This is a genomic window from Duganella fentianensis (assembly GCF_964031615.1).
In the GTDB taxonomy this organism is placed as follows: domain Bacteria; phylum Pseudomonadota; class Gammaproteobacteria; order Burkholderiales; family Burkholderiaceae_D; genus Rugamonas; species Rugamonas fentianensis_A.
Genome location: NZ_CAXIQN010000007.1, coordinates 1 through 57,671 on the forward strand (window position 1 = coordinate 1; position 57,671 = coordinate 57,671).

A 57,671-nucleotide genomic window follows, 5' to 3' on the forward strand; every position below is an offset into this window, starting at 1 on the left:
TCAGGTCGGCTGGCTTGGATTCGGCCTTCACTTCCGGCACGGACAGGTTCGCGCCTTTCATCACTTTCAGCAGCGCAGGCAATAGCTTGCCGGAAACGCTGACAGTGTCGGCCAGAATCGGCAATGCATCTTTTACCGGCATCACTTTACCCATGCTCATGGGGTTGCTGGAAACGCTCTTGACGATGTCGCCACCGGTCTTGCCCAGATTGCCGGCGCCCAGCGCTGCAATGGTGAAGTTGCTGACTCCCGCCATCAGCAGTTTCTGCTTGTCCTTGCTCAGGTTCTTGGTGTCTTCCTGCGCCGTTTTACTCTGGGCCAGCTCGGCTACCAGCGCGCCATCCGTCTTCAGCGCTTCGGCTGCCTTGGCCTGCTGCTCTTTCGGATCGGTGCTCTTGTTGAAGGCTGCCACTTCTTCCTGAATCTTGGCGGCCTTCTCGGCCGTCGCATACGCTGCCTCCACCGCTTTCAGCGAGTTGTACACCAGTTTATAGGTAGTGCCACTCTGCTCCATAAAGGATTTCACCTGGCCGTCGATGTCGCCCTTGGCTTCCGATTTGCCGCCGCCCAGTGCACTACCGAGGCCGCCGAACTGGGCCGAAGCTGGGGCAGAAACCGCCAGTACGCCAGTGATCGACAGGGCCATTACCAGAGTTTTGATCTTCATGCTGTGCTTTCCTTTGTGGTTATTTGGCGTTGAGCCGTTTCAGTAATTCGGATGCTACGTTGCTACTGCTTTGCAGCGCCTGATAGCCAGCCAGGTTCTCCACCTGGCTTTCATGGGCACCGGAAATCTGGATGTTTTCGCCCGCCATGGCGTCTTTCAGCACGCCGGCCTTGCCCTGTATGGTGGCGCGCAGGCCCAGCACCAGCTTGGCGCCGCAGCCTTCGGCATTGCACTGGCGCTCGCCCGCCTTGAGCACATAGCCCGCCTTGTAGCAGGCTGCAGGCGCTGCCGGTGGCGTCAGACGCAGTTGGTAGAAGCCGTCATGCAGCAGCGTGTTGGCGGCACTGAAGAAGGCGGTATCGCTGATCTGCAGGTTATAGTTGGCGGCATGGCCTACGGCGTGCTCGATCACGGCACCGAGAAAGTCGCCATTCAGGCTGCCGGTAGCGCCGCTGACCGGTCCGCAGCTGGCCAGATCGGGCACACCGGCACGCGACGCGGCCACCACGCGGAAGATGTCGCCATTGCTGACGGCCGGGTAATTGCGCGGATCGAGATTGCGGTAGGAGAACAGCGTACCGCTACCCTTGCTCTGCGGCGGCGCATCGGCCGCCTCTGCTGCGAGCTTCACCAGCACTGCGGCGCCACCCTGCTTCACGCCCAGCGGATGCAGCACGTCGAAGGTGATGTCCTGCCCTTCGTTCAGCTGCAAGCCCTGTACCATGAACTGGCCCGGCCGGGCCTCGCTGATGACATAGTCGCGCACGTCGAAGCGCACGTTCTTGAGGAAGCGCTGGCTCAGATCCACCACCGCGTTCTTGCTGGAGATCTCTTTGGCACTAGCCAGCGCCAGCCCGGCGCCGCTAGTGCGCTTGATCACATACTGGTCGCTGCCCAGCTCCGAAAAGATGGCATTGCCGGCTTTATCCACCAGCGTACCGGCTACCAGCGTGCCGAACTTTTCTTCGCTATTCACACCGCCCGCCCCCGTCTGCACAAACACGGGCGTGTTCCAGACGCCGAAGCGGACAAAGAAGTCGGGCGCGTCGCTGCGGCTGTCATACACCTGCTTGGAGGATGGATATTTATCCCACGGCGCGCAATTGGCCTGCTGGCGCACCGAAGCCATGGTGTCGGCAAAGTTGATATCCACCGGCGCCAGCGTGAAGGGTGCGCTGAAGCCGATATTTTTCGAGAACAGATCCGCCGCGATATAGCCGGCCTGACCTTCCGGCGTAGCCGAGTAGACCGGCATCACGCGCGGCTTGCTGCCATCGCTGCCCAGACTGGAAAACACGAACTGATAGCTGGCGTTCAGCTGGGGCGCGCCGCTCAGTGCCTTGAGCACGGTGTAATGCTGGTCGGTGCTGATCACCTTGAATACCAGCGCATCCTGCTCGGGACGGGCCGGATCGCTCGCTTCCAGATCTTCGCCCGTTACGAAGCCCACGCCGTAGCCCTGATCCGTCACCCAGTAATCCCCCACCTTGTGGGTCAGCTTCACGGGCTTCTGCTGCGGGCTGAAATGCTCGCGCACGTCGGTCACCAGCGCCCGGATCTGCTTTTCCGTATTCGCCACCACGGCCTGCGCCAGCAGAGCATCGGTGCTCTTCTGTCCCAGTTCGGCCTTGTTCACCACCAGCGTGGTGTACTGGGTGCTGCTGGCCACATAGGCCAGCTTGGAACGCTCGGCTTTGAGTGCCTGCACATTCAGCGTGACGGGCATCAGCAGCTCGACGTTGGCACCTTTCTCCACCACATACAGCGAAGCGCGCGTCACGCCCAGCACCATGGCATAGGCGGCATTCACCGGTACGGCAAAGCTACCCTGTCCACAGGCCACGCCCTCGCTCAGATAGGCATAGCTGCCCTTCTTCACATCGCGCACCTGCGAGGCGTGCACGATGGAAGCAGGATAGGCTGACGCCAGCGCTGTGCCGAACTCGCCCAGCAGCTTCTTCTGCACCTCGCGCGTGAACACGCTGTACATGCGGCTATCGATCAGCGGTCGCGCCGTACGTGCCTTGCCTTCCAGATTCAATCCTTCGATTTCACGGATAGGATAGACATAGTAATCAAGCGCGCTGGCCGAACTGGCCATGAAGGCCGTGCAGAGCAGCAGGCCGGCACTGCGCAAGCTAGGGCGCCCCATATCAGAAACCTTTCGGTGCCGAGCCGTCAATACTGACCGCGATCTGCCCACCTTTGACGATGATGCGGGCATTCTTGGCATCGGGATTTTCTTCCGCGATCTGAGCCACCAGCGCGCGCAGCTTGTTGATAAAGCCTTCCTTGGCCTTGACCGACCAGCTCAGATCCTTGCTAGGATCTTCCTGCATCTCCTTGCTGATCGACTTCAGCAGATCAGGGAAGGCCAGCATGATGGAGGCTTTGATTTTCTTGGCACTATGCAGGAATACATAGAACGATTCGCCCTGCACGGCTTTCAGCTGCAGCTCCTTGGTGGCGGCCAGACTGATGGCCTGCGCCGCATCTTCCGACAGTGCGGCAGCCAGGCGCTGACGGCATTCCTGATCGACCTTGCCTTGTGCTTCGCGCGTCAGCTTTTTCGACACCAGACCGGAATTGGTGCCCACGTTATACGAAGTCAGGCCCAGTGCACCGGAACAGGTCACATCGCCACTGGCCGTCTTGCCGGTGGTGTTCATCACGGCCGTACCGTACACGATGTAGTTAGCCATATACGGCTGACGTGCTGCCTTCTGGGTAATCGTATCGAACTTGCCCTGACGCTCCATATCGGAGATCAGCAGGCGCACACCTTTCTCGCTGCGGATATCTTTTTCCGGCACATATTCGAGGCCGAATTTCTTGGCCACTTCTTCCAGCCCCTTGCCGATCAGTGCCGCCGAGGTGTCGGAAGGTTTGGCATTATCGATACCGGCAAAGGTCTGCTTGAAGCTGAAGTCCGTCACATCCTTCTTGCTCGAGGCCGAAGCGGAGCTGGAGGAACTGGCATCGGCCCGTTCCGAGCTGGCTGCACCGGCAAAGCTCGATTGCTGCGAACCGGCATACGACGATTTGCGGCTGGCATCCAGACTGGCATCACGCGAACCGGCTACCCGGCTATCGCTGGCGGCTGCACCGGAATTGCCGTAACGGTCGGCCACGGCCACCCCGCGCTGCTCGCTGGCGCTGAACGAGCCTTTGTCGCGCGCCGAAATCGAAGCGCTATCGCTGGAGGCCACTGCGCTCTTGGAACTGGCTGCCACGGCAATGCTGTCCTTGGAGGAGGAAGCCGATGCGGCGGCCTTGCTGGACGAAGAGGCACTGCTCTTATCCTGATGGAATTTGATTTCCGTGCTCAGTGGCTGGCCCGCTTCCAGCATGGTGCCTACGCCGAAATATTCGTCGATGATGAACACGATCTTGGCCAGTGCCTTGCTGGAAATCAGCCCGTCGATCGAACGTGCCAGTTCATACACTTCGCTGGCTTCAGCCTTCAACACCGACTTGGCCGTCACCAGATCGCCATCCGTGCTGTAGCTGGTCTGCAGATTGTCGGACAGCTGCTTGACCAGATCATCCACCGCTTCCTGCACGGCCGGATTGTTCTTGCTGATATTCATGCGGTTTTTCAGCGCCGCCATCACGGCATCACGATCTGCAGCTTTCTTGGCCAGCTTGCGCGCCTTGAGCAGGCTACCGCTTTCCTGAATGCTGATTTCTTCCGAGCTACCTTTGGCTTCCACAGTTTCTGCGTATGCCGGCAAGCCCGCGCACAGGGCAGTGATCAGGCAAGGCAGGACGAGTTTCTTCATGAACATTTCTTTATTCTCCGGATAGAACAACTAGGTTTATTTGCCAAGCGTGACTGCCGCATCGCCGGCCTGTACGCTCATTCCTTGCGAGCTCTGTTGTATGCTGGCCGGCGGCAACGGCGCTGCGGCAGCGGGAAGGGTGGCGCTAGCTTCAGGAGCGGCCTTGGGCGCCGCCGTTGCGCCTGCCGCCACGGCCAGCTCCATATGCCGTGCGGCCTGCATGGCATTGCCGCTAGCCAGATAGGCGCCAACCAGCGCACGATGTACCAGCCCCTCGGGATCAGCATGCTTCTGCAAAAAAACGGTGCCGATTTCCACCGCAGCAGCGCTCTGCTCGCGTTCTGTGGCAAGTTCGATACGCTGGGCGATGACGGCCGCATCGGGCGGCGCCAGCACATCCGCCAGCGCCTGGCGCTGGCCCTCGCAGCCGGTCAGCGTGGTGGCGGCCGCCAGCACGAGCATGCAGGCTGCCAAGCGCAGGGCGGAACTATATAGACGGGACAAAATACTCTCAAAAATCAACAAAATTACGTTTTTTAATAAAAACGCTACAATGAAAGTGTATTTTAAAAACTTCCTTGTGGCAATAATTGTTTATTTTGGGAATTTTATTGAATGTGGCAAAAGGAAACATTTAGGCGGCCGCGAACCTATCAGGGTCAGCGCAATCCACCCGGCCGGACAAAAACCGCTACACTGGATTAACCCCGTGATCGTGCAGGAGTCGCCATGACCAGTCCCGTACCGAGCAGCCCTACTTCCGTGCACCACGGCCGCCTGCAGGCCCGTACCTCGCTGTATGACAACGGCGCCGGTGCTGCGCTGGCGCTACCTGCCGGCATACACAAGCTGGCTTTCCCCGCCCAGCGTCAGGCCGTGCTCTACATTCCGCCCGCCACCGGTCAGGCCTTGTCGCTGCTGGTGCTACTGCATGGCGCCCGTGGCCAGCATGGCGGCGCCGATGCGGCCGCCCTGCGCTATGCGGTACGCGAGCAGGCACTGCTGCTGATACCGGAGGCCCTAGGTACGAGCTGGGATATGTTTCGTGGCGGCTACGGCCCCGATATGGACTTCCTCGACCAGTCCTTGATGTGGGTCATGCGGCGCCATGAAATCGCCGCCAATGCCATTACGCTGGCCGGTTTTTCCGACGGCGCTTCGTATGCCCTCTCGGTGGGGCTGATGAATGGCGAACTATTCAGCGACATTCTGGCCTTCTCGCCCGGCTGCATGCTGCCCAATACGCGCAGCGCCAGCCCGCGCATCTTCATCGGCCATGGCACGGGCGATGCCGTGCTACCCGTCGAACGGGGCCAGTCACTGGCCCATCAGCTGGCCAACGAAGGCTATCAGGTGCATTACGCGGAATTCGATGGCGGCCATCTGGTGCCGCCAGCCGTGGCCGAAGCAGCATTTGCGCTGCTCGGGGTGGACGATGCTAGCGCGCCGCCAGCATAGGCTGCAGACGCTGCCACACCAGTTCCGGTGCCAGCTTGACCATGCAGTCCTGATGGCCGAGCGGGCATTCGCGCTGCTTGCATGGCGCGCATTCGAGGCGTAGCGAAATCGAAGCGGCCAGATCGGAGAACGGTGGCGCATGATCGGGATCGGTCGGGCCATACACGGCCACCACGGGACGGTTCAGCGCCGAAGCGATATGCAGCAGGCCGGAATCATTGGCCACGACCGCACTGCTGGCGGCGATCAGGGCAATTGCCTCGGCCAGCGAGGTGGCGCCAGCCAGATTGAATACCTGTGCCTGCGCAGCCACTAGTTCAGCCGCCACTTCGTTGCAGGCTTCCTTATCCTTCGGTGAACCGAGCAGAATGACTTGCGTCGCCGGCTGCTGCGCCAGCACGGCACGCGCCAGACCGGCAAAATGGCTGGCCGGCCAGCGCTTGGCACCGCCGAATTCTGCCCCCGGCGCCAGCGCCAGCACGGGCTGCGCCGCAGCGATGCCCAGCCGCGTGCACACGGCTTGCTGCTGTTCGCTGCTGACCTGCATGCGCGGCTTGGGCAGCGCAGCGCGCAGCGCTGGCGACTGCTGCGCGATCACCGGCGCGCCCAGCGCGGCATAGAACGCCACCATAGGCCGTGGCGGCGTTTCATCATGATGCATCAGATTGACCAGGCCATAGCGGCTCTCGCCCTTGTAGCCAACCCGCTGCGGGATGCCGGCCAGCCAAGGGATCAGCGCGTACTTGATGGTATTCGGTAGTACGTAAGCGTCGGCATAACCGCGCTGGCGCAGCAGGCGGGCATACTTCCAGCGCTCCTTCAATTGCAAGGCGCCATGCCGGAACGGCGTCTCCAGCACTTCGGCCACTTCCACCATCTGGCGCCAGACGGGTGATACGGCGGGCGGTGCCAGCACGTCGATGGGGCGCTCCGGATGGGCCGCCTTGAGTAATTGCAGCAGCGGCTGGGCCATCACGGCGTCGCCTATCCAGTTCGGCGAAATCACCAGGGTACGCAGTTGGCTCATGCCTTCTCTCCACTCGCGGGCGGCGTCTGCGTATTCAGACACAGACCTATCAACAGAAACAGCATCAGCGCGTAGAACATACAGCTACGCACTGACCAGAAAATCACTTCGGTCAGGCCGAAAGCAAAGTAACTCAATACCAGCAACAGCCCGGCCAGTGCCGGCGCGTACGCGCCATTGCGGCTGGCCTCGGGACAATTCAGCATGCGCACGAAAAACAGCATGGGCACCACCAGCGTGGCGCCCCACACCAGCAGCCCGAGCATGCCACCGAATACCAGCGACTGCAGAATATCGTTGTGATAATGGGGGAAGTCCAGCACATACGGATGCACGCGGCCCTGCGCCACCAGAGCCTGCAGTTCGCTACGTTCGCTGACGGGATTCAAACCCAGCACAGGGTGGGCCTGGATCAGCTGGACAGCGCTGCGCCATAGCTCGAAGCGGATGCCCACATTGGTATAGGTTTCGCCGCCATTCAGATATTGTTCGACATCGTTGATGCCCTGATCGACCCGCACCCGCGCGCCCGTCTGGGGAATGAAGAAGGCGCTCACCATCAGCGCCAGCGCCAGCAGCGCCAGTCCCTTGCGCAGGCGGCCGCGCAGTACATGGCTGTAGCGCAGCAGTACGATCAGTGCGAATACGATGGCGATCCAGCCGCCGCGCGTGCCGGAGGCGATGGAACCGAACAGGCCAGCCAGTGCGCCTAGTCCGGGCCAGACGGCTGCGCGCGCGGGGAAGTCCTGCATGCCGGCCAGACAGAGCAGGCCCATACACAGCACGATGTCGCCAAAAGTAATCGAGTTAATCAGCCCGCCCGGCCGGTCCACGCCCAGCCCCCAGCGCTGGTAGGCAATAAAGCAGGCGCCGGCGATGGAACCGGCGATCAGCCCCCACCACAGGGCGCGCCGCTGCGGCCGCAACGCCAGCACCGTCAGCATCACGCTGGCGGCGGCCAGCATACGGGTGGGCTTTTCCATATCGCGCAGCAGCACACCGGTGCTGAAGCACAGATTCAGCACGGCCAGCAGCAAGGCCAGCGCAAACGCGATCAGCACGGGACGCACGGCCGGCAGTTGGGGGCGCAAGGCCGCCAGCGCCGGACGGCGCCAGAAGATGGCCGCCAGCAGAAAGGCGAAACTGCACAGGCCCACGCCAAAACTGCTGATCAGCGCCAGAAATGGCAGCATGAAAATCAGGCTGTGGATAAAGACAGTGCTGGCGCGATTCGGAGGTGAGCTATTATTCATGCATTTTTATGTTTACGCGGTGCGACGGGACTGCCCTTCGTGCGCGCAGTTTCCAATATGCCATCGCCCACTATTTCCGTCGTCGTCACCACCTATAACCGTCCTGATGCCTTAACTTGCGTCATCGAGGCCTGCTTCGCCCAGGACGATCAGGACTTCGAAATCATTATCGCTGATGACGGCTCCGGCCACAACACGCAGCAGGCCATCGCTGCGCTGCAGGCGCGCGCGCCCATGCCGCTGCGCCATGTGTGGCAGGAAGATCAGGGCTTCCGTGCCGCCCGGGCGCGCAATCTGGGTACGCTGGACGCCCGTGGCGACTACATCGTGTTCCTCGACGGCGATTGCGTACCGCAGCGCGATTTTATCAGCCAGCACCGCAAACTGGCGCAGCGCGGCTATCTGGTATCGGGCAGCCGGATACTACTCAGCCCCGCCGCCACCGAACGCACGCTACAGCAGCGGCTCGATCTGCAAAGCCTGACGCTGGGCGAAAAACTCGGCTGGCGGGCGCGCGGCGATACCAACAAGGTGCTGCAACTGCTGTTCAGCTGGCCCGATCTGTGGCGCACCAGCAAACGCTTTACGTGGCGCCGCATCAAGAGCTGCAATCTGGGAGTCTGGCGCAGCGATCTGGAGATGGTCAACGGCTTCGACGAGAGCTTCCTCGGCTGGGGCCATGAAGATTCCGATCTGGTGGTCCGGCTGTTTAATGCGGGGGTGATGCGCAAGGATGGCGCCTTCAGCACGGAGGTATTCCATCTGTGGCACCGCGAAAACCAGCGCGATCAGGAGACCAGCAACCGCAAGGTAGTGCTGCAGCGCGCCGAGGACCACACCATCGTGGCCGTACACGGCCTGCGCGAACACGCCAGCGCTGCCGCCGCCGACTAGGCTAGGCTAGCAGTAGAGCGCTGCCTTGGCTGCGCTTTCAGCCATCCTGATCCAGCAAGCTGATACGCACCAGATCGGCCACGTTATCCACGCCCAGCTTGGCCATCAGGCGTGCTTTGTGCACTTCCACCGTGCGCACGCTGATGCCCAGTTCCGGGCCGATATCGCGATTATGCCGTCCCGTCACCACCAGTTTCATCACCTCGCGCTCGCGCGGAGTCAGTTCGCCCAGCAAATGCACGCTGCGGTCGCGCTGCTCCTGCGCCGTATGGTGGCTGCGCGCCAGTTCCAGCGCTTCATCGATAGCGGCAATCAGCTTGCCATCATCAAACGGCTTTTCCAGAAAATCCACGGCGTTGGCACGGAACGCCGCGCGCGCCATACTGACATCGCCATGGCCGCTCATGATAATCATGGGCAGCGGGCAGGCGCGCTTCAGCAGCTCCTGCTGCAGTGCCAGCCCGTCCATGCCGGACATGCGGATATCGATCAGCAGACAGCCACGCCAGTCCGCCTGCCAGGCCTGCAGAAAAGCTTCGCCACTGGCGAACATGGCCGTGCGATAGCCGCGTACACCGAGCAGCAAGCCCAGTGCATCGCGTACCGCCGGATCGTCATCGACGATAAAAATTGTCAGATCATGTTGCATTCTTCACCTGCCTATTGTCCTGCTCGTCCGCCCGAACCAGCGGCAGGGCCAGACGGAAAATCCCGTGCTGCGCCACTTCCGCCCACAGCGTACCGCCATGCGCTTCCATCATGGCACGGCTTAGCACCAGCCCCAGTCCCAGCCCGCTCGCCTTGGATGAAACGAAAGGCTCGAACAGGCGCAGCGCCTGCGCCGCCGAAATTCCCTTACCACTATCCTCCACCGATAACTGCATGCAGCCATGGCGGGTCCGTCCCGTGCGGCGCTGGCTGGCCACCCGACTGACTGACACCGTCACATGGCGCTGGCCAGCGGGCTGTTCCTGCGCCGCTTCCATGGCATTGGCCAGCAGATTGCGTAGCACCAGCTCCAGTTGCAGCCGGTCAGCCTGTACTGCCAGCGGCGGCGCTGGCAGGATAGTCAGCACCACTCCCTGCTCGCGCATAGGCCCGATAAACTGCTGGCTCACGGAAGCCACCACCTGATCCATTTCCAGCAACTCCAGCTTGATCGCGCCGGTACGGAAAAAATCGCGCAGGCGGCGCACCACATCGGCCGCCCTACCTGATTCGGCGATCATACGCTGGACCGCACCCTTCATCACCTCGCCCGCCTCGCCCCGTTCCAGAAGCAATTCGCATGCCTTGCCGTAGGCGGCCAGCGCCGTCAGCGGCTGGTTCAGTTCGTGCGCCAGTGCCGCCGCCATTTCACCAGCTGCCGCCAGCCGCAGCGTACGTTTCAGTTCGTCCGACGCTTTGCGCAATTCATCGACCGCGATGCCGATGGAAAAACCCACCAGCGCCAGCACCGCATCGAGCATCTGCAACTCGTGCACGGCAATATCGACCGCATGGTTCCATTTCACCAGCGCACCGATCGCCGCCTGTAGCGTGAACACCATCAGCGCCGTGCCATACAGCCCCTGCCGGAACGCTGCCCAGATCACCGGCAGGAACAGGAAATAGAAGTGCTTGAATTCCGAGGTGGCAATCGAGCCGAACACCAGAAACAGCACCCCTATCATCAGCCCCAGATAGGCCAGCGTCTCGGCCCGCCACACCGTCGCAAACAGGCGCTGCCGGCCGGATGAACTCGATAGCATCCAGAACAGCGGCATCGACACCAGTATTCCCACCACGTCGCCGATGCCGAAACGCAGCACCGCTTCGCCCCACTGCCCCAGCGGAATCAGTCCGCCGGCCGACAGAATGGCGATATAGCCTAGATCATTCAGCAACACGCCCACCAGCACGATCAGCACCCAGCGGAACAGCCGGTCGCGGCTATCGAACACGCCGCCGTCGCCGAACTGGCGCCGCAGCATCAGTCCTAGCAGGCCATAGCCCACGGTTAGCCACAGCGAACTGAGCGCCGTCATGCACCAGCCTGCCGGCAAGCCGCGCACCAGCAGTTCGCCGCTGATCAGCGCCACGCACCATGGCAGGGCGGCCAGCCAGCCATGGCGCAGCCAGAACACCAGCCCCAGCGCGGGGTCGGGGTTCCACGGCGTGATATTCAGGCCGTATAGCGGATCGACATAGGTTGCCCAGTCGAACAGCAGATACAGCGCGATAAACGCCGGAAATTCCAGATAGCGGGGCCTGACCTTATGCATACGGAGCTTTTGTATCGTTTTGTAGCATTATGCATTTTCTGAAAGCAATAATCACGGCCTTTCTAAGCTAAGTGTTTCCCTTATAAATCAAAGGTCTTGCATGGTAAGGCGGTGATTTTTGCCGACCGCCATTATTAAGGGAAAAGCGTAGGTCTTTACACCAATTTACATTGCGTTACACGCCCCGTATGATGCCGGCTTGAATAAAGTGCAATGAAAGTTTCCAAGTGCCCAACTCCATCTCCCTCCGTTCCGGCGTGCTCGGTTTCCGCGGCCTGAAGCGGCTGCGCGAGTCGGTGAAACTTTCCGCTCGGGGGCTATGGCACCGCGAGGCCACCGCCGCCTGGCTGGACTTCCTTAACTCCCACCCCATGTTTCTCGATCTGGTCAGAGCGCGCCCCCGCCTGCTCTACAAGATCTACCGTCCCTATCTGAGCAATACAGCCTGCTGCCTGGGCCGGGTCCAGCGGATGCAGCAGCATTATGGCTTCATTTTCCGTCAGGGGCTGGGAGCGCTGACGGTACGCGCAGCGCGCGCCCCCGTAATGCTGGGCCAGATACAGGGCAAGACGGGGCTGCCCTACCGCATCCAGTTACGTGCCATTGAACCGCTGGAACGGGAGGGCGAACTGGTCTTACAACTGCTGCAGGGCGAAACACTGGTGTATAGCTGCGCCTTCTCCTTCCTGCAGGGCACGCGCGGCATGCAGCTAGGCATAGGCTGCATGCAGGGACCGCAAGGTGAGCAGGGCCTGCAACTGATCAAGGACGCTACGCGCGAACTGCATGGTCTGCGGCCGAAAAACCTGATGGTCAAGCTGCTGGGCCAGATCGGCTACGACTACGGCTGTGTGGAACTGCGGCTGGTCAGCAATGCCAACCGGGTGGTGTGCAGCGCCACCCGTCAGGGCAAGGTGCACGCCGACTACGATGCGCTATGGCAGGAACTGGAAGCAGCGCGGCGCACGGATGGTGATTACCGCCTGCCCTGCAGCGCCATCGCGCCGCCCGATCTGGCCGCTATCGCCTCGAAAAAACGTTCGGAAGCACGCAAGCGCTACGAGACCCTGCTGGAACTGGCTAGCCACATCCGCCACGGTCTGCATGCGCCCCGCTTCGACACGGTCACGGGCACACTGGGGCAACTCATGCCGCCTGCCCAGCCTGGACGAAAAGTTTCCATCGAGAAACTTGCGCTAGCCTGACGCCATATTCCATTACAATCTAGGCCGCAACTTTCGCCTGGCGAAGTTGCACGCCTTTTCTGATTGTAAAAAGAATATGAATTTGCCCCTGATTATCAATCTGGCTCCCACCGGATTAGTTCCCTCCCGTAGTGATTCTGCCCTGCTGCCCCTGAGCATAGAAGAAATCAGCAACGATGTTGCCCGCTGTGCCGCGCTGGGTGCCAGCATGGTCCATCTGCACGCACGCGATGCCGCCGGCAATGCCAGCAACGATCCCCAGCTTGTGGGCGAACTGATCAGCGCGGTGCGCCAGCGCGTGCCTGAGATCGTCATCACGGCTACCACCAGCGGCCGCCGCGCCGCCGACATCGAGCAGCGTGCCAGCGCCCTGCGGCTACAAGGTGTCGCCAAACCCGACATGGCCAGCCTGACTCTGGCTTCAATGAATTTTGCCCGCGATGCCAGTGTCAATGCGCCCGCCAGCGTGATGCGGCTGGCCGAAATCATGCTGGAAAACGACATCAAGCCGGAACTCGAAGTGTTCGATCTGGGCATGGTGAACTTTGCCCACATCCTGATCGACAAAGGCCTGCTCAAGCCGCCCTACTACTTCAATCTACTGCTGGGCAATCCGGCCACGGCGCAGGCTACCCTGCTGCATCTGGGCATGCTGGTCAACGACTTGCCTGCCGGTTCGATATGGTCGGTGGCCGGGATAGGCCGCTACCAGACTCGCGCGACAGCACTCGGTGTCGCCATGGGCCATGGCGTACGTACCGGTCTGGAAGATAATCTGTGGTTCGATGATGAGCGCACTACCCTGGCCAGCAATGCGCAGCTGGTGCAGCGCGCCGTAGCACTGGCACAAGCACAGGGACGCACGCTGGCCAGCGCCGGCCAGGTGCGTACTATGCTGGGACTGCGGGTGCCGGCATGAGCGGGCTGGTCATCTTTGGCGCCAGCAATATCATTTCCGATATTTTCGACTGCGCACTGGCCCGGGGACTGGAGATCGCCCAGATCGTCACCCATCTGGACGAACCGGAAGATGCGCGCAGCATACCGCTGACCGAGCGGGTGGCAGCGCTAGCCAGTTACACCACCCCGCCCGCCATCGTCACGCTGGATCAGTTTGTCCCGCAAGCGGGCCAGCAATATCTGCTCGGCCCCACTACGCCGACACGGGCGACACTGGCAGCATTGCTTGAGCAGCGTTTCGGTCTGCAATTCTGTACCTTGATCCACCCCAGCGCCTATGTTTCCCCCATGGCGAAGCTGGGCGCCGGTGTGTTTGTCGGCGCTAACAGCGCCATCGGCCCGGGCGCGCAGCTGGCCGAACAGGTGTTCGTCAATCGCGGCGTCACCATCGGCCACGACACCCGTATCGACGCCTACTCGCGCGTCCAGCCGGGCGCCAACGTGGGCGGACTATGCAGTATTGCGCGCGGCGTTACCATCGGCATCGGCGCTACCGTGATCGAACGCGTCTGCATCGGCGAGGGGGCGTTTATTGGTGCCGGTGCCGTAGTCACGGCCGATGTCGCCCCCAGCGTACTGATGGTGGGCGTACCGGCCAAATTCAAGAAACATCTGGCGAACTGAGCCTGCACGCCGTCAGCGCTATCTGCAGCGCTGCAGATAGCGCTGACGCGCCAGCTCGCAGGCGGCCAGCAGGCTGGGACCGGAAGCTGCCAGATCAAGCGCCTGCGCAAAGTGCTGGCGCAAGCGGCTGCCTGCCGCTACGCGGGCAGCGGGATCGGTGATCCAGCATTCCAGCCGGGCGAAATAGGCTGCTTCATCAGGCGCAGCAGCGCTGCCCAGCTTATCGCCGCCATCCGAATGCGCCAGACTCGCCACCGGCAAGCCCAGTGACATGGCCTCGCTGACCGACAGTCCGCCGCCCATCATGGGCGGATTCAGATAGATGTCGCAACTGGCCATGATTTCCATCGCCTGCGCAGTATGCGGCAAGACATGTAACTGCTCGGGCGCCACGCCGCGCAAAGCGGGCGGTAACTCGCCGCGCCCGCCCAGCAAGAGCCAGTGCAGGCGGGGGTAGCGCTTAAGCAATGCAGCCACCTGCTCGGCCCAGTGGCCCTGCACCAGTTGCGGCAGGCGATTGCCGATACTAAGCATCAGCACCGCCTGCTCGGGTAGCCCCAGCGTATGGCGCGCCAGCGCTGCTGCGCAGTGTCGACGCCGCGCCCGGAACGGGTGATAGAACGCCATGCTGGCCGGCTGGCCCGCCTGCCAGTAATCGCTTACACTGGCGTGCAGCGCCGGCTGCGCCGTCAGCCACACATCGCTGGCCACCATTGGTGCCACCGAATTAGTGGCCAGTCCCAGTACAGGATAGCGCTGATACAGATACTCGATCAGGCCGGAATGCAGGCCTACCAGCATCACCAGATCCGGCTGCGCGGCATCGATCAGCTGCAGCATGTCCCGCCAGCGGCGCATCAGGCTGAAACGTGAATCCGATACACTCAGCGCTGCATAGGGCTGGAAGGCAGTGCGGCAGGCTTGCAGATCCGCTGTCAGCGCCGGCAGTTCCGCGCTCTGGCCCAGCAGATGCAGCGCATCCGGCAGCATGGCTTCCTGACAGCTGTAGACCGCTACTTCGATTCCGCTGCTTGCCAGAACTTCAGCCTGATCGAGCACCATGCGACTTGGCGGATGCTGCGGCGACAGCAGCGTGGGTGCCACCAGCGCAACCTTGCGCACTGCTGCGGGCCGCTCCACAGGCCCGGCCTGAGGTGTGGCCGGATAGGCGATCTGGCGCGCCAGCGCAGGCATGCCCATGCGCTGTAAATTATCGACAAAGGCGGGCCGGTCCACCGCCCCCAGCAAGGCACGCTGCCACGACAGGTCGAAGAATGCGGCCATGCGGTCCTGATCGCGCGGCTGCAGGTGCGCCAGTATGGTAGCTGCCTGGCCGGCATAGGCAAAGTCGCCCGTCACGATATCCAGCAAGGCGGCGCGATAAAAACCCGCCAGTCCGTCCCTTGGCATCTGCGCCTGAATGTATCCGATGACCTGTTCGATAGAGCGAGGCGCGCTGTGTGCGCACTCCTGCATCTGCGCCATCAGATTGATCCAGCAATGGCTGGACTGGGGATTTGCCAGAGTGCGATCAAGCGCATCGGACAGCAATAACGCAGCAGCATCCGCTGCAGGCAAGCTCACCGTAGCACCTTAGCAGGCAGCGCGGTGCGCGCGCCCTGCATCAGTATTCAATCGCCACCTCGCTGGCACCCAGCACCTGCTGCAAGGCCAGCTGCAGTTCGTCCGACGGTGCTACCCGCCAGCCTTCGCCCAGCTGCAGCACGCAGCTCACGCCTTGCGGCATCACCCGCAGCGATACGGGCAGGCCATCGGCCTGACGGTGCGGCGCCAGCAGCTCCGACATCTTGCGCACATCCACCGTGGCCGGCAGCGCCATGCCCAGCTGCTTGCCGTAGTTGACGCGCGCAGTGATGATGTCGAACACCCGTTCGGCCGAAATCCGCAAGCCGCCGTTGAAACGGTCTTCCGACACCTTGCCGACAACGGCAAGGAATTCGTCTTCGCGGAACATGTGCTTGTTCTCTTCGAACACTTCGCTGTACACGGTGACTTCCACCACCGAGGTCTTGTCATCCAGCGTGACGATCAGGATCTTGCCGCGCTGGGTCATCTGCGGGCGCACGCCCGTGATCACGCCGCACAGCATGCGCGGCTCGCGCGACGGTTCCAGCTCGGACAGCTTGGTGCGGCAGAAGCGCCGTGCTTCCGGCGCAAACGAATCGAACATGTGGCCGGACAGGTAGAAGCCCAGCGCGATCTTTTCTTCGGCCAGCTTCTGGCGATCCGTGAACGGTGCCGTCTTCACATATTCGGGCGGTGCTACCAGATCGCTATCGTCACCACCGAACAGGCTGACCTGATTGGCGGCGCGGGCTTCCTGTTCGGCGCATTCCATGGCGAAGCCGACCGATGCCAGCAGCACGGCGCGATCCACCTGCAGGCAGTCGAACGCGCCCGAGCGGATCAGCGATTCGATGGTGCGGCGATTGATCTGCTTCTTGTCCACGCGCTTGCAGAAATCGAACAGGCTGGTGAACGGGCCACCCGATTTGCGCGCCGCGATGATCGCTTCGATGGCGTTCTGGCCCGAGCCTTTGACGGCGCCCAGACCATAGCGGATGTGAGTCACTTTCTTGCCCGTGACGGAAGGCGCTTCGCCTTCCGGCGTGAAGCGGTAATCCGAGTGGTTGATATCGGGCGGCAAAATGGTCAGGCCGCAGATATCGATGGCGTCTTCCACCAGAATCTTGACCTTCTCCGTATCGTCCATGGCCAGCGACATATTGGCTGCCATGAAGGCGGCCGGATGGTGCGCTTTCAGATAGGCCGTGTGATACGACAGCAGCGCATAGGCGGCCGCGTGCGACTTGTTGAAGCCGTAGCCGGCGAACTTTTCCATCAAGTCGAAAATCTCGTCGGCCTTTTCTTCCGACAGGCCATCCTTGGCGGCACCTGCGCGGAAAATGGCGCGGTGCTCGGCCATCTCCTCGGCTTTTTTCTTACCCATGGCACGACGCAGCATGTCCGCACCGCCCAGCGAGTAGCCGCCGACGATCTGCGCCATCTGCATCACCTGCTCCTGATACACCATGATGCCGTAGGTTTCGGACAGAATCGATTCGGTACGGGGATCGGGATAGTCGAACTTCTCGCCGTGCTTACGTTTGCAGAAGTCGGGAATCAGATCCATCGGGCCCGGACGGTACAGCGCCACCAGCGCAATAATGTCCTCGAAACGGTCGGGCCGCGCATCTTTCAGCATGCCCTGCATACCGCGCGATTCAAGCTGGAACACGGCCACGGTCTTGGCCTTGGTCAGCAGTTCGTAGGATGGGCGGTCATTCAGCGGCAGCCTGGCCAGATCGAAGTCCGCCTCGGCCGGATCGAGATCTTTAATGTAGCGCACTGCGCGGTCGAGAATCGTCAGCGTGGTCAGACCCAAGAAGTCGAACTTCACCAGACCGACCGCTTCCACGTCGTCCTTATCGTATTGCGACACCACACCCGTATCGCCGGACTGGGTGTACAGCGGGCAGAAGTCGGTCAGCTTGCCCGGTGCGATCAGCACACCACCGGCGTGCATACCGATGTTACGCGTGATGCCTTCTACCTGCTGCGCCAGATCCAGCAACTGCGCCACTTCTTCCTCGTTCTGCTGGCGCTCCTTGAGCATCGGTTCTTCTTCGATCGCATCGGCAATCGAAACGGGCTTGCCCGGCTTGAACGGAATCAGCTTGGAGACGCCATCGCAGAAGTTATAGCCGAAGTCCATGACGCGGCCCACATCGCGGATCGCGCCTTTGGCCGCCATGGTACCGAAGGTGGCGATCTGCGACACCGCATCGCGGCCATACAGATCCTTCACGTGCTGGATCACCAGTTCGCGCTTTTCCTGACAGAAGTCGATATCGAAGTCGGGCATGGATACCCGTTCCGGATTGAGGAAACGTTCGAACAGCAGGTTGTATTTGAGCGGATCCAGATCGGTAATCTTGAGCGCGTACGCCACCAGCGAACCGGCACCCGAACCCCGGCCCGGCCCGATCGGCACACCGTTATTCTTACCCCACTGGATAAACTCGGCCACGATCAGGAAGTAGCCGGGGAACTTCATCTTGATGATGGTGTTGTTCTCGAACTCCAGTCGCGCTTCGTAGCGGGGACGTTCCTGCTCGCGCTTGACGGGATCGGGGAACAGATGCAGCAGACGCTCCTCCAGTCCCTTCTTGGTTTCGGCCACCAGAAACTCGTCGATGGTCATGCCCGGCGTGGGAAAATTCGGCAGCTGCGGTTTGCCCAGTGTCAGCGTCAGATTGCAGCGCTTGGCGATTTCCACCGAGTTCTGCAAAGCCGCCGGCAGGTCGGCGAACAGCTCGCGCATTTCTGCCTGCGACAGGAAACGCATCTGCTCATTGAACTTGCGCACCCGCTTGGCATTGGCCAGCAGCTCGCCTTCAGCGATACAGGTACGGGCTTCGTGCGCGATGAATTCTTCCTGCTTGAGGAACTGCACGGGATGGGTGGCGACCACCGGCAGGCCCAGTTTGGCAGCCAGCGCCACCGAATGGCGCACCTGCGATTCCTGATTGGGCTGGCCGGCACGCTGAATTTCGATATAGAAATGGCCGGGGAAGATCGCGCCCCATTTCTGCGCCAGCTGTTCGGCCAGTGGCAGATTACCGTTTTCAATCGCCATGCCGATGTCGCCAAAATGCGCGCCCGACAAGGCAATCAGGCCATTGGCGGGATTATCATCTGGCAGCAGCGGATAACTCTGCTGGGTCAGTTCCTGCAACCACTCTGTGCGGATCTCGGCGCGGCCACGGTGCTGGTTAGTCAGCCAGGCTTTCGACAGCAGTTCGCACAGCTGCAGATAGCCCATGCGGTTCTTGGCAAACAGCATCAGGCGGGACGGTTTGTCGCGGTTTTCGTCGTTGCTGATCCAGCAATCCACCCCGACCACGGGCTTGATGCCCTTGCCGCGCGCCGCCTTGTAGAACTTCACCATGCCGAACATATTGGCCAGATCCGTCACGGCCAGCGCCGCCTGCTTATCCTTGGCCGCCGTGCTCACCAGATCGTCAATACGCACCAGACCATCAACGATGGAATACTCCGAGTGCACCCGCAGGTGGACAAAATCCGGCCCCGTGGGCAAGGCAGCCGGAGCGGTTGCGGCGGGGGTGGCTGCTGGGTCTACTACCATGGTCATATGCTGCTCGTTGCGGGTTCAATATCCCCTATTTTACCGTGTCGACGCCCGCTACTGCGAATCGCATAAAGACACCCGCCCCCCTCATAGAAAGGTGGTGACGGGAAGATGGAAGCGCGCAGCAAGCACCTTAATCTGCCGAACATTCAAACTACGTTTGCCGCGCAAAATTTCAGAGATCACCCCTTGACTCCCCACCTCCGGCAGATCAGCCTGGGTTAGCTGATGTTGTTTCATCAGGAAGCGCAAAATGTCAGCAGGTTTCATTGTCGGAAAAATATGGACTCTACTTTCATATTCAGAAATTAATGTCCCTAGTGTGTTGACCAAATCTGCCAGCGGCGAGTTCTGATCTGCACCGCCGGCATCGAGCAGTCCATTTATTGCGGCAATAGCCTCTTTATATTCAAGCTCGGTAGAGACAGGTCGCAAAGGAACGTAAGCGATCAAATCTTGATAACGCTGCAGCAGTGCATCAATGTTTGATCGAGCGATCACGGCTTCCACTGGCTGTACTCCTTATGCGTAAAGATGTGCCGTACAAATATTCTTTGCTGGTTAAAGTGAACCGCGGCTGCAACGGCACTGCCGCAAGCGGGTGTATCGCCGAAAAATCTAGCAAAGCTTTGTTCGCGATAACGCGCATGGACAGATTATCTCACATTGAGATTTAGGGAGACTGCTCTTTTATATTCAACATCCGAGCACAGACTCCCACCTTGCGTATAATGTCGGCTCCGAAAAATTTTTGATCTGGATCATCATGCACGCTAATACTGCTTTACAAGCTGAAGCGCATGCTGCCGCAACTGCCGCCGCTGCCGCTCACGTCAACATCGCTGCCTACAAGTTCGTCACTTTTGACGACACGGAAGCTAAACGCCCTGAATATCAGGCGATCTGCCAGCGTCTGGGCCTGAAAGGCACGATTCTGCTGACCCCGGAAGGCATCAATATGTTCCTGTCCGGCCCGCGCGCCAACATCGACGAATTCCTCGCCTGGGTGCGCAGCGATGCCCGTTTTGCTGATCTGGAAGTCAAGGAAAGTTTCTCGAACGAGCAATCACACAAACGCATGCTGGTCAAGCTCAAGAAAGAAATCATCACCATGCGCATGCCGCTGATTAAGCCGGAAGAAGGCCGCGCACCGTTCGTTGAAGCGGCCACGCTCAAACGCTGGCTCGACAACGGCGTGGACGACAAAGGCCAGCCCGTGGTGATGGTCGATACCCGTAATGATTTTGAAGTGGATGTGGGCACCTTCAACAATACGGTGGATTACCGTATCAAGAAATTTACCGAATTCCCTGAAGTGATCGCCGCGCACAAGGAAGATTTCACCGGCAAGACCGTGGTGACTTTCTGCACGGGCGGCATTCGCTGCGAAAAAGCCGCCATCCACATGCAGAACATCGGCTATCAGGATGTGTACCAGCTGGAAGGTGGCATTCTGAAATATTTCGAAGAAGTGGGCGGCGACCACTACACGGGCGACTGCTTCGTGTTCGACTACCGTACCGCGCTCAATCCGAAGCTGGAACCGACTGAAACCACCCAGTGCTTCAACTGCCGCGCCGTGGTCACGCCGCGCCAGCAGATTGCGCCGGAATTTGTCGAGGGCAAGTCCTGCCCCCATTGCTACGGCAAATAGGCTTAGCCGGGCAGGATTCCTGATGGGTCGTCCGCGTTCGCAGCTTCATACGCAAGGAACGCGTCCGCCTAGCGGCAATCGATTTTGACATCAAACTGCCCCGCCTTTTCTCCCCGCCTATAGAAAAAAGTACACGCTTTGATCGCATCCGGCAAACGCCGGGAAAGCGTTAGCTGGTTGTGGGTTCCGTAACCGCATTCGAGCCATTTACCATCGGGAAAATCACGCTCCAGATTGTAAGTGTACGACCAAACATTTTTGCCTCGCCGGGAAGTGTATTCAGCCAGATCTCCACGCTGTTCAGGTGGCCCGTCAATAGGTGTGACAGAGTTCAGATAGAGCACCCTGCTTCCTTCGACCAGCCAATCTTGCAGCGCAGGAACGCCTGCCGGCGATAGCGTAATCGGTACCGACGATGGACAATTCAGACGGTAGACCTCTGCCGCGTGGCCTTGTGCCGTGAGTGCCACTGCAAGCATTAAGTTGGCACGCATATGGCTATTCGATAACAAAAAAAGCGTCAGCATTGTCACTCGGAAATTTAAAATTGCCCTTTTTATCTTTCCCCTGACATTTCAGGAAACGAGAGCTAATTTTCCCGCTCTTCTTGGTCTTCCACTGATCCATGACATAAATGCCTTCAGCTCCCTGCCGAAGAAACAGGGCGGCATGATTACCATGGGGATGATTAGCGTATCGCCCACGCACAAACGTGGCAATCGCAGTGCCTTTCTTCAACAACAAATTCCCAACTACCGCATCACCTTGGCGCCACAACGAAGTGACCGGTGCACCAGCGTAGCGTTGAACCAAGGCAACGCATTGATGCGTACCGACCATTTCGCGTTCTTCCAGTGTATCCACATTCCCATATTTGTATGGCATCGCGCACTCCTTAGGATTTGAGCCATGAATAGCCGTGTTCCAATTTAAGGTAAGACACAGGGGAACTATTTGCGTTGGAGCAAATCTGAAGACAGCAAGCACCTCGACGACGAAGCTGGCATAAGCGCCCGCTGATTGATTAAGGGCAAAGCTAGGTCCATGCACGCTTGCCCAGCCCCCTTCATGGTAGTAACATCACTACATCAATTTAATTTGTCGGGGTGTCGCCATGGCCATTACTACGATATCTAGCCGCGAATTCAATCAGCAAGCGAGCGAAGCAAAACGGGCCGCCAACAACGGCCCCGTATTCATTACTGATCGCGGACGTCCGGCGCATGTGCTGATGAGTTTCGAGGAGTATCAGCGACTTACCAAGCAAAGACGCAACATTGCCGATGCACTAGCAATGCCGGATAGTGCCGACATCGAATTTGATCCGCCACCTATGCGCATTGAGATCCAACCGGCAGATCTCGCATGATGTTTATCCTCGATACCAACGTGGTATCCGAGTTGCGCAAAATACGACTCGGCAAAGCAGATAAAAACGTGACCGCATGGGCAGCGAGCGTTGACGCTACAGACCTTTTTGTCTCAGTTGTTACTATCATGGAGCTGGAGCTTGGCGTTTTATCGGTTGAACGCAAAGATGCCACACAGGGAGTCATTTTGCGGAATTGGTTGACGCAGCAAGTCCTACCTGAATTTGCAGGGCGTACTCTACCAATCGATAGCGCCGTGGCATTACGCTGCGCCCGGTTGCATGTGCCCGACAAACGTAGCGAGCGCGACGCACTGATTGCTGCGACCGCCCTGGTGCATCGCATGACACTGGTCACTCGCAACGTCGCCGATTTTAAGGCTACGGGCGTAACTCTGATCAACCCATGGGAAAAAGCTTAACAATAGTCAGCTGACATCGGAGTCTTTCGAGGACATATCCAGTAAGCCGCGCTACGGCAAACCCGCACCCGCAGCGCGCGCCTCTAGCTGGCGCGCATACTGCTCGGCCATGTAGGCATCGCCACTGGCGCTCAGGTGGTGCGTGTCACGGTACATCAGCGTCTGCCCCAGCATGGCATAGCAGCGCTCCCTGTCACACAGAGGTGCGGCGCTATCGAACAGCTGTACAGCAGGGAATTCGCTCAACACCGCACGCAGTGCAGCAGCATGCTCGGCCACATTGCGCTCGAACTGGCTGCGCGGGATGGAGCAATCCGTACGCGTCTGTGAGCTAGCCACACCGGCGCGGCGCAGGCAGGCACGCGGGTCGAAGTCCAGCGCCGGCACATCATTGACGAATACCACCTGCTTGCCTTGCGCCAGAAACAGCCTTAGCGTATTGCGTAATGCATCATATGCCACCCGCCCCACGTCCGTACTGGGCACCAGCTTGTATGCGGTGGACAAGATCACGGTCTTGATGCCGGGCGTGTTGAGTGCCAGCTCCATCATGCGTATCGTTTCTTTTTGCAGGATATCGTCGCCGGGCGGAACCCCGACAAAAGGAAGACGGGTCTGCAGATACCACAGGTTTTCGCCTCGGCTACGGTAATAGCTGCGCAAGCCATCGACCAGATGGCCGGCATGGCTATCCCCCAGCAACAGCACGGTCGGCGCCTGTTGCGGCTGATCCAGCTGGCAGTACTGCAGAGCGCCAACAAAACCATAGCGCGCCATGCATACCTCGGCATTACGATAGTCCGGCGTGAAAATCAGGTCCTGCTGCTGGCGTGCGCTGTCGACCACGCTGGCACGGGTAGGCAGGCCATCGTAGCGGTACAGCAGAGCAGCCCCCAGTGCCAGCAACAACATGACCGAGCACAGCGCGATTACCTTGCGCCGGCCATGCCGCGGGCGACGCATAGGCCGCTCCACCATAAACCAGGTTAGCCAGGCCAGCACCACAGCGGCCAGCACGGCCAGTACGCGAATCTTTAGCGATGGCAGACCCGCTTCGACGATACGGGCAAAGGCAAGCAGGGGCCAGTGCCACAGGTAGAGCGGATAGCTGATCAAGCCCACCGCGACCATCAGCCGGTTGGACAGCAGTACACGGTTACACCACGCCTGTGGACCAGCGGCAATCACCAGCACTGCCCCCAGTGTAGGCAGCAGGGCCCACCAGCCGGGGAAATGACGTTCGGCACGCAGAACCAGCATGGCGCCTGCCAGCAGCACGAGTCCGAGTATCGACTGCAGCGCACGCAGACGAGAGGCCTGTAGTGCGCCGGGCAAGTCTGCGCCGACTGGATCATTGCGCTGCCGAAGCTGATACGCCAGCGCTGTCCCTAACAGTAATTCCCACAGCCGGCTGGCCGGCGAGTAAAACGTGGCACTGGCATGGTGGCTCACGCCGCCCACATTGAGGACAAACGAAACCAGTGCCAGACCTGCCACCAGCACCCATGGCCGACGTCTGGCCAGCAACAGCAAGGCAGGGAACACGATATAGAACTGCTCCTCGATCGCCAGCGACCAGAGGTGGAGCAGAGGTTTGGTCTCGGCCGCTGTGTCGAAATAGCCTACTTCATTCCACAGCACGTAATTCGAGACGAAGCCAGCGCCGCCCAGCACATGCTTGGCGAGCATCTTGTATTCATCGGGGAACAGTGCAAACCAGCCGAAAGCCAGGCAGGCGGCCATCACGATCAGCAATGCAGGGAAGATCCGGCGCACGCGGCGCGCATAGAAATCTGCGTAGCTGAAGCGGCCACTTCCGATGTCGTCCAGCAGTATGCCGCCGATCAGGAAACCGGAAATGACGAAGAAAATATCAACCCCGGCAAAGCCGCCGGGCAGCAGCGCAGGAAAGGCGTGATACAGCACGACCGCCAGCACGGCCAGCGCCCGCAAGCCATCGATATCGGAACGGTATGGCAGTTTAAGATCCGATGCGTCCGCGGGCACCAAAGGCTGTTTTCCCAGTTCCATTAGCAATTTCGAAATAAAGCGGCGATTATAGCCGCTTGGCATCACTGCTGGGTACGCGGCACCAGTTGCTGCAATGCCGTCTGGTAGGCATTGCGGGCCGTCTGGAATACGGCCAGCTTGGCTTTCAGTTCGGCGATCTGGGCATCGACAAACTGCAGGCTGTTCGCCTGCGCCTGCGCCTCTTCGCACAGCTGGCTATAGCGGTAGGTCACCCCGTCTACCGTGATCTCGATTTCTTCCTGCATACCGGGCCTGCTCATCGGAAGTAAGGCGCCAGCGCGCGCACATCGTCGCTGTTCAGCGAACCGACGGCTGCACGCATGCGCAGCGTCGTCAGCAGATAGTTATAGCGTGCCTGGGCCTGATCGCGTTTCGACACGTACATCTGCTGGCGGGCATTGAGCACATCCAGATTGATGCGTACACCGGCCGCCACGCTGCGCGTCGTCGCGTCGATCAGCACATGGGCCGAAGCGACCGATTTATCCAGCGCGGCCAGCCGCGCAATGCTGCTCGACAGGGCGGTGAAGTCCTTGCGCAGTTCCAGCAGTACCTTATCCTTCTGTAGCTGCAGATCGGCTTCCGCCTTGCCCAGATTGGCGGCCGATTGGCGCGTCTGGGCACTGATCGAACCACCCGCATACAGCGGAATCGAAGCCTGCACACCGATGCTGCGTATGGTCTGGTCCTGATTGATGGTGGTGATCGAATCCGACGAGGTCTTGCCATAAGTGCCGACAAAGTCGATGCGCGGTGCATGGCCGGACTTCTGGCGTTTCAGATCCAGTTGCGCCATTTCCAGCCCCAGCCTGGCGCTCTGGATATCGGGATTCTTTTCCAGCGCGATGGTCTTCCACTGTTCGAAGCTGACACTATCGACTTCGCGCGGATGGAAATCCTGCACCAGCAAGTCCAGCTCGCCGATATCGCCACCGACGATCTGCATCAGGGTATCGCGCGAGGCGGTCAGTGCATCGCGGGTTTCCAGCAACTGCGCTTCCGAGGCATCCAGTCGCGCCTGGGTTTCCAGCATATCGGTGCGGGTACCCTCGCCTTTGGCAAACAGCTGATCGTTGACTTTGCGCTGCTCGAGGTAGGTATCGCGCTCGGCAGTTGCAAGTTGCAGCAGATCCTGCTTGTACAGCACGTCGAGATAGGCCCCCACCACGCGTACGATGACTTCCTGCTGCTGGCTGCTCAGTTGCGATTCGGCATAGCGAGCCTGCGTGCTACCCTGCTTGTAACGGAACCAGCCATCCAGATTGAACAGGCTCTGGCGCAACTGTACGGTGGCCGAACGGCTGATGTAATCCTGCGGCTTGTCACCCAGACCGTAATTGACGGTGGATCGGTTCTGGCTGGCGCTGTAGGAACCCTGCAACGTCGGCAGCAGGTTCGACAGCCCCAGCGCGCGGTTCTCTTTGCCCGCCTCGCTCGTATAGTAGGCCGAGCGGTAGGCAGGATCATTCTTCAGAGCCGCTTCATACGCCTGCTGCAGGCTGATCGCCTGACTAGCGGGCGCCATGCCTGCCAGCAGGCTGGCTATGGCCAGTGGCAACGCGCGTTTCTTCCAGTTGGCCATCTTATTCCTCCGTCAGCGAAGAATGGGCGCGATCCAGCACTGGCTTCAGCAGATAGCTCATCAGGCTGCGTTCACCCGTCTTGATGAACATATCGACCGGCATACCGGAGACGATATCGAGCTTTCTGGAAGCAATGACCTTGGCGCCTTCCGGCGACACGCGGGCACGTACCTTGTAGTACGCGGCGCCGGTGCGCTCATCTACCGTACGGTCAGCCGCGACCTGGATCACGGTACCGGCAATGTGCGGCGTGCGGTTGGAGTTAAATGCCGAGAAACTCATTTCCACCGGCAGGCCGACACGTACTCGATCGATCAGATTCACCGCCAGCTGGCCTTCTACCACCAGCGCATCATCATCCGGCACGATTTCCATCAGTTTCGCGCCCGAACCTACCACGCCCCCCTGGGTGAACACGCTGGAACCCACCACTACGCCATCGGTCGGTGCCTTGATTTCCACGCTGGCCAGATCAAAGCGCTGGCCCGACAGGCGGCCTACCATGGCGTCTGCATCACGGCGGATCTCGCCCAGCTGGGTACGCACTTCGCGCTGGTAATCGCTATTACGCTGCACTTTGCGCAACTGGGCTTCGCTGATCTGGCGCTGGGCACGGCCTATCGTACCGGTGTCATCGGCAATTGCCCCCACCAGCTGTTCGTAGGAACGCTGTACGTCAAGGTAGCGGTTGCGGGCAATATAGCCATCGCGCGCCAGATCACGGGTATTGTCGAGCTGCTCCTTGATCAGTGCCAGCTGAGCCTTCTTGCTCGCCATGGAATCCTTGGTCGCCTGGATCTGCAGATTCAAACCAGCAATGGTTTCATCGATGGCACCCAGATCACTTTGCAGACTTAACTGGCGCGAAGCAATCAGCTGGTTCTGCAGCGCCAGGGCCTCAGCCGTTTGCGGCGCATCGCGATATTCGCGCAGGCTATCCGGCAGACTCACACTGTGCTTGCCCTGCAATTCAGCCTGCAGACGAGCCTCGCTGGCACGTGCCGAAATATACTGCACTTGAGTAATATCCAGTGCTGCCTTGGCCGCCACCGGATTCATGCGCACCAGCGTCTGTCCCTGTTTCACATGGTCGCCATCCTTGACCAGAATTTCCTGCACGATGCCACCCTGCAGATATTGCACGGCCTTGCGGTTGCCTTCCTTGGTCACCGTACCCTGCAGCGGTGCACCCTTATCGAGCGGGGCAAAACTTGCCCAGACCAGAAAACCCAGTACGCCGGCCAGAACGATGATCCAGCCCAGACGGGCATAAGCACCCGCATCGGTATTGACAGTAATGGGGCTGGCATCGTGGGTCACCACTTCGGTGGCCGCTTGCTGATGTTTGATAATGTTCACGCTCACTCCGATTTCGTTGCTGCCGCTTGCGCAGCAGCCTGTTGTTGCGCCTGTGCCTGTGCCTGTGCCTGTGCTTGCTGAGCTTGAGCTTGAGCTTGAGCTTGCGCTTGCTGCGCCTGCAATTGCTGCGCTTGTGCCTGCTGGGCCTGAGTCTGCAGCGCGTTCAGCACCTCATTGGTAGGACCGAAAGCGGCAAGCACACCGTCACGCACCAGCAGCAGCTTGTTGGTGGCACCAATGACACTGGTACGGTGGGTAATCAGCACAATGGTCTTGCCGCGCGCACGCAGATCAGCAATCGCGCGCACCAGTGCCTGTTCACCCATATCGTCCAGATTCGAATTCGGTTCATCCAGCACCAGCACTGCCGGATCACCATACATGGCACGGGCCAGACCGATGCGCTGACGCTGACCACCGGACAGACCGGCACCGCCGTCACCGAGCATGGTGTCGTAGCCGGATGGGAACTGCAATATCATTTCATGCACACCGGCGCGCTTTGCTGCCAGCACCACTTTTTCGGCATCGACCTCGCCGAAGCGGGCAATGTTCTCGCTAATGGTGCCGCCAAACAGCTCGATATCCTGCGGCAGGTAGCCGACGTGAGGGCCCAGTTCTGCCTTGTTCCACTGATAGATATCTGCGCCGTCGAGGCGTACCTTGCCCATCGCTGCCGGCCAGACGCCAACCAGCAGACGTGCCAGCGTGGATTTACCGGAACCGCTAGGTCCGATCACACCCAGCACATCACCGGGCTGGATCGCAAAACTCAGGTTCTTGATTACCGGATTTTTAGCGCCCGGCGGACCTGCCGTCACCTGTTCCAGCGCCACCACACCCTGTGGCTTAGGCAGCTCCATACCGACCGGACGGACCGGATTTTCTTCCAGCAAGCGGGTCAGACGCTCGTAGGCACTGCGGGTATTGGCCCACGACTTCCAGACTGCGATCACTTGCTGCACGGGTGCCAGGGTACGGCCGACCAGAATCGAGGCGGCAATCATCATCCCGGGGGAAATCTTGTTTTCCAGTACCAGCAAAGCCCCGAAGCCCAGCACCAGCGACTGCAACGAAACCTGCACGAACTTGGTCACCGCACCGACTGTGCCGGCTTTTTCGCTCGCCTCTGCCTGCAGCACGAGGAAGCGGCCATGCATCTTCAGCCAGCGGCCCATCAGGTTGGGCAGCATGCCCATCGACTCGATCACTTCGGCATTGCGCAGATTATTCGTGGCCAGCTGGCTCGAAGCAATCGCCATGGTATTGGCATCGGACAGCGGTTTGTGCGAGACCCGTTCGTTGACATAGGCCAGCAGCACGAGCAGAGCCGTACCGCACAGGGAGAAAATGCCCAGCGACGGCTCGAACATGAAGATCACGCCCAGATAGATAGGGAACCATGGCGCGTCGAAGAAGGCGAACAGCGCATTACCGGTAAGGAACTGGCGGATATTGGTCAGATCGGTCAGCGCCTGGCCGGCATTACCACCGGCTTTTTTCAGATTCTGTTCGAATGCTGCCGTGTAGACGCGCTTATTCAGCTGCATGTCGAAACGGGCGCCCACGCGCACCAGCACAAAACTACGGATCAGTTCCAGCGCCCCCATGAACAGGTAGGCCCCCAGCATCATCAGGGTCAGCATCAGCAGCGTGACTTCGTTGCGGCTGGCCAGTACGCGGTCATACACCTGCAACATGTACAGCGAAGGCACCAGCATCAGCAGATTGCTGATGGCACTGAACGCACCCACCGTCACAAAAGTGCTTTTGAACGTCAGCAGAATCTCGCTGATCTCGTTCTTAGTCTTGAGGAAATTATTTTTCATGGATAACCCTACGCTATCGCTCCAAATGAGCGAGACGAGACATTATCGCTGATTTCCCGCAAAAAATGTGATGCTCGTCACAAATTTTACAAGGAAGTAGGCTGACTGCCTAGAATTTAGGCAATTCTAGCGTAAACCGAGGCCGCTATGACAGGGCCAGAAGAGATAAAAAAACCCTCGCCGCCAGAGACGGAGAGGGTTTTTGACTTCGCTGCGGAGCTGATGCCCCGCAGTGAAGATAAGGTGATTACACCAGGGTTACAACGTAGCTACCGTCTTGGGTCGAGGTAGCCAGGTTCACCAGGCCTACCAGCTCAACAACCTGGTCGCCACCGTCTTGGAAGGTAGCAGCAGCGCTGTTATCCAGAACGATGTAGGTGTTGCCGTTGAACTGGAACCAGTGGAAGGCCGAGTCGGTCGAACCATCGCCAGCAGCAGCAGCGTTCAGGTAGTTAGCGAAGTTCGAAGCGCCACCCAGGGTGATCTTCGAACCCAGTACGCCAGCAGTCAGGCCACCACCGTCGTGAGCGGTTGCATTGAAGCTGATGGTGTCGCCAGCGCCCATGCCGGTCAGCGAGGTGTAGTAACCAGCTGCGGTCTGTACGCCGGTGAACACGATAGCGTCGGTACCGGTACCTACGTTCACGGTGTTAGCACCTGCCGAAGCACCGATGGTGATGGTGTCGTTGCCGGTGCCAGCGTCGATGGTGTTGGCGCCAGTGCCCACGGTGATGATGTCATTACCCGAGCTGGTGGTGATGGTGTTGTCGCCGTTACCAACGGTGATGGTGTCCACGCCGGTACCGCCGGTTACGGTGTTGTCACCGTCGTTGTTGCCTGCGGTCAGGGTGTTTGCACCGTTACCCAGAGTGAAGGTATTGGTGGTCGCATCGTGGTTGCTAGCATTGTTCATGGTGATGGTGTCGGTACCCGAACCACCAACGTAGGTGATGTCGCCCAGAGCTGCGGACAGAACGATCACGTTAGCGTCAGCAGTTGCGCCGCCTTTAACGGTAGCAGCACCAGCCAGAGCACCCGAAGTCCAGGTCACGTCGCCGTCGGTTACGCCGCTAGCGTCGAAGGTGGTCAGCGCGGTGCCGGTGAAGGTCAGGGTCAGACCTGCATCGCCAGCTACGGTGACTTTGGTTGCAGCAGCAGCGGTCAGCGAAGCAACGTGCTCGATACCGGTGGTGGTAGCTGCGGTGTCGTCGGTCAGGAAGTTGATGGTTTCAACGTTGCTGATGGTTACGCCGTTGATGTTGCGTGCAGCAGCCGAGCTGATAGCGACATTGAACACGTCAGCGGTGTTAGCAGCAGCGCTAGCCACGGTGATGGTCGAAGCAGCGGTTTGAGCGGTGGTGTAGGTTACGGTGCCGCCCGAAGCGATGTTCGACACAGCCAGGGTCTGGCCCAGGTCAACCGTAGCTTCAACTTTGCTGATGTTGTCCAGGTTAGCAACGTTGACGGTTACGCCAGCGCCAGCTGCGCCTGCCAGACGCACGACTTCGAAGTTCGAAACCGTGGTAGCGAAGGTGGTGCCGCCCGAAGCGGTGGTTGCGTCGTCAGCGTCAGCGAACGACAGCACGTCGCCGGTGCCGGCGCCTGCGTCGATCGAGCCGCCGGTGCCCAGAGCGGTGGTAGCAGCAGCCAGGGTCACTACGTCATCGCCAGCACCGGTGGTGATAGCTTTGGTGGTTGCGCCCAGGGTGATGGTGTCAGCGCCCGAACCGCCAGTGTATGCGGTGCCAACCAGCAGGGTCGAGCTGATGGTCATGCCGCCGGTAGCAGCAGCTGCGTCGACCGAGGTCAGCGCGGTTGCGCCAGCGATCGAGGTCAGGGTCAGCTTCTTGTCGCCGGTCAGGGACAGCGAGGTCAGCGCGGTGTCGGTGATGTTGGCGATGGTCGAAGCAGCGCCGGTGCTGTTGACTTTGATGGTGGTGTAGATATCGTCGTCATCCAGGGTGCCGCCGCTCAGACCGTTCACGTTCAGGTTCAGGGTGGTGGTGGCCGAGCCGCTTACCAGTGCATCGCCGTTGTCGATGGTCACGTTACCCGAGCCGGTGCCCAGGTTCAGAGTCGACAGCTTGTTGGTGTGCACGGTGTTGACCGTGGTGTAGCCGGTTGCGGTAATGCTGGTGATGGTGTCATCTTTATCGGTAGCATTAGCCTGACCGGTTACGGTCACGGTGTTGTAGGTTGGGGTTGCGTCGGTGCCCTTGGTAGCAACTGCCGAAGCCGTGGTCAGCTTGCCCGAGTTGGTGATAGCAACGGTACCGGTGGTAGCGGTTGCACCAGCAACGATAGCCTGGGTTACCGAAGCCGAAGTGCCGCCGGTAACAGCGATAGGACCAGCAGCGCCGCCGTTGGCGATGGTGGTCGAAATCGACACCACGCCGGTTGCGCCGGTAACGGTTACGTCACCAGTCGACACTTTAGCTGCGGTGATGGTTACATCTTTACCACCAGCAACAACTTGGTCCAGAGCACCAGCCAGCGAATCGGTGGTGATCACGTTTGCACCAGCAACGGTGACGTTCACGCCGCCGGTAGCAGCTGCGGTGAAGTCGGTCAGGCCGGTCCAGCCCGAAGCGTCAGCGGTGATGTCAGCGCCGCTGCTCATCACTACTTTTTCGATGTTTGCAACTTTTACCGAAGCTGGAACCGAGATGGCTGCAGTCTGGATGTAGTTCAGGGTGTCGGTACCAGCGCCGCCGTCCAGGTTGTCCAGGGCGGTCAGAGTGGTGGTGCCGGTGGTGCCGTTGTAGGTGTCGTCACCAGCGCCGCCTTTGAACGACGAACCCGAATCCACGCCGGTGGTCAGGGTGAAGGTGGTTGCTGGGGTTGCTGGGGTGCCAGCGGCTACAACGGTAGCGATGGTGGTGTCGATGGCGCCAACAGCGGTTGCCAGGGTAGCTTCGTCGGTAACGCTAGCGATGAAGGCCTTAGCAGCAGGGATAGCAGCGGTGCTGTAGCCCAGGATTTCAGCGGTGGTATCCAGCGCTGCGGTGAAAGCGGTAGCGGCAGCAACTTTGCTGTCGTAAGCTACTTTGTCGGTGCCTTGAGCGCCGGTAGCGATGTAGGTTACCACGTTGTCGATGGTAATCGTTTTGTTTTGCAGAGCGTTAGCCCAGAACAGCAGACCACTTGGGTCAGCGTCGTGGCCGAACAGGTTGACGTAAACCTGGTTGACGGTTTCAACAGCCGATTTGCCAGCGTAGGCAGTGGTGTATTCAGCCGAAGCAGCGAAAGCAGCGCTGATTGCAGCGGTGCTACCGTTAGCAGCAGCAACTTTGCCTTCCCAGAAAGCCAGACCGCCTGCATCAGCAGGACGACCGAAGTACGCTACGTACAGTTGTTGAATCGAAGCGGTGTATTGGGACATATAAAACTCCTAGGTAACACGTTTTAAAAGTTTAGGATTTGCGGCACCACATGCTTGCGTGCTTGCAAGACTGCGTACCGAATCATGGCAGAAGACCCTTATGCGTTAATGTGACGAGCATCACAAGAACCCATAAAAATCCACTTAATTTCGGCATAATTCGCAAAAATTACCACGCGGGACATTATGGGAGATGGTTAGAGGGAAATCAACGTGTTTACAACACTGCAAGTCACAGTGTTATTAATATGTTGAAAACACTTTTAGCACCACACCATAATAGTTGCCCCGCCACTCTGGTCAGCTGTGCTTCGCTGCCGCAACGCAGCCGACCTGTGCTGCCCCGCTACTCGCTGCAAAGCCAGTAGTCGTGACAATGGGTGACTATTTATTAATAAAAAAGCGCCGGCGGGAATTGCTTCACGCCGACGCGCCGTTTTCACTACGGTCTGATGAGCTGACCGGTAGCTAATTTAATCCAGATCATTTTGTCCAATACGTCACTCCGGACACGGTACGGGTGGCATCCAGCCGGCCTTGGAACAGATAGGTCGCATCGCCCTTGCCGCTGAGCACACCATTCACATTAATCGTGTTGGCACCACCAGAACCCAGCACGGCACCACCGAACATCTGACCGTCACGCGTCACTTCACCCGTATTTTTCAGGGCAAAACGTTCGCCTTGTGTCAGCAGATCGAAACTGGTGGTGAATTGCGACTTGTCGAAATCGACCAGCAACTTACCATTTTCCACACTGGCTGCCGTGAGCGCGGCCGTACTCTGGTTCTTCACATAGGCTTCGCTCTGACTCAGATTGAAACCGACCGAACCATGTTCCGGCGTGACATAGGCCGTTCCTTCCTTGGCCCGGAACAGCACGAAGGTATCATTAAATGCCAGCCGGTCCGAGCCTGCCTGCGACAAGGCCGTAGTTGCCGCCTGTCCGGCCACCGCCTGCCAGCGTCCCCAGTTAACGGCGCGCGGCGGCACGACCGGCGCCACAACCACCGGTTCGGCAGGGGCCACGGGTGGCGTCACCGCTTCCGGGGTCTTGTCGACGATACTCGACTTGTCGCCACCAGCCACCTGATTCGCCACGATTTGCTGCAGACTATTCGATTTACGGGGATCCAGACTAGGCTCGGCTCCCGTCGCTGCGGCTGCACCACCCAGCTTGCCACCAGGCTCATCCGGGCGTGGCGGCGCCACCACATCGGGCGCCAGACTGCCGCCCTGCAGCAGCTGCGGCGCGACCTGACTGCGCTGTACCTGCAGCAACTGGCCACGCTGGCTCGCCGATAGTTCGCGCGCCATGGCGCCTTCGCACGGACCGCTACCTTCCGGACGGCAGCCACCGCCGAAACCGCTCATGGTAATGCCGCCCGACAGCACGGCCACACGCGACACTTCCTGATCAGTAAACACGGTGAAATCCGTACCACGCACGCCGATGGCAGCCACTGGCGTATTGAAACGGAAATTCTGCCGTGCCAGCTTGACCGCCTCGCCCGACTGGCTACGCGCCACGCCATGCAGCAGTTCCAGCTTGATGCGGGTATTGGCCGGATTGGCGGCATCGATATGGTAGCTGGCAATCCGCGCTTCCGTATTCGGGCGCAGGATGAACATGCCGTTATCCACCGTCTTGATATAGATGTAACCTGCCGCGCCTGTCGTCAGCAACTCACCTTCCTGCACAGCCGCGTTCAGCACGGCCGGCTTGCCAGCCACCTGAGCGGCACCGGCAACAAAAATGATCTTCCCTGCTTCGGCCGCCAGTGCCGGTACGGCACACAGCATGGCAAAAGTAGCAAGAACTGGACGTAAGTATGAGCGCAACATGATATTTCCCCTTTTCCGGTATTGTCCGCCTGAGGACGGATTTTTCCGTGATAACCGTCACATTTTTATCCAAAACAAGCTTTATTCCGATCATCGTTACACTTTGTAGCAATGAAACGCCCAGTTAGACCACATCTCCCTCCCCCGGTTGACCGATGGCACGGGCAACGCGATATACTGGCCTATTGATCCGCTCTGGCTACCCTGCCTCCTGCCCTACTGTGCACGCCGAAACACCCGCCGCTCACGCCATTAACACCCCGCCTGCCCGCGCACGCCTGCTGCAGGGCAAGGTCAGGTACTGCATCACCGTGATAGCGCTGCTGCTGGCTGTACTGACCCAGTGGCTGGGCACAGATAGCCAGCCGTTTGCGCCCAACGAATGGCTGCGCGACCAGCTGATCGCTCTGCACAACACCGACGCGGCCGATCCTCGCATCCTAGTGGTAGATATCGACGAAGCCAGCCTGACCGCGCTGGGGCCGTGGCCATGGCCGCGCGACCGGCTGGCCGATCTGGCTGAAATTCTGCTGACCCGATATAGCGCGAACGGTGTGGCGTTCGACATCCTGCTGCCCGAAGCGGGCAGCCCTGACGGCGACCAGCGGCTGGCCTTGCTGGCCCAGCATTCCTCGCTAGTGCTGGCACAATCCTTCGATTACAGCACCACCCGTCCCCAGCCCCTGCGTGAAGGCCAGTTGGCGGCACCGTATCGGGGGCCCGCCCCTGCCGCCGTGCCCGCCACCGGCTATCTGGCCAACCATGCGGGACTGGCGCAGGCTCGCCATGTAGGCAATATCGGCTTTATCCCCGACGCCGACGGCGCGCTACGCCGGCTGCCCCTGTACACCAGCTTCGAGGGCAACTACTACCCCACGCTGACCTTGGCATTAATTCAATGTTGCAATAAAAAGACAGATTTGCCAGCCATCCAGCCAGCCTGGATGCGTATCGACTACCAGCGCGACTGGTCAGCCTATACGGTAGTGTCGGCCGCCGACATACTGGCCCAGCGCATCGATCCCGCCAGCGCCAGCGAGCGGCTGGTACTGGTGGGCTCCTCCTCGCTGGGCATCGGTGACCGCGTGACTACGCCGCTGGCCGCCAACCGGCCCGGCCTCGGGGTGCAGGCAGCCTTCCTTTCCACCCTGCTGGACTGGCAGAGCGGTAGCCGTGCGCCACGCTGGCCCGGTCGCTGGCTGGCGGCAGCCTATGCACTGGCAACCGTGCTAGGCCTGACGCTGGCACTACCACGGCTGGCCGCCATTACCAGCGTCACGCTGCTGGCGCTGTGCTCGCTGCTGTGGCTGCCGCTGGCCTATTTAATCAGCATCCATGACGCCGAATTTGCCACCACCGGCCCGCTGTTCACCAATCTGTTCCTGCTGGCGGTAGCCGTGCCCTACCAGTGGCAACTGACCCAGCGCCGCTCGCGCCATCTGCTCGACACCTTGCGCCAGTACGTGGCCCCGTCGGTCGTCACGGAACTGCTGCGCAGCGATCTGGCCGACCCGCTGCAGCCGCGCGCACTCGATGTGACCACGCTGATTGCCGATATGGAAGGCTATACCACCCAGGTGGAATCGCTGCCGGTAGAAGCAGCGGCCACGCTCACGCGCGACTTCCTCGACTGTTTAACGGGGCCCGTGATCAGCCATCAGGGCACGCTGGATAAATACACGGGAGATGGTCTGGTAGCATTCTGGGGCGCTCCCCTGCCGCAGCAGGAACATGCCGATTTGGCAATGGATGCGGCCTGTGCTATTGTACGCCGCGTGCAGGAATTCAGCCGACAGCGCGTCGCGGCCGGCTATCCTCCGCTCAGGGTCCGCATCGGAATAGAAAGCGGCCCGGCCATGGCCGGTGATTTTGGCACTAGCTTCCGCAGCATTTATACTGCCGTCGGCGACAGCGTCAACACGGCAGCGCGACTGGAGCAGGCTGCTCGCGAGTTCCCGCACGACATCATCGTGGGCGCCGGCACCGTAGCCAGAGCACGGCGCCACCGCTTCACCTTGCTGGGCGAACGCCGCTTGCGCGGCAAAGAACACCTAACGACTCTTTACACCACAGATCCAAGTATGACAGTTGCATCCCCTGACACTTCCGCCCAGCAACAGGCGGGGACCGGCACGTGAAACTGTCCGCCTACGCTTGCGCAGTTCTGCTGTTGCTGGGGCCTTTGCGGGGGCAGGCCGAAGAGGTTCCCGACCCCACGCAAGCGCTGTACAGGGAAGCGCTGCAATCGATTGCCGAAGGCCGCAAGAGCGACGCCAGCGAAGCGCTGGCACGGGTCATCGACCTGGAGCCGCTGCATGCGGGCGCCTGGCTGGAACTGGCCCTGCTGCAGTGCAGCCTGGGCCATGCCGATGAGGCGGAGCGGCTGTTCCGCGCCATCGAACAGCGCTTCGCGCCGCCACCGGGCATCCTCGAACTGATCAACAACACGCGCGCCCAGGGCTGCAACAACTGGCAGCCGCATAGCACTAGCGCGGTAACGCTGGGACGCGGCCTCGACCAGAACGTCAATCAGGGCGCCAGCACGGGCAGCTATCTGATCGGCCTGCCGGGCAGCCAGATCGAATTGCCGCTGTCCACCGACTTCCTGCCCAAGCACGACCAGTACAGTGCGCTGAGCGGCGAATACCTGCGCGATCTGACGCCCAACGGCACACTGGGCTTCGTGCAGGCCCAGCTGCGGCGCAACGACAATCTGCGCCAGTACGATAGCGCCTCCCTGTTCACGGGACTGGAAACTCCGTGGCAGTTCGGCCGCTGGGCCCTGCGCGGCACGGCCATGATGGGCTGGATTTCGCTGGGCAACCAGTACTACCAGCGCCAGACCCAGTTACAGGCCAGAGTGGGGCCGCCGCTGCCGTGGCCGTACGGCATACAGTTCCACCTGATGGCGGGGCTGAGCAAGGTCGATTACCTGACGCTGGACCATTTCAACACCCATAGCGGCGAACTGCGCGGCCAGTTCAACTACCGCAACGAACATGGCTCCGGCAGTTTCAGCTACGGTGTGGTGAACGAGCGCGCCCATGCCCTGCGTCCCGGTGGCGACCGCCACGGCGACCAGTTGCACCTGAACTGGCGCCAGCAGCTAGGCGCCGACCTCAGTGCCGATTTCGGCTTCAGCCGCCAGCACTGGCGCAGTGCTTCGGCCTATGCGCCCGGCATCATCGATCAAGTACGCGCGCAGCGTACCGACACCGTGCGCGCCGCTTTCAGCTACCCGCTGGGCAAGACCCAGTCGCTACAGCTGGAACTGCGCCAGACACGAAATCAGGAAAACATCTCTATCTTTCAGTACAATAGCCGGCAGTTACAACTCAACTGGCAATGGCAGAACTGAGTGGTGGCCCCATGGGTCAGCATACCTATCTGCCTACCTGCCTGCTCCGCCTAACCCGACTATTTGCGTATGACCTCGATGCCTCCTGCCGATACCGCCCCTAGCGCTGCCAGCACTGCGCCAGCCGACGATACCGTCCAGAGCGCACCGGCCGACGGTGCCAAGCGTCAGAACATCACCGTCCATCTGCGCAAGATTCCCCTGCTGGCCGAAGTGTCGGACGAAGACATCGCCCGCATCAAGCCGGAGCTGCGCATCCGCCGCTACGCCAAGCGCGAAGTGGTGCTGCACAAGGGCGGCAGCGGCGACGGCCTGCTGTTCCTGCTGTCAGGCCAGCTGCAAGTGATCGACGTGACGGAAGACGGCCGCGCGATCGGCCTGCGCATGCTGGCACCGGGCGATTTTTTCGGCGAAATCGCCCTGATCAACAATTCCACCCGCTCCGCCTCGGTGGTCGCCACTACCGAAGTACTGGTGGCCTTCCTGCCTGCGCCCACGGCCATGCACCTGTTTTCCCACTCGCCTTCGGTGGCGCGCCAGATGCTGCAGCACCTGGCCCAGAAGATCCAGCGCGATTCCGAGTTCCGCGCCCTGCTCAGCATCAATAACACGGCGCGCCGCATCTACACCTACCTGGTGCTGATGCAGAAGAAAAATCCCGATGGCACCGTGGTGGAAAACCTGCCCACCCATCAGGATATTGCCAACATGATCAACACCAGCCGCGAGACCGTGACGCGGGCGCTGCTCAGTCTGACCCAGCAGGGTATCGTGCAGAAAGACGCCCACAAGCTCAAGATTCTCGACCCGCAAGCACTGCAGAAACTGGTGCAGGGCGAAGCCGGCAACTAGCTGTGACAACTTGTAACCCGTTGCGGTTACAGCAAGCTGATACGGTATAATCCTGCCTTTATCATAATAGGCAACACGCCATTTCCGCGTCTGTGAAAACCTCGTTTAACGCCATGCCGAACGCGCTTTGCAGCGTGCTGCCACGCTGATGGCCGCGCTGATGTTACGTGCCGCGTGGTCCTACCGCGGCTTCATTGCGGGCAGCGTCAAACGCGAGTTTCAGGCCAAGTACGGCAATGCCGTGCTGGGCGCCATCTGGGCCATCCTCAATCCGCTCGCCATGATTCTGGTGTACACGGTGATCTTCGCCCAGATCATGCGCAGCAAACTGCCGGGCGTCGATTCGGTCTATGCCTACAGCATCTACCTGTGTGCCGGCATCCTCACCTGGGGTCTGTTTGCAGAAATCTGCAACCGCGCCCTCAACATGTTCATCGAGCAGGCCAATCTGCTCAAGAAAGTCAGTTTCCCGCGCATCTGCCTGCCTCTGATCGTGGTCAGTAGCGCAGTGCTCAATTTCGCCATCATCTTCGCCCTGTTCACCCTGTTCCTGCTCCTTTCGGGTAATTTCCCCGGCTGGAGCTATGCCGCCGTGCTGCCCCTGCTACTGCTACAGATCGCGCTGGCCATCGGTCTGGGCCTGATACTAGGCGTGCTCAATGTATTCTTCCGCGATACGGGGCAGCTGTTTGCCATCGTGCTGCAATTCTGGTTCTGGCTCACCCCCATCGTCTATAGCCCCGAAATCCTGCCGGCCGAAGTACGTGCCTGGCTGGTGTGGAACCCGATGGCACCGGTAATCGCCGGCTACCAGCGCATCTTCGTCAGCGGCCAGATGCCTGCGTGGGCCACGCTGTGGCCGAGCGCCGTACTGGCCCTGCTACTGTGCGCCGTCGGCCTGCAACTGTTCCGCCGCCGCGCGGGCGAACTGGTGGATGAACTGTAATGGGCAGCCTGCACGTAGAAGGACTGGGCAAGGCCTATAAAAAATATCCGACCCGCTGGAGCCGTCTGCTGGAATGGCTGCTGCCATGGCCACGTAAACGCCACCAGCTGCACTGGGTGCTGCGCGATGTCAGCTTCCGCATCGCCGCCGGTGAATCCGTCGGCCTGATCGGCATCAACGGCGCCGGCAAGAGCACCCTGCTGAAACTAATCACGGGCACCACCCAGCCTACCGCCGGCAGCGTGGGCGTACATGGCCGCGTGGCCGCTCTGCTGGAACTGGGCATGGGCTTCCATCCCGATTTCACGGGGCGCGAGAACGCCCTGATCGCCGGCCAGCTCATGGGGCTGAGCGTGGCCGAAGTCACCGCCCTGCTGCCCGACATACTGGCCTTTGCCGACATCGGCGAGTACATCGACCAGCCCGTGCGGGTCTATTCGAGCGGCATGCAGATGCGGCTGGCCTTCAGCGTCGCCACCTGCGTACGGCCCGACATTCTGATCGTGGATGAAGCGCTGGCCGTGGGTGACGTGTTCTTCCAGCAGAAATGCTTCGACCGTATCGCCGCCTACAAGCAGGCCGGCACCACCCTGCTGTTCGTCTCGCACAGCAGCGGCACCATCCTCAGCATCTGCGACCGCTGCCTGTTCCTGCGCAACGGCGTGCTGGCGTTCGACGGTGCACCGGTCGATGCCATCGACCTGTATCAGGCCGAACTGCTGGGGCGCAGTCCCGCTGCGGCAGCGCCGCCACCGGCCGAACTGCTGCATGCCAGCCATGCGCCCGAACTGGCCACTGTGCTGAGCGGCAAAGCCGGCAGCATTACCACCAGCGCGGCCGACTGCATAGGCGTACGCCTGTTCGACGCACAGGGACAGGAGCGCCAGTCGCTGGTAGCCGACCATTATGTGACGCTGCAGATCGACTACCGCATGCATAGCGCAGCAGCGGATCCGCACGTCGGCTTCAAACTGCGCAACCGCTATGGCAGCGTGATGTTCGAGACCAACACCTACTGCATGCACGAGAAGCCGGGACCGGTCGCGGCGGGCGCCATCCTCAGCGTGCGCTTCGTGCTGCCTATGCATCTGTTCCCCGACGAGTACACCATTACCGTAGGGCTGGGCGATGGCGGCTATGGCGAAGGCTCGTTCGAACAGGTACTGAACTATCTGACTGATGTCAGCAATTTTGTGGTGCTGACCAATCCGGACGCTATTATCTGGAGTGGCATGGTAAATCTGGCACCGCAACTGCATTTCACCAAGTCCTGACCGCGCGCCTGCCCGCCATGGCAACGCCGGCCAGACTCTTTACATGACGAGCACGATGACCGACAACCGTACGACCGATACAAACCTTATGCCGGCGGCGCAGGCCGAGGCACTGGTACACAGCCTCTATCACGGCATACTGGGGCGGCCGGCAGATCCCGTCGGTCTGGCGCACTGGAGCGCCCTGCTGCAAAACGGCGCGCCCGTGGCCGAGGTGGTGAACGCACTGGCCGGTTCCGATGAATGCCGTCAGCGGCTGGCCCGTGCCGGCCAGCTGCAGCAGCTGCAGCAGCACGTGCGCCAGCACGCCCCCGCCTTGCTGCAGCGGGCCCTGACCATCGTCGATATCGGCGCACAGGAACTGGAAGACGAACAGCACATCTACGCCCCCCTGACCGAGCAGCTGCCCTACCGCGTGATCGGTTTCGAACCGCTGCAGGACAAGATCGATGCAGCGCTGGCGCGTCATCCGGATGCCCCCCTGACGCTGTACCCGACCTTTATCGGCGACGGCCAGCCACACACCTTCCACATCAATAATTACGATGCCACTTCCTCGCTGCTGCCGCTCAACCAGCCGCTGACCGCCCAGCTGGTAGACCTGAGCCAGCTGGCCACGGTCCGCACGGAAACCGTCAGCACCAGCACGCTCGATAGCGTGCTGGCCGATACGCCGCGGGTGGACTTCCTCAAGCTCGACATCCAGGGTTTCGAGATGCCCGTGCTGGAACACGCCAGCGCCGTACTCCAGCGCACTAACGTGATTCACTGCGAAGTCTCGTTCGCGCCCATCTATGCACAGCAAGCCCTGTTCTCGCAAGTCGAAAGCCTGCTGCGCGCCGCCGGCTTCGACTTCATCGATTTCAGTTCGGAGTGCCGCTACGCCTACCACAACACGGCGCAGCAGCAGGGCCGCGACCGGCTGGGCTGGGGCGACGCCATCTTCTTCCGCCGCGCCGAGCTGATCACCGACCACAATGACCTGCTGGCACAGAGCCTGATCGCACTGCTGGTGTATGGCAAGCCGACGCTGGCTGCCCGTCTGGCCGAACAGGCCGAAGCGCTGGGTGCGCAGGGTCTGACGGCGCTGTTCACTCCTACCTGAAGCGTGCCATGAGCTTTATTTCCTACGCCCAGAATTACGAAGACGTGCTGCTATGGCGCGCGCTCCAGCATGTGCCGAACGGTTTCTACATCGACGTAGGCGCGAATGATCCGGAACTGCACTCGGTCACCAAAGCGTTTTACGACGCCGGCTGGCGCGGCATCAATATCGAACCCATGCCCTCGTATGGCGCAGCGTTCCGCGAGCAGCGCCCGCGCGACATCAATCTGAACGTGGCGGCCGGCGCCAGCAGCGGCAGCATCACCCTGTTCGATGTGCCGGACGTGAACGGCTGGGCTTCCACCGATGCCGAAGTAGCGGCCAATCACCGCGCCCACGGCCACGCTGTGGTCGAGCACACGGTACCGCTGCTGACGCTGACGGAGATCTGCCGCCAGCATGTCACCGGCCCTGTGCACTTCCTCAAAGTGGACGTAGAAGGCTTCGAGGCCGATGTCCTGCGCGGTATGGACTTCAGCCTGTGCCGGCCATGGATCGTGGTGGTGGAAGCCATCATGCCGAATAGCCGCGACAGCAACCACCTGCAATGGGAACATCTGGTGACCGATCACCAGTATCGCTTCGTCTGGTTCGATGGTCTGAACCGCTATTACGTGGCGGCAGAACATGCCGAACTGGCCCAGCACCTGCAAGTACAGCCGAATGTCTTCGATGACTACCTGACGCATCATCTGGACAAGGCCTGGCAGCGCGGCAAAACGCTGGACCGGCAACTGAAACGTGCGTGGGAAGTCAGCGTCGAAGCGGACCAGCGTGCCCGCGTGCTGGAACAGACACTCACCGACACCACGGCGCGGCTGGAAGAGCGCGCCCAGCAGCTCACTTTGCAAACCCTGCAACTGCAGGCCGACTTACGACAGGCCGAAGCCACCGTGCGTCAGCTGGAAGGCAATCTGCACCAGACTGCTGCGTGGGGCAAGGATCTGGAACAGCGCCTGCTGGCCGTGTATGCCAGCAGCTCGTGGCGCATTACCGCACCGCTGCGCTTGCTCATGCGCCGTGGCGATAACAGCCTGCCGAATCTGGCAAAACGTGCTGTGCGTGGCGCCATCCGCCGCGCCGTACGCTGGCTTACCACGCGCGAAACGCTGCGCCGCGCCCTGCTGCCCATCATCGTGCGCTCGCCTTTCCTGAGCCGCATCGTCAGCCGCAGCCTGCATGTGATCAAACAGGGTGGTGGCCCTGCCGCCGGCGCTGCCGACGTGCCGCATCTGCAACGCGAACTGCCACGCTCGGCGCGCAAGGTACTCGATGACCTGCGCCGCGCACAAAACAAGGGACAACACTAAGTATGCGTCTGGTTATCGATTTACAAGCCTGCCAGAACGGCGCCGCCCGCAATCCGCAAGCCATCGTCACGCTGGCGCAGGCACTGGCCCGCAGCGCAGCCGGCCGCGCACAGGCGCATAGCCTGATCATCGCGCTCGACGAGCGCCACAGCGACAGTCTCGATGCGCTGCGCCATGCCCTGAGTGCCTTGCCACTGGAACTGCGCAGCTACCGCACACCGGCCGGCAACGGCTGGGCCCAGCAGGCCGCGCCGCTGGTGCGCGACGGTTTTCTCGCCAGCCTGAATCCCGATGTGCTGCTGCTTCCGGGGCTATTCGATCTGGCGCTCAACGATACCCTGTATGGTGCCGCACCACAGGGAGCGCTAATGGTCTACACGCTGGCCGCCGGCACGCAGGAGCACACGCTGCCGGAAGCCCAGCAGCAATGCCTGCGCGATGCCGCACTGGTCTTGCGCGATGACGTCTACGAGCAGCCGGAGCAGGCTGCGCCAGCCCTGTGGGCCACGCTGGAAATGGCCGTGGCACGGCGCGCTGAAAAAGCCGCTGCACAATCGGCTAGCAGCAGCGCGACACAGCGCAATGGCGCGAGCCGTCCCGCACTGGCGTATATTTCGCCGCTGCCTCCGGAAAAATCCGGCATCGCCGACTACAGCGTCGAACTGATCGCCGAACTGGAACCCTATTACGACCTCACGCTGGTGGTTTCGGATGCCGCCTATGACGGCGTAGCGGCCACAGCGCTGGGCCAGCGCCTGCCGCTGCTCACGCCTGCCCGGTTCAGCGCACAGGCCGAGCGCTTTACCCGCCGGCTCTACCACTTCGGTAACTCCAACGCCCACCAGTATATGTTCCCGTTGCTGGAACAGTATCCGGGCATGGTGGTGCTGCACGACTTCTTCCTCAGCGGCGTGATCGACAATATGCAGCGCGACGGCGTGCAGCCGCTGGCCTATTTCGAAGCGCTGTATGCTTCGCATGGTCATACCGGCCTGCTGGCGCACAAAGAGCTGGGGCACAACCCGTCGATCTGGGCCATGCCGTCGAATAAATCAGTGCTCGATCAGGCCAGCGGCGTGATCGTGCATTCCGATTTCTCGCGCACGCTGGCGCAGCAATGGTATGGCGCCGATTATGCCGAACAGTGGCACACCCTGCCCCTGCTGCGCGGCCTGCCCGCTGCACTGGCACAGCAGACGCCCGAACAGAACCGTGCCGCCGCGCGGCGCCAGCTCGGCATCGCCGACGATACTTACCTCGTGACCAGCTTCGGTATGCTGGGCCCCACCAAGCTCAATCACCGCCTGCTCGATGCCTTCCTCGCTTCGCCACTGGCGCAGCAGGCCAACTGCCAGATGGTGTTCGTGGGCGAGAACGAAGCGGGCCAGTACGGCGCCGAACTACAGCAGCAGATCGCCAGCGCCAATTGCGCGGCCAGCATCCGCATCACCGGTTTTGTCAGCGCCGACGACTACCAGCACTATCTGGCCGCCAGCGACACCGCCGTACAACTGCGCACCCAGACCCGTGGCGAGACTTCTGCCTCCGTGCTGGACTGCCTGCTGCATGGTGTGCCCACCATCATCAACGCGCACGGTGCTGCCGCCACCTTGCCGGACGAGGTGCTGGTCAAGCTGCCCGACCTGTTCGACGACGGCGCGCTGACTGCCGCACTGAGCGATCTGCATGCCAGCGCCAGCCGCCGCGCCACACTGGCCGCTGCCGGCCGCGCTCACGTACAGCAGCACCACGCACCGGCCGAAGTCGGCCGCCAGTACCATGCCGCAATCGAGCAGATCACCCGCCACAGCAGCGCCAGCCACTACCAGCAACTGATCGACGCGCTGAGCGCCCTGCCCGGCAAAGCGCCCGATGAAGCGCAACTGATGGCAGCGGCTAGCGCCATTGCCGCCAACCAGCCAGCCAGCGCGCCGCGCCAACTGCTGGTAGATATTTCGGCACTGGTGCAGGTCGATCACAAGACCGGCATTCAGCGCGTGGTACGCAGCATCCTGCTGGCACTGATCAAGGCACCGCCGGCAGGCTATCGCGTCGAACCCGTGTACGGCGAAGGCGGCAACCGCAGCTACCGCTACGCACGCAGCTTCACCACGGCCATGCTGGGCGTGCAGTCGCCGCAACTGGAAGATGCCCCCATCGAAGCCCGCCCCGGTGATCTGTTCCTCGGTCTCGATCTAGCTTCCAACAGCACCACCCAGAACGAGCCGCAACTGCTGGCACTGCGCCGGCACGGTGTGGCAGTTTGGTTTGTGGTGTACGACCTGCTGCCCGTGCTGCGGCCAGAATGCTTTGTCTACGGCGCAGAAAAATACTATAGCGACTATCTCGACACCATCACCTACGCGGCCGACGGCATCGTCACCATTTCGCGCGCCGTGTCCGATGAACTGGCGGCATGGCTGGCTGCGCGACCGAATCGCCGTCAGGCCCCGCTCAAACTCAGCTACTTCCATCTGGGTGCCGACATCGATGCCAGTGCGCCTAGTACCGGCCTGCCCGCCAACGCCGAGCAGGTACTGGCGGCGCTGAAGGCGGCGCCGACGCTGCTGCTGGTCGGTACGCTGGAACCGCGCAAAGGTCAGGCGCAGGCGCTGGCTGCACTGGAACTGCTGTGGCAGAAAGGCGTGGCCGTGAATCTGGTCATCGTCGGCAAGAACGGCTGGCTGGTCGATGCGCTGGCCAAAAAGCTGGAAGAACACCCGCAGCGCGAACAGCGTCTGTTCTGGCTACCCGGCGTGTCCGACCAGATGCTGCAGCAGCTGTATCAGGGCTGTGCTGCCCTGCTGGCCCCCTCGGAAGGCGAAGGCTTTGGCCTGCCGCTGATCGAAGCGGCCCAGCACCAGCTGCCCATCATTGCACGCGGCATCCCCGTGTTCCGCGAAGTGGCAGGTGAGCACGCCTACTACTTCGAGGGCAAGGAGCCGCAGGCACTGGCCGACGCCATCGAACAATGGCTGGTGCTGCACGCCGAAGGCAAAGCGCCGCCATCGCGCAACCTGCCATGGCTGACATGGGCGCAGAGCGCCCAGCAGCTGATGGAAGCCACCGTGCATGGCCACTGCTACACCAGCGTAGCAGCCGATGGTATCGCCCCGCAGTTGCTGGTCGATGTATCGGCGATTGCCCGCGAAGATCTGAAGACGGGCATCCAGCGCGTGGTGCGCGCCCAGCTGGCCGAACTGCTGGCGCAACACAGCACGCAGTATCAGGTGCTGCCGGTCTACCTGAGCGACGAAGGCGGCCGCTGGCACTACTGCTACGCACGGCGCTATCTGCATACGCTGGCTGGCACCGACAGCTATGGCGTGGTTGACGAAGAAGTCAAAGTGCGCGCCGGCGATGTGTTCTACAGTCCCGATTTCTATCCGGGTGCGGTCACCGAAGCAGCCCGCACCGGTCTTTACCAACGCTGGCGCGCGGCCGGCGTCAGCGTGAATTTCCTGATTCACGATCTGCTGCCCGTGCTGCGTCCCGAGTTCTTCCCCGGCCGCGTCGACGACGTGTTCGAAAAATGGCTGCATACGGTCACCAGCAATAGCGACCGCCTGCTGTGCATCAGCGGCGCCGTGGCCGACGAAACCCGTAGATGGCTGCGCCAGCATGCCCCGCAACGTGCCGTACCGCAGTTCGCCGTGCTGCACCATGGTGCCGACATCGCCGCCTCCAAGCCCAGCACCGGCCTGCCCGATGATGCAGCGACCGTGCTGGCCGATATCCGCTCCGTGCCCAGCTTCCTGATGGTGGGCACCATCGAGCCACGTAAAGGCCATCTGCAGGCGCTCGACGCCTTCGAGCAGCTATGGGCTGCCGGCATCGACGTACGGCTAGTCATCGTCGGCGGCGAAGGCTGGAAAGGCCTGCCGGACAGCCAGCGCCGTACCATACCGGCCATCATGACGCGCCTGCGCAACCACCCGCAACTGGGCCAGCGCCTGCACTGGCTGCAGGGCATCAGCGACGAATATCTGGAGCAGGTGTACCAGCACTGCGCCTGCCTGCTGTTCCCTAGCGAGGGCGAAGGTTTCGGCCTGCCGCTGATCGAAGCGGCACGCCACGATATGCCGCTGCTGACGCGCGACATTCCCGTGTTCCGCGAAATCGCCGGCGATCATGCCCAGTACTTCAGCGGCGAGACTGGCGCTGCGCTGGCCGCAGCCGTACAGGAATGGCTGCGCCTGCGCGCGGCCGGCCAGACGATAGTCTCGAGTGCCATGCCATGGCATACCTGGGCCGATAACGCCCGCCACCTGACCAGCATCCTGTTCGCCGATGCGGCACAGCCGGATCAACCCTAGCCCGCATGACTACTTCTATGCCCTCCTCTAATACCGTCGCCCGCGTTGCGGTCGTCATCCCCAGCTACAAGGTCACGCGTCACATTCTGGGCGTGATCGCTGCCATCGGCCCCGAGGTCGAACGCATCTACGTGGTGGATGACCGCTGCCCCGACCTGTCCGGCCATTTCGTACGCAGCCAGTGCAGCGATGATCGCGTGGTGGTGCTGGAAAATGCCGTCAACTGCGGCGTGGGCGGCGCCGTCATGGCCGGCTATCGGGCAGCCATTGCCGACGGCATGGACATCATGGTCAAGATCGATGGCGATGGCCAGATGGACCCGTCGCTGATCCCCGATTTCATCGGCCCGATCCTGTCCGGCGAAGCCGACTACACCAAGGGCAACCGCTTCTACGATCTGGAGCAGATCGGCGCCATGCCGCCGCTGCGCCTGTTCGGCAATGCCGTACTGTCGCTGCTGACCAAACTGTCGTCCGGCTACTGGCATCTGTTCGACCCGACTAATGGCTACACGGCGATCCACGTCGAAGCGGCGCGCCATCTGCCGTTCGACAAGATCAGCCAGCGCTATTTCTTCGAGACGGACATGCTGTTCCGCCTGAATACCCTGCATGCCGTTGTGGCCGATGTGCCGATGGATGCCGTGTATGGCGACGAAGTGAGCAACCTGAAAATCTCCAAGATCGTCACCGAGTTCATGGCCAAGCACGCGCGCAACTTCATCAAGCGGCTGTTCTACAACTACTACCTGCGTAATATGTCGCTGGCCTCGATCGAGCTGCCACTGGGTCTGCTGATGATAGTCTCCGGCCTAGGCTATGGCATCTGGCACTGGGCCGATTCGGCGCGTGCCGGCGTCGGCACGCCAGCCGGCACGGTGATGCTGGCGGCACTGCCACTGCTGATGGGCGTGCAGCTGGTGCTAGCCTTCCTCGCCTACGACATCGCCAGCGTGCCGCGCCAGCCGCTGCAGCGCAAGCTGTTCCGCCGCCGCGCCCTGCGCGCCAGCACGGCGCCCGCAAGCACGGTACCTGCCAGTGCGGACACGGACAGCGCGCCGCCAGCAAATCTGCCTGCACCGGACCACAACGCAGGCCAGAACCATGACTGAGCGCGTGCCTCGCTTCGTCATCTTCGTGCTGGGCGGCCTGCTGTGCGCCGCGCTCGACGTCGGCCTGATGCAGCTACTGCTATGGCAGGGCTGCAGCGCACTGCTGGCCACTTCAGGCGGCTTTCTGGCCGGCCTGCTACTGAACTACGCTTTCCACGCCCGCGTCACCTTCGGCCGCCTGACCTCCTCCGGCAGCTTTGTGCGTTTTCTCTGCGTGGTAGCAATCAACTATATGATCACGGTAGCGCTGGTCAATCTGGCTATCGCACTGGGTTTCCCTCCACTGGCCGGCAAGATCGTTTCGCTGCCGGTGGTGGCTGTTAATGGTTTCCTGCTCAGCAAGCACTGGATATTCAAGTGATTACATTCGCCAACGTCGAGACCACCCCTGTCGCACTCGAGCGCTATCGCGCCCTGTTTACGGCCTGCTTCCCTGCTGGCGCCTCGGAGCGCTTTACACCCGAATATCTGGAATGGCTATACCGCGCCAATCCGGACGGCCGCGTGGTGGGCTTCGACGCCTGGGATGGCGATACGCTGGCAGCCCACTATGTATGCCTGCCGGCACAGGCGCGCTTCGAAGGTCAGCTGATCCGCGTACTGCTGTCGCTAAACACCGCCACCCATCCCGACTATCAGGGACAGGGACTATTCAGCCAGCTCGCGCACATGTGCTACGACGCCGCCACCGCGCTGGGCTACGATGCCGTGTACGGTGTGGCCAATGCCAACAGCACACCGGGCTTCATCCGCAAGCTGGGCTTCCAGCTGGTGCGTCCGCTGGAAGCGCGCGTAGGGCTAGGGCCCTTGCTGCGCAAGGCGAGCCAGCGCCAGCCTTCGTTCGAGCGCCACTGGAGCGCCGCCGCGCTGGCCTGGCGCTGCGCCAATCCGAATAACCCCGTTACGCGCCGCGCCGCCGGCACGGGCTGGCAGTTCTTTGCGCCCTCGCTCAGCACTATGCTGCCGGCCATCGCCACGCTCGACCATGCACCGGACGTGCCAGCCGTGGCCAGCGCCGGCTGGACTTCGCCCGCACGCCTGTTCATCGGGCTGGTGCCAGATGCCGAGCGGGCCTACTGGAACTATGTCAGCATCCCGCAACGCTTGCGACCTTCGCCGCTCAACCTGATTTTCAAGCCCCTGTCGGCACGGGTAGCGCGGCTCGATCCGGCACGAATCCGTTTCAGCTTCCTCGATTTCGATGCCTACTAAGCCACAGCGCGCACTGTTCCTGTTCGCCCATCAGGACGACGAATACGGCGTGTACGCCGCCATCGCCGACTGCGTGCAGCGCGGACTGGCGGTGCAGTGCGCCTATTTCACCTGCGCAGCCGGCGCACTGGCACAGCAGCGCAATCAGGAATCGCTGGCCGTGCTGGCACGGCTAGGTGTTCCGGCCAGTGCCGTGCATTTCGCCGGCGACCAACTGGCAATACCCGATGCCAGCCTGCCGCAGCATCTGGCGCAAGCTGCCGACTGGATCGAGCAATGGCTGCTGCAAGGAGCCGATCGCGCCGCTGCCAGCATAGACAGCATCTACGTCACTGCATGGGAAGGCGGCCACCATGACCACGACGCGCTGCACGCCATCACCTGCGAGATCGCCGCGCGCCACGGCCTGCTGGAGCGGGTGCAGCAATATGCGCTGTACAACGCGCTGGGCTGCCCGGCACCACTGTTCCGCGTGCTGTCGCCACTGACGCAGAATGGCGCCGTTACGCGCCAGCGCCTGCCGTGGCGCCAGCGCTGGCAGCATCTGCGCCTGTGCCTGATGTATCCGTCCCAGCGCAATACATGGATAGGTCTGTTCCCCTTCGTTCTGCTGCATTACTTGCTACGCGGCGAGCAGCAATTACAGGGCGTGGCACTGGCACGCCTGCAGCAGCGCCCGCACGCTGGTGCGCTGTACTACGAAAACCGGCGCTTCTACCGCTGGGAACAGTTACAGCAGGATCTGGCGCAGTGGCGCGCCAGCCGCTAGCACAGTCGATACCGCCGCTCCCTGCCGGCAGCAGAATTAGTTTATAAATAATATTGGTATAATTTAAAGTGTCCCGTCATCCATTCAGGTTTTTCATGTCTGCGCTGCGCCCTACCACGCCGGCTCCTTCCCACGTCGCGCCGCTACTCACGGCGCTGGCGCTGCTGGTGCTGTTCGTTCTGATCTGGCGTAATCAGGCAGCCTACCCGCTGATCTTCATGGACGAATGGAGCTACAGCAGCTTTGCCCGCCTGCAGCCGCTGGCCGAAGCCATCGTCCCCTCCTATCTGTATCTGGCCCTGTTCGGGCTGACCAACGCTTGCGGCGACGCCTTCCTGCAATGCACCCGTATCGGCAATGCTGTGCTGCTGGTAGGCGCCGTACCCTTCCTCTACCTGATCGGCCGGCGCTATTGCAGCGCCCAGCTAGCCGCTGCACTGGCGCTGCTGGCGGTACTGGCGCCGTTCAACAGCTACACCGTCTACTTCATGCCGGAAGCGACCTACTTCTTCGGCTTCAGTGTGCTCAGCTGGGCCGTGCTGGCACGTCATGGGCAGTGGCCCGATCTGGCCGTGGTCGCGCTGGGCGGCGCCCTGCTGGGCGCGCTCAGTCTGGTCAAAGTCCATGCGCTATTCCTCACGCCGGCGCTGCTGGCCTTCATCTGGTACTGCGGCTGGCGCCGTGGCGGCTGGCGCGTACTGCCTGTGCTGCTGCCCGCCAGCACCGTCATCACGCTGGCCAGCCTGCTGGCCGTCAAACTGGGCCTCGGTTATCTGCTAGCCGGCAAAGCGGGCCTCAGCCTGCTGGGCAGTTTCTACGGCGGCCACGCCAGCAATAGCTCCGGCTTTGCCCATCTGCTGCCCGTACTGGCCGCCGCATGGCATAGCCTGCAAGGCCACCTGCTAGGCCTCGTGCTGATGTATGCACTGCCCATGGCCGCCATGCTGACACTGGCCTGCAGCCCGAGCCAGCGCGCCGCCATTCCCGGCGCCTCCAGGCTCAATCTGTACACCGTGCTGATGCTGGGCGCGGCACTGGCCATGACGGTGGCTTACACGGGGTCGATCGCCAGCGCTGCAGCCGGCGAAGGCCAACGTATGCACCTGCGCTACTACGATTTCGTTTTCCCCCTGATGCTGCTCAGCTGCGCCGGCCTGCTGGCAGCGCCGGAAGCACGCCGCAGCATACGCCTGCTGTGGGCACTGCCACTCGCAGCCGCGCTATTGCTGGCGCAACTGTGGCTGCCTGCGCACTTCCACCCGTCCTTCATCGACGGTCCAGAACTGAGCGAGCCTATGCGCTGGGTGGGCTGGCTGCAACTGCCCTTGCTGCTGCTGTGGGTGCTGCGTCCCCGTCTGGCTCTACTGGGCTTCCTGCTGGTGCTCACACCGATCAACTGTGTGGTGGGCGAACTGCAGACCCGCACCATACTGAGCCACGCCGAACAGCCCAGCCCTTACGATCTGGCCGGCCGCTACGCCCATCAGGCACTGACGCCAGCCCAGCGTGCCAGCCTGAGTATCGCCGGTGCCGAAGTCCCCGGCATCTACCGCGCCATGTTCCATGTCGACCAGCGCGATGTGGGCATGGTGCGCCTGCAGCCGGGCGCCGCGCTGGAACTGACGCAGGCACCCGCCGACAGCGACTGGCTGCTGGTGGTGGGCGAGCACGCACTGCCGTCCCAGCTGACGGTACAGGGCAGCGGCCCCGGTTATGCACTACTGCGCCTGCCACCGCGCAGCAAGCTGCTGCACACCATCGAATTCAAACAGCCGGAGCGCAGCCTACTGGCTGCCAGCAAAGGCCTCGGTGACGCCGAACACTGGGGCAGCTGGACGCTGGGTGAAAAGGTAGAACTGCAGTTTGCCCAGCCACTGCCCAAGCGCCTGACCATACAGCTGCGCGGCCACGCCTACGGCCCGAATGTGGGCGCCGCCGTCATCGCCCGCGTCGGTACCCAGCAACAGAGCTTCCGCCTGAACGCCAGCGATAGCGAACAGGATGTCACGCTGCAGTTCGATACGGACGGCCAGCAGCGTACCCTGCAACTGGATATTCCCCATCCCACCACCCCGCAATCGCAAGGTCAGGGCAATGACCCGCGTGCGCTGGGGCTGGGCCTGATCAACCTGCGCATTGCTGAACGCCCTGCCACTCCCTAGAACAGAAGTACCACAACAACACCTATGATTATTGGCAATGGCTTACTGGCGCAGGCTTGCGCGCCCCACTTCCGCGAGCGTCACGACGTACTGGTGTTCGCCTCCGGCGTCTCCAACTCGCGCGAAACCCGGGCCGAAGAATATGCGCGCGAACAGAGCATGCTGGAGGAAGCGCTCAAGCTCGACCTGTTCACCGTCTACTTCAGTAGCTGCTCGGTGCACGATGCCGAACTGGCACACACCCCTTACGTACAGCACAAACGGGCGATGGAAACACTGATCACGGCACGCAGCCGGCAGATGGCCATCATCCGTCTGCCGCAGGTAGTAGGCAGCACGCCCAACCCCTACACCCTGACCAACTACCTCAACGAACAGATCACCGAGGGCAAGCCGTTCCAGCTATGGCTGCGCGCATGGCGCAATCTGATCGACGTGGAAGATGTCGCCGCCATCGTCGCCCAGCTGATCGACCATCACTGGGCCGACGGCGTGATTACCAACGTGGCCTGCCCGTTTTCCGTGCCCGTGCCGGAACTCGTGCATACTTTCGAACAGGTGCTGGGCCAGCGTGCCAATTACACGGAAGTCGATGCGGGCGACCACTATCAGCTCGACGTCGAACTGTCGATGGCGGCAGCCCGCGCCATCGGCCTGGAATTCGGCCCCGATTACATCATTAACCTGATCCGCAAATACTATGGCCACTGAAACCTCCCTCGCCCTGTCGCTAGTCATCCCCGTGTACGGCAGCGAACTTGTGCTGCCGGAACTGGTGAGCCGCCTGCAGGATACGCTCGACAGCCTGCCGGCCATCCGTGGCAGCTACGAAGCCATCTTCGTGTGCGACTGCTCGCCTGACCGTAGCTGGCAGGTGTTGACCGAACTGGCGGCGCAATACCCGTGGGTGCGCGGCATCCACCTGCGCGTGAACGCTGGCCAGCACAATGCCATCATGGCCGGTCTGGCACGCGCCCGCGGCGCCATCATCGTCACCATGGACGACGATCTGCAGCACGCGCCATCCGATATTCCTACTCTGCTGGCCGAACTGGATAAAGGACGCGATGTGGTCTACGCCAGCTTCGCCCAGCGCCAGCACGCGGCATGGAAGCTGCTGGGCAGCCGCCTGAACGACAAGGTGGCCAGCTATCTGATGAAGAAACCCAAAGGCCTGTACCTGTCGCCATTCCGCGCCATGCGTGCCAGCATCGCGCGCGACGTGCTGCGCTATCAAGGGCCGTATGTATATGTGGATGGCCTGATCCTGTCAGCCACGCGCAATATAGGCAGCGTCACCGTGGCGCACCATGCGCGCTATGCGGGCGATAGCGGCTACAGCCTGAAAAAATCCATCTCGCTGTGGCTGAAAATGGCCACCAGCTTCTCCATCGTGCCGCTGCGTCTGACGTCGTTCGCCGGCATGGCCATGGCGGGGCTGGGCTTTGTGCTGGCCATCCTGCTGATCATCCAGAAATTCACGCTGGACCGCATGCCGATCGGCTGGTCTTCGCTGATCGTCACCGTACTGATTATCGGCGGCGTGCAACTGGTGGCGCTGGGCATGCTGGGCGAATATCTGGGCCGCGTGCTCCTCACCCTGAACGGCCGGCCCCAGTACGTCATCGGCGATACGGTCGGTCTGCCGGAGGAACGCGCATGATGCAGTTCCTGCTCTACTGCCTGTGCGGCGGGCTCGGTGTCTCGAGCGACTATCTGGTGTACCACTTCAGCATCGGCAATGGCATGTGGTATCAGGCCGCCAATGTGCTCGGCTATCTGACCGGCACGCTGGTCAGCTTCACGCTTAACCGCATCATCACTTTCCGCCAGCGCGACCGCGTGCTGCAGCGCCTCGCCCTGTTCCTCGGCGTTGCCACGGTGGGCTATACGGCATCGGCCGTACTTCTGTGGCTGCTGGTAGCGCAGGCCGGCCTCGATGCCCGTCTGGCCAAGCTGCTGACGCTGCCCATGGTGGTGGTGCTGCAGTTTGCGCTGAACCGCCGCTTTACTTTCCAGAGCGCGCAAGCCGCGCCTGCTAATTGATACCGTTCCATGACTGCTAACATCAACAACACTCCCGACTACGACGTCGCCATCGTCGGCGCCGGCTTCACCGGCCTCAGTGCCGCCCTCGATCTGGCCCGCGCCGGCCAGCGCGTGCTGGTACTGGACGGCGACAGCGGCCCCGGTGGCCTAGCTGGCACCTTCCAGTTCCGCGATGGCGTAACCATCGAAAAGTTCTACCACCACTGGTTCGACAACGATAGCTATGTGCCGCAATTAGTACGCGAACTGGGACTGGAAGGCGAGATACAGATCATGCCGTCCAAGACCGGCATGTATTTCAATGGCCGCCACTGGCGTCTGTCCACGCCGCTCGATCTGCTGCGCTTCAAGCCACTCTCGCTGATCGACCGTATCCGTCTCGGCCTGCTGGTACTGCGCGTGCGCAGCGTCAAGGACTGGCGCGCCATCGAACACCTGACCATCCGCGAGTGGCTGGAACCCCTGTGCGGAAAAAACGTCTACCGCGTCGTATGGCAACCGCTGATCGAAAACAAGTTCGGCATTTTTGCCGATGCCATCAACGCGGTCTGGATGTGGAAGAAGCTGGTGCTGCGCGGCAGTACCCGTGACGCCAAAGGTGGCGAACAACTGGCCTATTTCAAAGGCGGCTTCGGCCGGCTGGCGCAGGCCATGGCCGATGAAATCACCCGCCTCGGCGGCCGCGTGCAATACGGCGCGCCCGTCAGCACACTGGGGCTGAGCAGCGATGGCCAGCAAGTGCAGTCGCTGCAGACGGCACAGGGCAGCTACACGGCACGCGAATTCCTGTTCACGCCCGCACTCCCCATCATCGCCGATATTTTCCAAGGCAGCGCCAAGCCCGACTGGCTGGCCAGCCTGCGCCGCGTCAAATATCTGGCCAACGCCTGTCTGGTGCTGCAGCTCGATCGCAGCCTGTCCGATACCTACTGGCTCAACGTCAACGACCCCGGCTTCCCCTTCGTCGGCGTGATCGAACACACCAACTTCGATAGTCCGGCCAACTACGACGGCAAGCACATCGTCTTCCTGTCACGCTATCTGGCCAAGGAAGATCCCCTGTGGGCGATGGACGATGCGGCCTATCTGGACTTCGCCCTCAGCCATCTGCAGCGCATGTTCCCTGCCATGCAGCGCGACTGGATTCGCGACTACCAGATCTGGCGTGCCGACTACGCCCAGCCCGTCACCGAGCGTAACTACTCGTCCTACGTGCCGGCGGCAGAGACGCCGTTTGCCAATGCCCGCATCAGCACCATGGCGCAGATCTATCCGGAAGACCGTGGCACCAACTACGCCATCCGCGAAGGCCGCGCTGCGGCGCAGGCTCTGCTGGCCCGTCTGGGCGGGACGCGCTGATCATGCTGCACCATCCTGATCCCCGCCACAGTGTCAGCAGCTTGCGCCCGTGGATGCTGCTTCTGCTGGTGCTGGCCCTGCTGCCGCTGGTGCTGGGCGGGATGGATGGGCTGTACGCCCACTCCACCGATCTGGGTCACCATTACGCCTTGACGGCCAGGCTGTATCAGGACTGGTCACTGCCGCCCGGCATAGACCAGAGTCTGGGCGAAATGAATTTTTATCCGCGTGGCTCGCACCAGTTGGCGGCGCTGCTGGGCAAGCTTATCGGCTCACCGCTGGCCGGTATGCAGTTGCTGGCCGGCCTGTCGATTGCCGTGATCTGGGCGGCCTTCAGCGCCGTGCTGCTGGCGCTGCCGCTGCGCGCACGCTGGTGCTGCGCGCTACTGCTGGCGGCTCTGTTGCTAGGCAATAGCGCCAGTCTGCAGCTATTCATCCATGCCAGCGAAATCGGCGGCTACTATTTCTACGCCCAGCTGGTGGGCCACGCCGGCGCTGCGCTGGTACTGCTGGCCGCGATGGCGCTGGAACGGCGTGGCACCCCCGCATGGTGCCGTCACCTGCTGATCATCGCCGGTATCGCGCTGGTGGCACTGGTGCACCTGCTGCCTGCCTCCGAACTTCTGGGCCTGCTGGGCGCCAGCCTGCTGCTCGATCTGTGCCAGCGCCGCCCTACGCCGGGCCAGCTGGCCGGCAGCGCGGCACTGGCTCTGCTGGGCGCGCTGGTATTCATCAAGCACCCCAGCTACATCGGCATGAAAGAAATCGCCGCCAACAATGGTGTGCTCGATCTGGCCTACTTCGGCAGCATGAAAAGCATGGCGCTGCTGGCGCTGGCCGTGCTGGCACTGGCGCTACTGCTGGCATGGCGCTGGCGCGCACTGACGCAGCAGCAGCCGGCACAGGCCAGCCAGTCGCTCGGCCTGAAGTATCTGGCGCTGTACGGCGTGGCCGTGAGCGGCATGTGCGTGCTGCAGCTAGTGGCCCTGAAACTGGGACAGGGTTCCGAATACGCCGTGAAAAAACATATCTTCGCGCTCGACAGCGCCCTGCTGCTGCTACTGGC

Annotated in this window: 47 protein-coding genes (1 of these 47 running past the window's edge); 26 read left to right on the forward strand and 21 right to left on the reverse strand. The window is 61.4% G+C overall.

Translation table 11 applies throughout. The features are described from left to right. From ABNT42_RS04250 to ABNT42_RS04265, 4 genes are all read right to left on the reverse strand, one after another. A partial coding sequence (locus ABNT42_RS04250) for a hypothetical protein (RefSeq protein WP_348694466.1) occupies positions 1-667 on the reverse strand: 667 nt, incomplete at its 3' end. A 19-nt stretch (positions 668-686) separates the two neighbouring features. Further along, on the reverse strand, positions 687-2,819 hold the full coding sequence (locus ABNT42_RS04255) for a hypothetical protein (protein WP_348694469.1): 2,133 nt from the start codon (positions 2,817-2,819) through the stop codon (positions 687-689). A 1-nt stretch (position 2,820) separates the two neighbouring features. After that, a complete protein-coding gene (locus tag ABNT42_RS04260) occupies positions 2,821-4,449 on the reverse strand; it encodes a hypothetical protein (RefSeq protein ID WP_348694472.1) in 1,629 nt (542 codons plus the stop codon). A gap of 36 nt (positions 4,450-4,485) precedes the next feature. After that, on the reverse strand, positions 4,486-4,953 hold the full coding sequence (locus ABNT42_RS04265) for a hypothetical protein (protein ID WP_348694475.1): 468 nt from the start codon (positions 4,951-4,953) through the stop codon (positions 4,486-4,488). A gap of 225 nt (positions 4,954-5,178) precedes the next feature. Here ABNT42_RS04265 and ABNT42_RS04270 point away from each other — a divergent pair, with 225 nt between their 5' ends. After that, positions 5,179-5,907: a thioesterase gene (locus ABNT42_RS04270; RefSeq protein ID WP_348694478.1), complete on the forward strand. Its 729-nt coding sequence runs from the start codon at positions 5,179-5,181 to the stop codon at positions 5,905-5,907. Here the strand turns inward: ABNT42_RS04270 and waaF are convergent. Next, complete coding sequence (gene waaF / locus ABNT42_RS04275) at positions 5,888-6,934, reverse strand: lipopolysaccharide heptosyltransferase II (protein WP_348694481.1); 1,047 nt, start codon at positions 6,932-6,934, stop codon at positions 5,888-5,890. The two genes, ABNT42_RS04270 and waaF, sit on opposite strands and share 20 nt — an antisense overlap. Then, on the reverse strand, positions 6,931-8,187 hold the full coding sequence (locus ABNT42_RS04280) for an O-antigen ligase family protein (RefSeq protein WP_348694484.1): 1,257 nt from the start codon (positions 8,185-8,187) through the stop codon (positions 6,931-6,933). The genes waaF and ABNT42_RS04280 overlap by 4 nt, the downstream gene beginning before the upstream one ends. Positions 8,188-8,244: 57 nt before the next feature. Here ABNT42_RS04280 and ABNT42_RS04285 point away from each other — a divergent pair, with 57 nt between their 5' ends. After that, the gene (locus ABNT42_RS04285; protein WP_348694486.1) at positions 8,245-9,081 is read left to right on the forward strand and encodes a glycosyltransferase family 2 protein; all 837 of its coding nucleotides are present in this window, start codon (positions 8,245-8,247) and stop codon (positions 9,079-9,081) included. A gap of 37 nt (positions 9,082-9,118) precedes the next feature. On the opposite strand, the gene ABNT42_RS04290 is transcribed toward ABNT42_RS04285, so the two are convergent. Both ABNT42_RS04290 and ABNT42_RS04295 read right to left on the reverse strand, forming a co-directional pair. Then, positions 9,119-9,730, reverse strand: coding sequence for a response regulator (locus ABNT42_RS04290; protein WP_348694489.1), 612 nt, complete (start codon positions 9,728-9,730; stop codon positions 9,119-9,121). Then, positions 9,720-11,345 carry an ATP-binding protein gene (locus ABNT42_RS04295; protein WP_348694491.1) on the reverse strand — a complete coding sequence of 542 codons (1,626 nt, stop codon included), beginning with the start codon at positions 11,343-11,345 and terminating at the stop codon, positions 9,720-9,722. The genes ABNT42_RS04290 and ABNT42_RS04295 overlap by 11 nt, the downstream gene beginning before the upstream one ends. Before the next feature lie 227 nt (positions 11,346-11,572). Between ABNT42_RS04295 and ABNT42_RS04300 the strand changes: the two genes are divergently transcribed. From ABNT42_RS04300 to ABNT42_RS04310, 3 genes are all read left to right on the forward strand, one after another. Further along, complete coding sequence (locus ABNT42_RS04300) at positions 11,573-12,550, forward strand: VirK/YbjX family protein (RefSeq protein WP_348694494.1); 978 nt, start codon at positions 11,573-11,575, stop codon at positions 12,548-12,550. Between the two features lie 76 nt (positions 12,551-12,626). Further along, a complete protein-coding gene (locus tag ABNT42_RS04305; protein WP_348694496.1) occupies positions 12,627-13,469 on the forward strand; it encodes a 3-keto-5-aminohexanoate cleavage protein in 843 nt (280 codons plus the stop codon). After that, positions 13,466-14,134 carry an acetyltransferase gene (locus ABNT42_RS04310; protein ID WP_348694498.1) on the forward strand — a complete coding sequence of 223 codons (669 nt, stop codon included), beginning with the start codon at positions 13,466-13,468 and terminating at the stop codon, positions 14,132-14,134. Before ABNT42_RS04305 ends, ABNT42_RS04310 begins: the two co-directional genes overlap by 4 nt. Positions 14,135-14,152: 18 nt before the next feature. Here the strand turns inward: ABNT42_RS04310 and ABNT42_RS04315 are convergent, their stop codons facing one another. The 4 genes from ABNT42_RS04315 to ABNT42_RS04330 all read right to left on the reverse strand — a co-directional run bounded on the left by ABNT42_RS04315 (position 14,153) and on the right by ABNT42_RS04330 (position 19,858). Continuing rightward, on the reverse strand, positions 14,153-15,718 hold the full coding sequence (locus ABNT42_RS04315; protein WP_348694501.1) for a glycosyltransferase: 1,566 nt from the start codon (positions 15,716-15,718) through the stop codon (positions 14,153-14,155). Between the two features lie 40 nt (positions 15,719-15,758). Next, a complete protein-coding gene (gene dnaE / locus ABNT42_RS04320) occupies positions 15,759-19,310 on the reverse strand; it encodes a DNA polymerase III subunit alpha (protein WP_348694504.1) in 3,552 nt (1,183 codons plus the stop codon). A gap of 84 nt (positions 19,311-19,394) precedes the next feature. Continuing rightward, positions 19,395-19,817 (reverse strand): transcriptional regulator, encoded by a 423-nt coding sequence (locus tag ABNT42_RS04325; protein ID WP_348694507.1) that lies wholly within the window; start codon positions 19,815-19,817, stop codon positions 19,395-19,397. Continuing rightward, complete coding sequence (locus ABNT42_RS04330) at positions 19,805-19,858, reverse strand: hypothetical protein (protein ID WP_348694651.1); 54 nt, start codon at positions 19,856-19,858, stop codon at positions 19,805-19,807. Before ABNT42_RS04330 ends, ABNT42_RS04325 begins: the two co-directional genes overlap by 13 nt. Positions 19,859-20,073: 215 nt before the next feature. Here ABNT42_RS04330 and ABNT42_RS04335 point away from each other — a divergent pair, with 215 nt between their 5' ends. After that, on the forward strand, positions 20,074-20,961 hold the full coding sequence (locus ABNT42_RS04335; RefSeq protein WP_348694510.1) for a sulfurtransferase: 888 nt from the start codon (positions 20,074-20,076) through the stop codon (positions 20,959-20,961). Between the two features lie 68 nt (positions 20,962-21,029). Here ABNT42_RS04335 and ABNT42_RS04340 read toward each other — a convergent pair whose 3' ends face one another. Then, complete coding sequence (locus ABNT42_RS04340; RefSeq protein ID WP_348694512.1) at positions 21,030-21,488, reverse strand: STY0301 family protein; 459 nt, start codon at positions 21,486-21,488, stop codon at positions 21,030-21,032. Next, positions 21,460-21,846: a BPSL0067 family protein gene (locus ABNT42_RS04345; RefSeq protein WP_348694514.1), complete on the reverse strand. Its 387-nt coding sequence runs from the start codon at positions 21,844-21,846 to the stop codon at positions 21,460-21,462. Before ABNT42_RS04345 ends, ABNT42_RS04340 begins: the two co-directional genes overlap by 29 nt. A gap of 229 nt (positions 21,847-22,075) precedes the next feature. On the opposite strand from ABNT42_RS04345, the gene ABNT42_RS04350 reads away from it, so the two are divergent. Both ABNT42_RS04350 and ABNT42_RS04355 read left to right on the forward strand, forming a co-directional pair. Next, complete coding sequence (locus ABNT42_RS04350) at positions 22,076-22,330, forward strand: type II toxin-antitoxin system Phd/YefM family antitoxin (RefSeq protein ID WP_348694517.1); 255 nt, start codon at positions 22,076-22,078, stop codon at positions 22,328-22,330. Then, the gene (locus tag ABNT42_RS04355; RefSeq protein WP_348694520.1) at positions 22,327-22,752 is read left to right on the forward strand and encodes a type II toxin-antitoxin system VapC family toxin; all 426 of its coding nucleotides are present in this window, start codon (positions 22,327-22,329) and stop codon (positions 22,750-22,752) included. The genes ABNT42_RS04350 and ABNT42_RS04355 overlap by 4 nt, the downstream gene beginning before the upstream one ends. 51 nt (positions 22,753-22,803) lie before the next feature. On the opposite strand, the gene ABNT42_RS04360 is transcribed toward ABNT42_RS04355, so the two are convergent. The 7 genes from ABNT42_RS04360 to ABNT42_RS04390 all read right to left on the reverse strand — a co-directional run bounded on the left by ABNT42_RS04360 (position 22,804) and on the right by ABNT42_RS04390 (position 34,781). Next, entirely contained in the window at positions 22,804-24,783 is a 1,980-nt protein-coding gene (locus tag ABNT42_RS04360) for an acyltransferase family protein (RefSeq protein ID WP_348694522.1), read from the reverse strand. A 41-nt stretch (positions 24,784-24,824) separates the two neighbouring features. Further along, a complete protein-coding gene (locus tag ABNT42_RS04365; RefSeq protein WP_348694525.1) occupies positions 24,825-25,043 on the reverse strand; it encodes a hypothetical protein in 219 nt (72 codons plus the stop codon). Continuing rightward, a complete protein-coding gene (locus ABNT42_RS04370) occupies positions 25,040-26,365 on the reverse strand; it encodes a TolC family outer membrane protein (protein WP_348694528.1) in 1,326 nt (441 codons plus the stop codon). The genes ABNT42_RS04365 and ABNT42_RS04370 overlap by 4 nt, the downstream gene beginning before the upstream one ends. A gap of 1 nt (position 26,366) precedes the next feature. Next, on the reverse strand, positions 26,367-27,725 hold the full coding sequence (locus ABNT42_RS04375; RefSeq protein ID WP_348694530.1) for an HlyD family type I secretion periplasmic adaptor subunit: 1,359 nt from the start codon (positions 27,723-27,725) through the stop codon (positions 26,367-26,369). A 2-nt stretch (positions 27,726-27,727) separates the two neighbouring features. After that, positions 27,728-29,554, reverse strand: coding sequence for a type I secretion system permease/ATPase (locus ABNT42_RS04380; RefSeq protein ID WP_348694533.1), 1,827 nt, complete (start codon positions 29,552-29,554; stop codon positions 27,728-27,730). A gap of 247 nt (positions 29,555-29,801) precedes the next feature. Next, on the reverse strand, positions 29,802-32,936 hold the full coding sequence (locus ABNT42_RS04385) for a calcium-binding protein (protein ID WP_348694536.1): 3,135 nt from the start codon (positions 32,934-32,936) through the stop codon (positions 29,802-29,804). A gap of 483 nt (positions 32,937-33,419) precedes the next feature. Then, on the reverse strand, positions 33,420-34,781 hold the full coding sequence (locus ABNT42_RS04390; protein ID WP_348694538.1) for a FecR family protein: 1,362 nt from the start codon (positions 34,779-34,781) through the stop codon (positions 33,420-33,422). 221 nt (positions 34,782-35,002) lie between these two features. Here ABNT42_RS04390 and ABNT42_RS04395 point away from each other — a divergent pair, with 221 nt between their 5' ends. The 18 genes from ABNT42_RS04395 to ABNT42_RS04480 all read left to right on the forward strand — a co-directional run. Beyond that, entirely contained in the window at positions 35,003-36,919 is a 1,917-nt protein-coding gene (locus ABNT42_RS04395; protein ID WP_348694541.1) for an adenylate/guanylate cyclase domain-containing protein, read from the forward strand. Next, entirely contained in the window at positions 36,916-38,139 is a 1,224-nt protein-coding gene (locus ABNT42_RS04400) for a bacterial transcriptional activator domain-containing protein (protein ID WP_348694544.1), read from the forward strand. Before ABNT42_RS04395 ends, ABNT42_RS04400 begins: the two co-directional genes overlap by 4 nt. A gap of 69 nt (positions 38,140-38,208) precedes the next feature. After that, a complete protein-coding gene (locus tag ABNT42_RS04405; protein WP_348694546.1) occupies positions 38,209-38,991 on the forward strand; it encodes a Crp/Fnr family transcriptional regulator in 783 nt (260 codons plus the stop codon). Between the two features lie 148 nt (positions 38,992-39,139). Then, entirely contained in the window at positions 39,140-39,937 is a 798-nt protein-coding gene (locus ABNT42_RS04410; protein WP_348694654.1) for an ABC transporter permease, read from the forward strand. Further along, complete coding sequence (locus ABNT42_RS04415; RefSeq protein ID WP_348694549.1) at positions 39,937-41,211, forward strand: ABC transporter ATP-binding protein; 1,275 nt, start codon at positions 39,937-39,939, stop codon at positions 41,209-41,211. The genes ABNT42_RS04410 and ABNT42_RS04415 overlap by 1 nt, the downstream gene beginning before the upstream one ends. Positions 41,212-41,254: 43 nt before the next feature. Continuing rightward, entirely contained in the window at positions 41,255-42,316 is a 1,062-nt protein-coding gene (locus tag ABNT42_RS04420) for an FkbM family methyltransferase (RefSeq protein WP_348694551.1), read from the forward strand. Positions 42,317-42,324: 8 nt separating this feature from the next. Next, complete coding sequence (locus tag ABNT42_RS04425; RefSeq protein WP_348694554.1) at positions 42,325-43,626, forward strand: FkbM family methyltransferase; 1,302 nt, start codon at positions 42,325-42,327, stop codon at positions 43,624-43,626. Between the two features lie 2 nt (positions 43,627-43,628). Next, positions 43,629-47,942, forward strand: coding sequence for a glycosyltransferase (locus ABNT42_RS04430; protein WP_348694557.1), 4,314 nt, complete (start codon positions 43,629-43,631; stop codon positions 47,940-47,942). A gap of 17 nt (positions 47,943-47,959) precedes the next feature. Continuing rightward, the gene (locus tag ABNT42_RS04435; protein ID WP_348694560.1) at positions 47,960-49,054 is read left to right on the forward strand and encodes a glycosyltransferase family 2 protein; all 1,095 of its coding nucleotides are present in this window, start codon (positions 47,960-47,962) and stop codon (positions 49,052-49,054) included. Next, positions 49,047-49,415: a GtrA family protein gene (locus ABNT42_RS04440; RefSeq protein WP_348694562.1), complete on the forward strand. Its 369-nt coding sequence runs from the start codon at positions 49,047-49,049 to the stop codon at positions 49,413-49,415. Before ABNT42_RS04435 ends, ABNT42_RS04440 begins: the two co-directional genes overlap by 8 nt. After that, positions 49,412-50,266, forward strand: a complete 855-nt coding sequence (locus tag ABNT42_RS04445) for a GNAT family N-acetyltransferase (protein ID WP_348694565.1) — start codon at positions 49,412-49,414, stop codon at positions 50,264-50,266. Before ABNT42_RS04440 ends, ABNT42_RS04445 begins: the two co-directional genes overlap by 4 nt. Continuing rightward, the gene (locus tag ABNT42_RS04450; protein ID WP_348694568.1) at positions 50,256-51,035 is read left to right on the forward strand and encodes a PIG-L family deacetylase; all 780 of its coding nucleotides are present in this window, start codon (positions 50,256-50,258) and stop codon (positions 51,033-51,035) included. The genes ABNT42_RS04445 and ABNT42_RS04450 overlap by 11 nt, the downstream gene beginning before the upstream one ends. A gap of 95 nt (positions 51,036-51,130) precedes the next feature. Beyond that, positions 51,131-53,197, forward strand: coding sequence for a hypothetical protein (locus ABNT42_RS04455; RefSeq protein ID WP_348694570.1), 2,067 nt, complete (start codon positions 51,131-51,133; stop codon positions 53,195-53,197). A 24-nt stretch (positions 53,198-53,221) separates the two neighbouring features. Further along, a complete protein-coding gene (locus tag ABNT42_RS04460) occupies positions 53,222-53,908 on the forward strand; it encodes an NAD-dependent epimerase/dehydratase family protein (protein WP_348694573.1) in 687 nt (228 codons plus the stop codon). Continuing rightward, a complete protein-coding gene (locus ABNT42_RS04465) occupies positions 53,898-54,860 on the forward strand; it encodes a glycosyltransferase family 2 protein (protein ID WP_348694575.1) in 963 nt (320 codons plus the stop codon). The genes ABNT42_RS04460 and ABNT42_RS04465 overlap by 11 nt, the downstream gene beginning before the upstream one ends. Continuing rightward, positions 54,857-55,243, forward strand: coding sequence for a GtrA family protein (locus tag ABNT42_RS04470; RefSeq protein WP_348694578.1), 387 nt, complete (start codon positions 54,857-54,859; stop codon positions 55,241-55,243). Before ABNT42_RS04465 ends, ABNT42_RS04470 begins: the two co-directional genes overlap by 4 nt. A 9-nt stretch (positions 55,244-55,252) precedes the next feature. Then, a complete protein-coding gene (locus ABNT42_RS04475) occupies positions 55,253-56,605 on the forward strand; it encodes an NAD(P)/FAD-dependent oxidoreductase (protein ID WP_348694581.1) in 1,353 nt (450 codons plus the stop codon). 2 nt (positions 56,606-56,607) lie between these two features. After that, positions 56,608-57,671, forward strand: partial view of a hypothetical protein gene (locus tag ABNT42_RS04480; RefSeq protein WP_348694583.1) — the 5' portion only. It continues 880 nt past the right edge of the window; the window shows 1,064 of its 1,944 coding nt (coding positions 1-1,064); its start codon is at positions 56,608-56,610; the stop codon falls past the right edge of the window.

What these genes read in the sequence shown, in the direction of transcription:
- ABNT42_RS04255 (WP_348694469.1), bottom strand. Translation starts at nt 2,819, where the DNA reads ATGGGGCGCCCTAGCTTGCGCAGTGCCGGCCTGCTGCTCTGCACGGCC.
- ABNT42_RS04260 (WP_348694472.1), bottom strand. Translation starts at nt 4,449, where the DNA reads ATGAAGAAACTCGTCCTGCCTTGCCTGATCACTGCCCTGTGCGCGGGC.
- ABNT42_RS04270 (WP_348694478.1), top strand. Translation starts at nt 5,179, where the DNA reads ATGACCAGTCCCGTACCGAGCAGCCCTACTTCCGTGCACCACGGCCGC.
- waaF (WP_348694481.1), bottom strand. Translation starts at nt 6,934, where the DNA reads ATGAGCCAACTGCGTACCCTGGTGATTTCGCCGAACTGGATAGGCGAC.
- ABNT42_RS04280 (WP_348694484.1), bottom strand. Translation starts at nt 8,187, where the DNA reads ATGAATAATAGCTCACCTCCGAATCGCGCCAGCACTGTCTTTATCCAC.
- ABNT42_RS04285 (WP_348694486.1), top strand. Translation starts at nt 8,245, where the DNA reads ATGCCATCGCCCACTATTTCCGTCGTCGTCACCACCTATAACCGTCCT.
- ABNT42_RS04290 (WP_348694489.1), bottom strand. Translation starts at nt 9,730, where the DNA reads ATGCAACATGATCTGACAATTTTTATCGTCGATGACGATCCGGCGGTA.
- ABNT42_RS04295 (WP_348694491.1), bottom strand. Translation starts at nt 11,345, where the DNA reads ATGCATAAGGTCAGGCCCCGCTATCTGGAATTTCCGGCGTTTATCGCG.
- ABNT42_RS04305 (WP_348694496.1), top strand. Translation starts at nt 12,627, where the DNA reads ATGAATTTGCCCCTGATTATCAATCTGGCTCCCACCGGATTAGTTCCC.
- ABNT42_RS04310 (WP_348694498.1), top strand. Translation starts at nt 13,466, where the DNA reads ATGAGCGGGCTGGTCATCTTTGGCGCCAGCAATATCATTTCCGATATT.
- dnaE (WP_348694504.1), bottom strand. Translation starts at nt 19,310, where the DNA reads ATGACCATGGTAGTAGACCCAGCAGCCACCCCCGCCGCAACCGCTCCG.
- ABNT42_RS04335 (WP_348694510.1), top strand. Translation starts at nt 20,074, where the DNA reads ATGCACGCTAATACTGCTTTACAAGCTGAAGCGCATGCTGCCGCAACT.
- ABNT42_RS04340 (WP_348694512.1), bottom strand. Translation starts at nt 21,488, where the DNA reads ATGCTGACGCTTTTTTTGTTATCGAATAGCCATATGCGTGCCAACTTA.
- ABNT42_RS04345 (WP_348694514.1), bottom strand. Translation starts at nt 21,846, where the DNA reads ATGCCATACAAATATGGGAATGTGGATACACTGGAAGAACGCGAAATG.
- ABNT42_RS04350 (WP_348694517.1), top strand. Translation starts at nt 22,076, where the DNA reads ATGGCCATTACTACGATATCTAGCCGCGAATTCAATCAGCAAGCGAGC.
- ABNT42_RS04355 (WP_348694520.1), top strand. Translation starts at nt 22,327, where the DNA reads ATGATGTTTATCCTCGATACCAACGTGGTATCCGAGTTGCGCAAAATA.
- ABNT42_RS04360 (WP_348694522.1), bottom strand. Translation starts at nt 24,783, where the DNA reads ATGGAACTGGGAAAACAGCCTTTGGTGCCCGCGGACGCATCGGATCTT.
- ABNT42_RS04365 (WP_348694525.1), bottom strand. Translation starts at nt 25,043, where the DNA reads ATGAGCAGGCCCGGTATGCAGGAAGAAATCGAGATCACGGTAGACGGG.
- ABNT42_RS04370 (WP_348694528.1), bottom strand. Translation starts at nt 26,365, where the DNA reads ATGGCCAACTGGAAGAAACGCGCGTTGCCACTGGCCATAGCCAGCCTG.
- ABNT42_RS04380 (WP_348694533.1), bottom strand. Translation starts at nt 29,554, where the DNA reads ATGAAAAATAATTTCCTCAAGACTAAGAACGAGATCAGCGAGATTCTG.
- ABNT42_RS04385 (WP_348694536.1), bottom strand. Translation starts at nt 32,936, where the DNA reads ATGTCCCAATACACCGCTTCGATTCAACAACTGTACGTAGCGTACTTC.
- ABNT42_RS04390 (WP_348694538.1), bottom strand. Translation starts at nt 34,781, where the DNA reads ATGTTGCGCTCATACTTACGTCCAGTTCTTGCTACTTTTGCCATGCTG.
- ABNT42_RS04405 (WP_348694546.1), top strand. Translation starts at nt 38,209, where the DNA reads ATGACCTCGATGCCTCCTGCCGATACCGCCCCTAGCGCTGCCAGCACT.
- ABNT42_RS04410 (WP_348694654.1), top strand. Translation starts at nt 39,140, where the DNA reads ATGGCCGCGCTGATGTTACGTGCCGCGTGGTCCTACCGCGGCTTCATT.
- ABNT42_RS04415 (WP_348694549.1), top strand. Translation starts at nt 39,937, where the DNA reads ATGGGCAGCCTGCACGTAGAAGGACTGGGCAAGGCCTATAAAAAATAT.
- ABNT42_RS04420 (WP_348694551.1), top strand. Translation starts at nt 41,255, where the DNA reads ATGACGAGCACGATGACCGACAACCGTACGACCGATACAAACCTTATG.
- ABNT42_RS04425 (WP_348694554.1), top strand. Translation starts at nt 42,325, where the DNA reads ATGAGCTTTATTTCCTACGCCCAGAATTACGAAGACGTGCTGCTATGG.
- ABNT42_RS04430 (WP_348694557.1), top strand. Translation starts at nt 43,629, where the DNA reads ATGCGTCTGGTTATCGATTTACAAGCCTGCCAGAACGGCGCCGCCCGC.
- ABNT42_RS04435 (WP_348694560.1), top strand. Translation starts at nt 47,960, where the DNA reads ATGCCCTCCTCTAATACCGTCGCCCGCGTTGCGGTCGTCATCCCCAGC.
- ABNT42_RS04440 (WP_348694562.1), top strand. Translation starts at nt 49,047, where the DNA reads ATGACTGAGCGCGTGCCTCGCTTCGTCATCTTCGTGCTGGGCGGCCTG.
- ABNT42_RS04450 (WP_348694568.1), top strand. Translation starts at nt 50,256, where the DNA reads ATGCCTACTAAGCCACAGCGCGCACTGTTCCTGTTCGCCCATCAGGAC.
- ABNT42_RS04455 (WP_348694570.1), top strand. Translation starts at nt 51,131, where the DNA reads ATGTCTGCGCTGCGCCCTACCACGCCGGCTCCTTCCCACGTCGCGCCG.
- ABNT42_RS04460 (WP_348694573.1), top strand. Translation starts at nt 53,222, where the DNA reads ATGATTATTGGCAATGGCTTACTGGCGCAGGCTTGCGCGCCCCACTTC.
- ABNT42_RS04465 (WP_348694575.1), top strand. Translation starts at nt 53,898, where the DNA reads ATGGCCACTGAAACCTCCCTCGCCCTGTCGCTAGTCATCCCCGTGTAC.
- ABNT42_RS04470 (WP_348694578.1), top strand. Translation starts at nt 54,857, where the DNA reads ATGATGCAGTTCCTGCTCTACTGCCTGTGCGGCGGGCTCGGTGTCTCG.
- ABNT42_RS04475 (WP_348694581.1), top strand. Translation starts at nt 55,253, where the DNA reads ATGACTGCTAACATCAACAACACTCCCGACTACGACGTCGCCATCGTC.